Source organism: Ectobacillus funiculus (assembly GCF_004138295.1).
GTDB lineage: Bacteria > Bacillota > Bacilli > Bacillales > Bacillaceae_G > Ectobacillus > Ectobacillus funiculus.
The window spans coordinates 230,686-276,137 of record NZ_SCFM01000002.1; the positions used below are offsets into that span (position 1 = coordinate 230,686).

The following is a 45,452-nucleotide window of genomic DNA, read 5'->3' on the forward strand; positions in this document are numbered from 1 at the left end:
CAGCATCCAGCAGCAAATCAATAAAAAACAGAATGAAAAAGATATGGAGAAAGCGCCTGGCTTTGGAGATAAGAAGTTAGAAGGACCAAATAAACCGTCTGTGTAAAAGATGGTGGAGAGCAATGAGTGTTCGTAAGCACTTATTGCTCTCCTTGAAGTTGACGAAATTGTCTACGCCAAAAACTCCTTTCAGTGAGAAAGGAGTTTTGTTTCAATATAAGTATGTAGCTTCCCGCTCTGCCGTAGCTCTAGTGTTTCAAAACCTGCTCTCGCAGGTGGGTGTCCGCATTTTTGCTTTCAAAGTCCCGGATCGAGCGGGCATGTTGTTGGCAAAAAGTTATTGAACTCCCGTAAAATCATTATAGGTTTGAAACATCAGGGAGCATACGCACATCGCAGGTATGTAAGCCTGTGTATACGGCAATGTATTTTGTTCGTCTTGATATACATAATATACCGCTTTATTTATGAGGTATCAATAGTTAATTATTTCCAAACCCTCCATTATCTCTAACTGATATGGAAGCCGTGCTGTTGAAGTGTAATAGCGATTCGTTCTTCTGATACCTTTGTTTCGTCGAATTGGATTTTAACTTCTCCGTCTTCTACATCAATTAAGGCACGTTCAATACCGTCCATTTCTGTTAGCATTGCTTCTAGTGTTTGAACGGGACCAGCAGAGATTGCTTCTTTCACAAAAAACGTTGTTTCCGCCATTTCTCTCATCCTTTCCGATTTTTTCACACAGGGAATAGTATACCCAGCCATTTCTTGTTTCATTTCGCTATGTACGAGAAGAGCTGAAATGGGATTATAGAGAGTTTTATGATTGTAACGGAATAGATGTAAATATCACGGTTAGGATCGAAAAAGAGCATGGGAAGAGGATGCTCTTACTTTTTTGAGTGAGACAGAAAGTAGGATCCGGTGTTGTGTAAGAGTTGCTGTATGTATACCAGTTAGCGCGCACAGACATATAAGGAACCATTTGCTACTAAATCGAGATGCCACCACCATTGTTCGAGCGGCTTTTGTACGTCCCGCCCTTGTATACACGGAGAGGAGGCTTGATGAAGCAGCAGTGAATCATACACGAACACCTCTTCTTTTTCTGCCTCTGTCAATTTATTATAGGCATGGAAAATACGTGTACGCAGCTGCTGCATAAGCGGGAGAATGTCAGGGCGTACAGACAGAACAAATACAAAATAGCCATACTGCTTCGTCAAAGCACTCATATTCAATACCTCTTTCTTAATACTTGGATAGGAACACTGTAGCAAAGAAAAGGGGATGACACAAAAGCAGAAAAGGGGGGAATATAGGAAGAAAAACGAAGGAGTCAGAAGGTGAATGGCTGAAATGTAGCAGGGGATATTTATGTTTATAGAAGTTAATATTCTTTTTTCTGTTCCACTACATCTGAATTCATCTTCTATAATCGTCTTTCTCCTATTCTGTCTCCAGAGTGAAATCCGGTGTTACTTGAACATCTGTTTCAAGATGCTGTGTGCTTCCAAAGAATGTCCAGCTTTTTGAGGATAAAAACTCATTAAATGCTTGAAGAAACATAGCGTGATCAACAGCACCAGATTCATCATTTGCTATGATCATTCCTCGAAGCTCCACACTAGCTTGGCTTGATTTCATCATGATCCCGCTCCTTTTGGTTGTAGTATGGCTCGTGTAGGAGCTTTTATGTATGAATCTATAATTATTTTTAAAACTTCAATCACCAAAACTAAATTAAGACAATTAAAACAACATGTACATCTATTTATGATGTTTTAATTTCATTTACCGTATTAATATAGAAAAAAGGTATATATCACCTTCAAAAAGTGAATAGATAACTACGTTTTATCCGATTTATACAAGTACTGCTCTGGCCTACCATAGTATACAACACGACTGAAGTCGGGATAGACAGATTCGAAATAAATATAAATAGGAGCAGTAAGCAAGGAAGGGAAATACGTATACAATTGCTTGTCTCCATTGACGATTGCCTTTAAAGCCGTAGCCATTTCTTTTTGAAATATATAAAAACGCTTGCCTGCAGTTTTTTCATCAAATTCTCCACCGCTGATATATACTTTTCCAAATAAAACAAGCTTTTCATGTTTGTTTGTCCATTGGGCGACGAGCTCATCTCTGAGATGTTGATCAATGGCATAGGTATCATAGATATATCCGATACTCAAAAATAGCTTTTCGGTCACATCTGAATGGGTTAATGTATATTTGCGATCTATAACAGGCTCATACAGATTTGCGGGAGGAAGGAATGTCACAAACAATTTTGTTGGATCAAAATTTGACAAGCTAAACAATCCTTTCTGTTCACATTCATTACAATAGTATATGTGAACAGAGGGGGGATGTGATGAGATGTAAGAGTTCAATGAACTACAACATTTAGTATCAGTATGGGATGATTTTCAAAAAGTACCAATATTAAATATTTGAATAGTCAGAAGATTTTGAGTAAACTATAAAAAAGACAAGGAGTTGATTTCATATGAAACAGTTTTATCTCAATGCACCACAGCAGCTTGAACCATACGCTATCGATTCTTTACTTGCTGAATTGCTGTTAGAACAAGCAATTCGTAATTTTAGAAAAGAGCAGATTCATAAAGAAATCGACCAGTCATTACGAAATAGAGATAAAGAAGCATTTATGCGCTTAACTGAGGAATTGAAACATATATATTAATATAGAAGAAACAACTAGGCATGAAACAAGCTGGCAACATGAGGGGATAAGAGGCATAGGTGTTGTTTACGGTTTTAGCGGCGTTGGTCTAATATTTGAGCATAAAGATGACGTGTATAGCTGCTCTATCTTTGAAGGCTCCAGCTATTCCTTTGCCAATCGATTAATTGAAGTAAACCCTTTTCCCTCGTGTAGGGGTGAGGGTTTTTTTGGTACATAAAATTTTCGAACTTAAGCAAGCTATTATATGTAGGAGGTGTTTAGAATGGAGCCGAATCAGCCTGGAAATAAGGAAATGCCGGACTTTAAAGAATTAGAGGACCGCGTGATTGCGGAGCCTGCACATTCTCCATCTCTTGTCATCCAGACAAAGCTAGATCCGAAAAATGTGAAGGAAGATAACCCTTATTATCGGAATGAAGAGAAAACGGATGATAGGAAGTTTCAGGAGTATTTTGAAGGAAAATGACGGTGTGAATCCGTCGTTTTTTTTCTGTCTGTTTATCGTCCATTTTAGAAAAGGGTTTGTTTTATTTTTGAAAAAAATGGGACAAAATATGGATGCTATAAAGACAATAGTTATTTCCAGAGAAAGAGGAAGCATATGCCCCATTGGATAGAAACGATTTTACGTACAATTGCTATTTTTATATTACTAATGGTGATAACCAATTTACAAGGAAAACAACTAAGCGCTCATACATTATACTACAACCTTGCGCTATGGATAACACTTGGCTCGATTGCGGGAAATGCTGCGTTTAATACAAATTTAGCTTTTTTCCCGATGGTTATCTCTGTGATGACAATTTGTTTGCTGGCTTATGTATTTTCTTTTGTTTCGCTTAAGAATAGAAGGCTTAGAAAATGGATATCTGGTTATCCGACTATGATTATTGAAAAGGGATTGCTTTTAGATGAGAATATGAAAAAAACGAAATATTCTTTAGATGATTTAAATGAGGGATTGCGACAAAAGGATATATTTAATATTGAAGAGGTGGAATATGCTTTATTGGAAAGCAATGGTGCGCTCTCTGTCTTAAAAAAAGAGCAGTATCGCCCCCTAACAAAGCAGGATTTATCTCTTCATACCTCTCAAGGGGCAGATATGCCTATTGAATTCATAATGGATGGAGAAATTATACACAAAAATTTAAATTATCCATATACAATGGATTGGCTATTAGCAGAACTTAAAAAAAGAAACACAACTGTTGAAGATACTTACTATGTCGTAAAGGGCACGAACGGCAAGCTGTACATAGATTTATACAAGGACGGTACGGCTTCATTCGGCAATAGTGAGTAAGAGTACATATCATTGGGGGAGAAGCTATGGATTTTCCTATTGTTCATACAAATTTTTGGGATGCTGTACTTGCCGTGCCTGTTGTACTTGTACTGACGCAGATTGCAAAAGTAGTCTGTCCGATTCCGCGTCATTATGTTCCGATGCTCGCAGTTTTATTAGGATTAATAATTTCTATTTTTTATAGCCATCGCGGAAATCTTTGGGCAGGCGTTTTCATGGGGTATTTTTATGGTTATGCCGCAATCGGGAATTATTCATCTTTACGAACTGCTGTTAGACATTTACGGAATGATAAAGAAAACTAGCCGTTAGGCGAAGACAGAGGTGTTGTTACATTTACACTTTGTTCCTAAAACTTCCTGCTATATCAAATTCGTTTCTAGCTGAAAATTTCTATCTTCTTAAAGTGTGAAAAAACAAGATATCTCTTTTAGGACAACAATTATTCAACCGCGCAGCGGCTATTTGCACGGTTGAATAAGATAACAATGTTTTAAATTGTATATACAGACTTAAAGACCTACACATGCACATATCGATGAAATGACTTTAGGATATCCATGGTGATACGTTGGGAACTATCTTTTTTATATAAATTAGCTAAAGCAGTTCGCATCTGTTTCAACCGATTTGTTTGTTGTAGCAAGAGTAATGTTTCTTTTACAACGGCTCCTTTATCACGCAGAACAATAGAAGCCCCTCTTCCATTGAAGAAAGATGAATTTTCCTGTTCCTGTCCGGGCACTGGCTTGTACAATACGGTTGGCAATTTTTTGGCGATCGCTTCAGATAATGTAATGCCGCCTGGTTTCGTAATCATTACGTCAGCTAATTCGTATAGCTCGTGAATATGTTCTACATATTGGAAAAGCCTTAGTCTATCCCCATATATCGGTACTAGACTGGTTAGCTGCTGATAGAGACGCTTGTTTCGTCCGCAAACAACGAGTAATTGAACTGTAGAATCTTGAAGCAGCCGCTCTGTAATCCACCTTATATGCTTGACTACCCCTTGTGCACCTGCTACAACAAGTACCTTTTTGTATGCTGCTTGTAATCCATATTTATCAAGCATATAGTTAAGGTTGCGGGCAGTCTCAAATTCCTTGCGAATTGGAATGCCGCTGACATATACTTTCTCTGGTGAAATGCCATTTACAACAAGTTTCTCTTTCACTTCGTCTGTAGCAACATAATAGCGGTCGATTTCTTCGTGAATCCATGTGCGATGGAGACAATAATCGGTCACAATTGTATAAAGCTGAAATGGGTATTTTTTTTTCTTGCGTAGCTCGGGAACTGTACCAACAGGAAAAGTTGTAATGACAATATCGGGCTGCTTTGCGTTTAAAATGTCCTCTAGCTGTTTCTCTCCGAGCCGTACATACCATTTCGTGGCTTTTGTTCCATACCTTTGGTCCATGAAATAAAAAAATTGCTTATAAAGCGAAGGGGCTATTGTGAATGCTTGTTTATATAAAAATTTAGCTACTTCGTTCCAATATGGATACGCATGTGCATATAAGTCGTAAATCTGAACAGTGCCAATACCGAATTTCTCAAATGTATGCTTGATTACATTTGAGACCTGGTTATGGCCGTTCCCAAAACTTGCGGTAATAACTAATATTTTAGGTTCCTTCATCCCAAATTTGTATCCTTTCTGAAATTCATATTTCAAATGTTTAGGCTCAGTCGAAGCAATGTTCTTCAATGTGATTCGAAGTATATAATAAAAACCTTTATGAATGATGAAAATAATATGAGAATTTTTTCATATATCGGGGGATAGGAGCTGTTTCAACGATTAGAAGATGAGAAATTTTTCATGGTTTTTTCATTTCGATTCAACTTGCTGCACGTACAATAAAGCTAAAAGGAATTTGTGTAAAAAGATGTTTCGTCTCTTATTTTGGACAAGATGTCTTTTTTGAGAGCTGTACCTTTTTGTTATAATAAAGAATGCTATTACTTTTGTTAGATAGGGAGCAAAAATGGAACATATTTTGATTATTGAAGATGAAGAAAGATTAGCCGAATTTTTGGAACTCGAATTAAGATATGAAGGGTATGAGGTGCAGATTGCACATGATGGGCGTAAAGGCTTAGATATAGCAATTCAGCAGGATTACGACATTATCTTGCTAGACTTGATGCTGCCTGGATTAAATGGAATCGAAGTCTGTCGGCGTTTGCGGACCGTGAAGGATACACCTGTTATTATGCTGACTGCCCGCGATAGTGTGATGGATCGTGTAACAGGTTTAGATAGCGGTGCGGATGATTACTTACCAAAACCATTTGCCATTGAAGAGCTGCTAGCCCGTATGCGTGTTATTTTACGAAGAGAACAAAGACGCAATGATAGGAAAAAGCTTGTTCTCACTTTTAAAAATCTGGAATTAGATGTGGAGTCCCGTGTCTTGAAGCAGGATGAACAAATGATTGAGCTCACTAATAAAGAATTTGAACTGCTTGCTATGTTTATGAAAAATGTGAATCGGGTACTAACAAGAGATGTCTTATTAGAACAAATATGGGGATATGATTGTGCTGTTGAAACAAATGTGGTGGATGTATATGTTCGCTACTTACGTAATAAACTTAGCGATTCCGACAAAGAGACATATATTCAGACAGTCCGTGGCGTAGGGTATGTGATGAGATGATAAGGATACAAAAGGCTCTGCGGAATTTACCGATTAGATGGAAGCTGACTTTATGGTCGACTTTTCTAATTTTTATTTTGTTTGCGAGTTCTAATTTGCTGCAATATGTTGTGATTAACCGTTGGACAATGGGTTACGAAAAGCAGCAGCTAGATTTGTACATGACAGAGGTACGCACTTACCTAACAGATCCGAAAACCGCATTTTCCGTGAACAACGTAGTTGATAGTCAAGAGTTTCTAGCTAGTGTAAATGTAAAGCATCAGCTCATTCGCATTTTGGACGCGCACGGTCGTGTTTTGGCTTCAGTTTCTCGCGATATCCCAGAGAATTGGATGAAGCCAAAGTCTGTCTCTTCCGTCGAGTATGTAACAAAGCGGCACTGGGAGAACCAAATATTGATTGCGCGTGCTCCCGTAGCCACGCAATCTTTTACAGGAACCATTGAAATCATTCGTAATACAGAAATCTTCGATAAATTTATTGACACTGTTTTTTTAGTAATGCTTGTTGCCGGTGTTGGTGGATTGATTCTTAGCTTCTTAGGCGGTACGATTATCGCAAAGCAATTGCTTACGAAGGTGCAGATTATTACCGATACGATGCATCGAATTCGTCAAAACGGCCTCATGGAACGCGTGCCGATTTCAAAAAATAATGATGAACTAGCTAAGCTCGGGATATTATTTAATGAACTGATGGATGATATGGAGCAATCTTTTATGCAGCAGAAGCAATTTGTAGAAGATGCATCACATGAACTTCGAACGCCGCTAGCCATTATTCAAGGGCATTTATCTATGTTGAACCGCTGGGGGAAAAATGACTCTATCGTACTAGAGAAATCTCTTCAGGCTAGCTTAAAGGAAGTAGAGCGGCTCAACGGATTAGTAGCCGAATTGTTGGAGCTATCTCGTGCTGAATCAGATCAAACGAAAGTAGCTATTGAGCCAGCCAGCGTAGATGAAACTATAGAACGCGCGGCAAAGAATTTTCAAGTATTGCATCCAACCGTATCTTTTTCTAAGCAGCTGAAAGCCGAGGGTACAACTATCCACATGTCTGCCAGACATCTGGAACAGGTTATTGTTATTTTATTAGATAATGCAGTCAAATACTCGAGAGCAGGGCAGCAACTGGTTAGAATTGAAAGTCTTTTAAAAGAAGGAAATGTTCACATTCGCGTATCAGATAAAGGAATCGGTATTCCTGCAGCAGATTTGCCCTTTGTATTGAATCGATTTTATCGAGTGGATAAAGCAAGAACGAGGAAGCAGGGAGGAAACGGTCTCGGCTTAGCGATTGCGAAAAGACTGGTGAATAAGTATGGAGGGCATATAGCACTCGATAGCGTAGAAGGAGAAGGAACGACGGTGTCGTTATCGTTCCCTATTTTGTAAAGCATCGAGGAGTGAGCGCTTGTTTGATGTGTTTTGTAAAAGAAGATGGTATTTGACTTGCACTTTAAGAAAGTATAAATTTCTAGCTAGAAGACAATTGAGAAAAAGATAAGAAAGCTCTCATTTGTTATATTATGAATTACAGCAGCATCTGCATATTGCATAGAGAGAGTTCAAAAAAAGGATAGATGCAGCATCCTGCGCTGCATCTATCCTTTTTTTGATTATTGCTTTATATCATTCAGTTTTATGCTGCTAATCTAAACGCTAGTGGATTAATGTAAAAATAACATGGGATCCACTGCATTAGATTTGTCGATGTTCCAGTCACCTTCATGAATTTCAAAGTGTAAATGCTGTCCTTGTGACGCTCCGGTGTTCCCCATAACACCAATTTGCTGTCCTTGCTGTACAACTTGTCCTTGTTCAACAGAGCGGCTGCGCATGTGAGCATAAACGGTCGTATATGTTTTTCCATCCTTTTGATGAGAAATAAAGACTACATTTCCATAGCTGTTTGAATAGTACGAGCGGATCACTGTTCCTGCTGCTGCGGCTACGATAGGAACTGCTCCAGAAGAAGCGATATCAACTCCTTTATGATTTTCATTTCCTCTCATGCCGAAGCCAGATGTAAATGCACCAGCTGCTGGCTTGATAAAGGTCGTCGAATCTGTTAGGAGCGGTTCTTGATTTGTCATTTCTGTCGGTGTTTCATTTAGTTTTTGCTCTAAAGCTGCTATGGCAGCAGTTTTCTCTGCTTGGTTTTTTTCTAATTCTTGCTGTTTTTCTTTGATGGAGGCCGCATATGTCTGCAATGCAGCTTCCTTAGCTTCTAAGCTGTTTTTTTCTTGTTCCAATTGTTTCTGATCTAATTGCTGTTCATTGAGCATGTTTTCATCAGATTGGAAAATTAGGCTAAGTGAATATATGCTATCTAGTAAATCAGTCATACTGTTTGTTTGTACTAATGCATCTGTTACAAGTTGTTCTTGTGGTTGAGATTGTAGTGCTAGCAATCTTTCTTTTAGTATTTCTTTTCTTTGCTGGGTTTTTATTTCGAGTGTTTCAATTGACTGCTTTTTTAAAATAATTGATTCTGCGGTCTCTTGAGTTTGCTGCTCTGTAGCCGCTAACTCTGCTTGTGTGTTTGTAATCTCCTGATCGAGTTGCTGTAACTGTTGTTTTAGTTGTTCCAGCTGCTGTTGTTCAGGTGCATCTGTGTGCTCATTTGATATATGTTGAAGAAAGGGGTCTCCGTCTTCTGTTGCTGTTTCGGCATATGCGGGAAGCGCAGCAGACCCCATTATCATGCTTATCAATAATACCATTCGTATTGCTTTTGTTCTCCTCATTTTGATAATCCTCCCCTGTATTCTCCACATAAATTTATAGCATGGCTGGGAAGGAACTCAGTCGATTGTAATAAAAATGTAAATGATCTTTAAAAAAGAAAAGGTATTTTGTCGTTATGTTTACAAATTTGTTGCAAGTTGAGGAATATAGAAATAATACTTGTCAAGTAAATTTCACCTTCCTAAAGTGCAATGAGAAAAAGGCTGTCCTCTATTTGTGTAGAAGGCAGCCGTTCTGTGAAATGCTCTTGTCTTAAGAAATGACTGAGAACGCTGCGGCGTTTATTTCAACAGTTGCTGCAATAGATCGAGATTTTCTTTAGATCCCGTTACTAATAATATATCTTTATGGTGTAATTTTGTATCCCCACGAGGAACGAGCGAATTCTTTCCTCGCATGATTTGCAGAATAAGTACATCTTCTACTAGTGGTAAATTTCGAATAGCAATTCCATCGTACTTATGTTTTGTTAATCGAATTTCCCGAATTGTATCATGGGATTTTTCGATGAGTCGCAGCAAGCTTGGGTTGTCAATTAACGCCTTGAGCAGAAACCGTGTAGAATTTAAAGTAGAAAATACATTAATGTGCTCATAGGTTGCTCTGCTTTGTAATGCTGGATCTTCTATTTTTGTAATAATATGCTCTAAGCCAAGATATTTGGCATGTAGTGCGAGTTCCAAATTTTGAGGATCTTCATCTGTCGCAAAAACAAGGTAGTCAGATGTAAACACCCCAGCCTGTGTTAGAGTAGAGATCGAAAAATCTTTTACAGAAAGTAATGGCAAAGCTGCCTCTTCTTCATTTTCTTTGAACATATGCTTGAAGTGCATAGTATTGTATAATGTAACATCGTATCTTTCATGGAGTAAGTCCAGTGATAGAGGAAGAGTAACACGATTCACCCCTACAATTGCTACTTTTTTACGATCAACCTCAACCTTTGGGAATACTTTCTTAAATAAAATCGGTCCGATAATACATGTGATGATGGCACTTAAAACGAACGCAGCAGAAAGGCTGGCCTCAATGATTCCAAGCCTTTCGCCAATTTGAGCAGCGGCAATGACAAGAGATAGGGTAGAGGTCAGCAGAATAGATGAACCAATTACGATATTCCACGAATACCACCTCCGCAGTATCAGTGATGGTACGAGCTTGGAAAGGAATAGTGCAGCTAGTAAAAGCGGGATAATTAGAATACTGGATGGATTTTTAACAATTGACCATAGCTCTAGGTTTATGCCAACCATCACAAAAAAAATAGGGATAAACAGGCCATAACCGATCGATTCGAGCTTTTCAGTAATTTCGGGATTGGGAGATAGAAGTGAAACAAGTACACCGGCCAAAAAAGCTCCTAAAATATTTTCAGCGCCTATGCGCTCTGACAGCCCAACGAGAATGAGAATGAGCGCAAACACAGCTCGTGTATCAATTTGTATGCTGCCTCTTCGAAGATGTTCCATGAAGTGCAGCTTCCGGAGCCAACGTGCTATTACATATAGAATAACTCCAGCGGCAAATAATAAAAGTAAAAGCCACATATTTTGTCCATCAGTTGAGTGCAGACCAACAAACACAGCAAGTAAAATCATAGTAACAAGGTCTGCAATAACGGCAGTTAATAAAATAGTCTGGCCGATGCTTGTTTTACTAACGTTGCCATCCTTTAAAACTGGTACAACTACTCCTAATGAAACAGTGGATATAATAAGTGTCATAAAAAAGGAGTTAGAAACAAATCCAAACTGTACGAATGTGAGCGATAAAAGGTAAGACAACCCGAATATCAATAGAAAGACAAAGCTGGCAGTACGAAAAGCATGTGGTTCTTTTGCGGACTTTGTATTTTGGCGAAATAAGGAAAAATCGATTTCTAAGCCGCTTAAGAACATGAGAAAGATAAATCCAAGTGAAGAAAGAACCTCAAGCCACATTTCTGTCTGAACAATATTTAAACCGCTTTTCCCAACGATAATTCCTGCCAATATCTCAGCGACGACAACAGGAAAGCTCCCCAGCCGAAAACGCTGCAGCAGGACTGGAATTAAAAAAGCAAGTGCAACTACAATCGTAAGTGATAATAATGAAGATTGATGCTCCACGGCTGCCCCCTCCTCATATCGGATCAAAAATCATTAAAGATTAAGAAGTCGTTAGCTGGACACTAGTAACAGTTTTTGTATCGTTAATAAGATAGAATATGAGCCCCTTTTTGAATACATATATATTCAAGTATCGACAAAAGCATTCGAACTCCCTCATTAAGATTATTGCCAAGCGATCATTGTTAAGAACCAATAGTCCAAGGTTTTAATAAGTATGACCAAAATTCAATGTGAAAGGAAATGTAGTTAACCGATAGGTCGTAGGTTCGAATCCCTTTTTCTCTGCCATACATATTTGTAAAACTTGTACGTGAAGAATATATAAGAAACTTTCAAAAAATATAAAATAATTAAGAGAGAAACCGTTGACAAGACGTAAATGGAAGAATATAATTCAAATTGAAAACGATTCCGGAATGATAGAGTGTTCGGGTATTTATTTTTTAGCTAAAAAAGGAACCGGTTCCTTTTTTGTGAATGGACAAAAAGCTTTTCTGTATAAGAAAGCGTTATCAGTTTAATCAAAATTACTTATATATAGGGGGAATTAAGATGTTTAAGAATTTATTTAAGAGTAAGAAGGTCGAAAAGGACACTGCTATTTTAGCGCCATTAGAAGGTGCACTGCTTCCGATAGATGCAGTTCCAGATCCTGTATTTTCTCAAAAAATGATGGGAGATGGCTTTGCGGTAAATCCAACAAACGGAACAGTTGTATCACCTATAGATGGAGAAGTGGTTAGTGTATTTCCTACGAAGCACGCGGTAAGCCTGCAGGATGTTAATGGGAGGGAAGTCCTAATTCATGTGGGACTGGAAACTGTTACCCTAAAAGGTGAAGGATTTACTGTGTTTGTAAAGGATGGACAAGCTGTTAAAAAAGGACAGAAGTTATTGGAAGTTGACTTTGCATCGATAAAAGATAAAGTGCCTTCTATCATTACACCAGTAGTGTTTACAAATTTGAAAGAAAATGAAAAGGTAGTTATAGAGGGACAAGAAATAAAAGTTATCTAATATACGCTAATGATTGGGAGAGCAATCAAGAAAAAGGAGATGGAACGAATGATGCCATCTCCTTTTTCCTTAGTCTCCGATGAGTTGAAACAGTGCATGGTGCAAACATAGCTTCCAAAGAAGAAGGGATGTTTTTATCATCAGGCCGATGCCTTTTGCACTCCTTTGACTTCCCTTTTGCACTCCTTTAACTCCCCATTTGTTTTTGAAAATCAAATGTTGAATTCCTTTTTGTAGAGGTTACGTAGTTGCTGCTAGCAGCTCCCATCCCAAAAATAAAGAGAAGAATGGCTGCAGCAACCAAGATAAGTAAAGGAATAGTCCAATTGTGAGTCAGGTCATGTACAAATCCAAAAAGAATCGGCCCGGCTGCTGCTAGTAAGTAACCAACAGATTGAGCCATGCCTGATAATTCAGCTGCTTCATGTGCGTTACGAGTACGCAAGGTAAAAAACATAGTAGCTAAGCCAAAGCCTGACCCGGTGCCAATGCCAAGCAGTATAACATATAAGGGCACGAAGGCAGTTGCCCCACTAAGAAGTCCAATGTAGCCGAGAAGCAAGACAGCTACAATGAAACCAACAAGGCCGCGTTGATTTGAACTGCGGCTTGCTATGATCGGCACAATAAAGGTAGGCGGAAGGCTTGCAAGCTGCGCTAAAGACAGGAGCCATCCTGCTGCGGATTGGCTAACTCCCTGTTGGTGAAGAATAGCAGGAAGCCAAGTAACAACAGAATAGAAGACAACAGACTGTAATCCCATGAACATAGTTACGTTCCATGCTAGTTTGGAATGCCATAAAGATTCTTTTGTATGAACGGAACTGCTGCGGGGCTTATGGGTTCGCAATTGCGGGATCCAGACCGCAATGGATATGAGAGACAGCAGTATCCAACAAGCAAGAGAAATACGCCAACCAAAACCTAACCCTTGAGTAAGAGGAATGCTGATTCCGGATGCGATCGCTGCCCACATATTCATGGAAGCTGAGTATACACCTGTCATAAGTCCAACCTTATACGGAAATTCCTGTTTGATTAAACTTGGTAAAAGTACATTACATATAGCGATTGCAATACCAATCAAAGCTGTACCGATAAACAATGTACCCGTCACTGGTACAGAACGGAGGATAATCCCTACTGCGAGCAAAAGCAAGGCACCAAATAGTGTATACCCCATCCCTATATTGCGGGCAAGTTTAGGCGCAAGCGGTGAAAAAAAAGCAAATGCAAGCAACGGCAAAGTTGTCAGCATTCCTGCTAATGTATTGGACATCCCTGTATCCGACTGAATGAATTCCAAGATAGGTCCTACACCTGTAAGAGGAGATCTCAGATTAGCGGCAGCACAGATAATTCCTATAATAAGTATCCAGGTTTTTAAACGGGAAGAAGAGTGTGCTTTAGCCACAGTATGTTTTGAATGCATATGATTACTCTCCTTGACTTTCATGTTGTAGAGTAACATGAGATGTTTGAATAGCTGCTTTTAATGGCTTAGGCTTAGAAGTTACAAGAGTGATACTGGCAACAATCAAAATAAGCCCTATGAGCAGGGAAATGGTGAATGCTTCATTAAAAAAGATGATACTTGCTAATAAGGAAATGAATGGAATGAAAAATGTGTACGATGCTACTTTACTTGCATCTCCTGAGTTGACGAGTTTGAAAAAAACTAACCAACCTGCCGCAATGACGAAGACCGAAATAAAAAGTAAATCCCAAATAAATGCCGCGTCCCAAATAATATTGGACCAGCTCTCAAATTTGGAGCCAACTCCTATCATGAAAAGGCCGCCGATGATAAGCTGAAGCGTAGTGAGCCAGATGGAATCTACAGCATGGCCTGCTTTTTTCACAAATACCGTTCCAATGGCCCAACTAAAAGCACAGCCTAGAGCGAGAACAATGCCTAGAACTGAGATATGACCAGATAATCCCTTGGCACCTACAGTTGCGACACCAGCAAATCCAAGGAATAAACCAAAAATTTTTAATCCGAACATGGATTCCCCAAGCCATGCCCAAGAAAAAATTCCGAGCAGCACAGGCTGGAGGAATACAATAATTGAAAACAGTCCAGCAGGCAGATAGCCTAATCCTACAGTTTGAAGCCCGTAAAATAAAATGATATTAAATGCAGAAGAAACCAGATATATATGCCATCTTTCTTTTAAACGCATCTGTTTATACCTTGGTATTGCAACAATTAATAATAGAAGTCCCCCTATTAATGTTCGTATACCTGCGAATAGCAGGGGCGGTGTATAGGAGAGAGCGAACTTGGATAAAGGCCAATTTACTCCCCAAACCAAAACTAAAAACACGATAAGCAAAGCGGTTCGTGTTCGGGAAAGCTGTTCCATCAGATATCACTCCTTGTTATATCTTGCTGCACTATGATAAGCTATTTGTTAGGATAAATAAAATGAATGTTTTTTATAAGGAGCATAAGTATTTAGTTATGACCATTACGCAGCTTCAAGTATTTGTAAAAACGGTTGAGGTGGGGAGCTTTACAAAAGCAGGACAAGCACTTAATATGACACAACCAGCTGTTAGTCATGCAATACTCAGCATTGAATCTGAGTTAGGCGTCACACTTTTTATTCGTGATCGCCGTAAGGGATTAATTCTTACTGATGTAGGAAAACGTATCATTGTTCACATTCGGGAGATTTTAATAGGGATCGAAAAGATTGAACAAGAGGTAGCTGTTGAAAAAGGTCTCGAAGTAGGAACAATCCGCATCGGCAGTTTTCCGAGCGCCTCTGCTCATTTTCTGCCAAAAATCATCCGTGTCTTTCGGGAGAAATATCCTAAATTAGAGCTTGTTTTGCATGAAGGTACACTTGAGGAAGTGAATGAATGGTTATTGACCCGGGTGATAGATGTCGGGATTATCATCCTTCCAAGCGAAGAAATGGATACTCTTTCACTCGCTAAGGATAAGATGGTTGTTGTCCTGCGAGATGATCATCCGTTGTATATAAAGCCATCCATTAGTATAAAGGATTTAGAAAATGAGCCATTAATTGTATTTAAAGGGGGATATGAATCTCCAATTATCGATATGTTTCATCAGGCTAAAGCAAGGCTTCGAAAGGAATTTACTGTCTCGAATGTAAGCACAGCACTAAACATGGTACAAGAAGGATTAGGGCTGACGATCTTAGCTGAAATGTCGTTCTCAACTCTTCCGCCCAATGTTAAGGTCAGGAATCTAAATCCGCAGGTTTGGAGGGAAATTGCTTTGGCGGTTCCTTCATTAAAGGAAACTTCGTTTGCTGTACAGGTATTTATTCAAATGGTACGCGAAGTATTTCATTGAAAAAAGTTCACGGATAACGTGAACTTTTTTCAATGTCGGAAATTTTTAGGAGAAGAAACAGATTACTTGCAGGCTGGTGTTAGTGATCTTAAAGAAGTTTGTTGAAAATAGCATGCTCTCATAATAGGTGGGATGATAAAAAGTTTATAATTTTTTATCATTTTTAAAAATTAACTATTGAAAAAGCGTTTTCATAGACTTATAATCTAACTAAACCGTTTTACTAAATCGGTTTATCAAAAGGAAGGAGGGTGTAACTTGAAACAAGTTATAGTTCCATTAAATGCTTACAAAGCAGAAAGAATGACAGAGCTAGAACAGGAGGAGCTGATTTCCGCTATTGCGAAAGCAGGTGCAGATGGAGTAGAAATTCGTCGTGAGCTATTGCCGCTCGAGACACTTTCTTTTTCTAAGTTAGGACGGCATATTCGCTTCCAAAACTTATTTTCCATCTATTCTGCACCAATTGAATTGTGGAAGGAGGCTGGACAGTTTAATCATCACCTTGTAACGCTGGCATTGCATGAAGCAAAGGAACTCGGTGCAAATATGATTAAATTTCCACTGGGGCATTTTCAAAGTGGAATCTCTTGTCTGCAGGAGTTAAGCGAGGCATGGGAAGAAGAATATGCTGCATGCGTGCTGCTTGTGGAAAATGACCAGACAGAGCATGGCGGGAATATGAAACGCTTGAAAGCCTTTTTTGAAAACGCTGCTGCTTCTCATGTACCTGTAAAAATGACATTTGATGTTGGAAATTGGGCGTACACAGGGGAAGACGTATACGAAGCATTAGAACAATTACGTCCTTACACAGTGTATGTGCATTTGAAGCACGTGGAGAAAAAGGACGGATCATTCATAACGTTGCCTTTGCCATTTGATATGGATGCAGCGTGGAGAACAGTCTTAGCTCAGTTTCCTAACAACGTTTTGACAGCGTTGGAATTTCCGCTTGCATCTGGGGAGATGACGAAGTGCTATGTAAATACGATAAAAGAACAAGAGAGTAAGGTGAAGCAATATGACAAAGCTTGATGTAGTAACATTTGGCGAAGCAATGACAATGTTTATTGCTAATGAAGTAGGGTCATTGCATAATGTGCAGCAGTATACTAGGTCACTGGCTGGAGCTGAGACGAATACAGCAATTGGATTTTCCAGATTAGGGCTGCAAGCTGGCTGGGTTAGTAAGGTAGGGGATGACGCTTTTGGAAAATACATCGCGCAAGCTTTGCAGAAGGAATGTGTTAATATTGAACAAGTTTTAGTTGATTCCCGCTTCCCAACCGGTTTTCAGCTAAAATCAAAGGTAACAGCGGGAGACCCGGAGGTACAGTATTTTAGAAAGGGCTCCGCAGCGAGTTACTTAAGCGTTGATGATTTTAATGAAGAGTATTTCTTGTCAGCAAGACATTTGCATATGTCAGGTATTCCGTTAGCGATTTCGGTCCACACGAGGGAATTTGCCAATCATGCACTTCGTTTTATGAAGAAGGCAGGAAAAACGGTTTCCTTTGATCCGAATTTGCGACCGTCTTTATGGAATTCAAAAGAAGAGATGATTCAGGTTACGAACGAAATTGCTTTCCAAAGCGATTATGTGCTTCCAGGCATTGCGGAGGGAAGGATTTTAACAGGACATGAGAGGCCAGAAGATATTGCGGCATTTTATTTGGAGCAGGGGGTAAAGCTGGTCGTGATTAAGCTTGGTGAGAAGGGAGCATTTTATCAAACAGCGCAGAAAAAAGGTATGGTAGCTGGTTATAAAGTAGAGCATGTTATTGATACAGTCGGTGCCGGTGATGGCTTTGCTGTAGGAGTTGTTAGCGCTTTATTGGAAGGGTTTTCGGCAGAGGAATCTGTTGTGCGCGGGAACGCGATTGGCGCACTTGCAGTTCAGTCGGCGGGGGACAGTGACGGTTATCCGAATCGGGAGAGATTAGAGGGATTTATAAACCAAATTTTAACAGGGGTGAGATAATATGCAAAATACAATTGCAAAATCACGTTGGTATCGTTTGATTCCAGTCGTTTTTATCACATACAGCTTAGCTTATCTAGACCGTGCAAATTACGGCTTTGGAGCTGCGGCTGGTTTGGCGAAGGATTTGCATATTACGGCTTCTATGTCCTCGCTCCTTGGATCGTTATTTTTCTTAGGTTACTTCTTTTTCCAAATTCCCGGCGCTCATTATGCAGAAAATAAAAGCGCAAAAAAGCTGGTTTTCTGGTCTTTACTTCTTTGGGGTGGTTTGGCTACTGCAACTGGCATGATCAGTGACGTGAAATGGCTTATGGTTATCCGTTTTGCATTAGGTGTTGTGGAAAGTGCTGTTATGCCTTCAATGCTTGTATTCCTAAGCCATTGGTTTACGAAAGCAGAGCGATCTCGCGCAAATACATTTTTAATTTTGGGAAATCCGGTAACAGTATTATGGATGTCTATTGTATCAGGCTATTTAGTTGAGTCTGTAGGATGGAGATGGATGTTTATCCTTGAGGGACTGCCAGCTGTACTTTGGGCATTCATTTGGTGGAAAGTTGTAAATGATAAGCCGAAGGAAGCGAAATGGTTAACAGATAGAGAAAAACAACAGCTGCAGGAGCAAATGGAGCAAGAACAACAAGGCTTAAAACCTGTAAAAAACTATATGGAAGCATTTAAGTCAAAAACAGTTATTTTGCTCAGTTTGCAATATGCGTTATGGAGCATCGGTGTATATGGATTCGTGATGTGGCTGCCTTCTATTATTAAAGCAGCGCCTGATATGGATATTGTGAAAACCGGCTGGCTCTCATCAGTACCGTACCTATTAGCAGTTATTTTAATGTTAGTAAGCTCTCATTTTTCTGATAAAACATTAAATCGTTCCGGTTTTGTTTGGACATTCCTTTTCATTGGTGCTTTGGCATTTTCGGCATCGTATCTTGTTGGAACAAGTAACTTCTGGCTGTCTTTCATTCTTCTTGTTATTGCAGGCGGAGCTATGTATGCGCCATACGGACCATTCTTTGCGATTATTCCAGAGATTCTGCCGCGTAATGTAGCAGGTGGAGCGATGGCTTTAATTAATAGTATGGGAGCTTTAGGATCGTTTGCAGGATCATATATTGTAGGATATTTAAATGGAGCAACAGGCGGATTTGGTGCCTCTTATATGTTTATGGCAGCTTCCTTATTCCTTTCATCCCTCTTAACCATTATTGCAGTAAAAGGATCTGGTGCAGCAAAAGCGAAAAAAACAACAGAAAAAAGTGCTTGATGAACCGGCATTCACCAAGCACCAAAATAAATAAAACATTACCTAACTAGTATTATACTACAAAGTATTGACTATGGCATAGAAGTATCTTCACATCTTTGAGCATCTATGGCAGATGTTCAAAGATGTGTCTAGTCTATATGATTGCTCTACACCCAAGTAACACCGCAAGTAAATAGAAATTTAGCTAAGGGGGAGAATCGATGCCTATCCATGAAATAAAGAAGCGGAAAATTGTTGCGGTAATTCGGAACACGACAATCGATACGATTATTCCCATTGCACAGGCATTACGCTTAGGAGGGGTAACGGCGCTTGAAATTACAATGGAAACACCAAACGCGCCACAAATCATTCAAAGGCTTCGGGCGGAGTGTGAGTCTGATGTTTTAATAGGGGCAGGTACTGTGTTAGATGCAGAAACAGCGAGAACGGCTATTTTATCAGGTGCACAATTTATTTTTTCTCCAACTGTAAATAAAGAAACTATTAGAATGGCAAAACGATATGGGGTGATAAGTGTTCCAGGTGCCATGACGCCAACTGAGATTCTCCAGGCTTATGAGGCAGGGGCGGATCTTATAAAGGTATTTCCTGCGCATGTTCTTGGACCAGGGTATTTCAAAACAGTGGCTGGGCCGCTTCCGCATATTCCGCTGATGCCGACAGGAGGTCTTCATCTAGGGAATGCTAAGGAGTATATGGAAGCTGGTGCTGTTGCAATTGGAGTAGGGAGTACTTTAGTGGCTGCGAAGCAGGAGGTAGATTCAGCGTCCTTGTTTCAGTTGACAGAAAGGGCTCGATGTTTTGTGGAACAAGTGGATGTTGCTAAACAAATGGTACAACGTTAAACCTGCTTCTCGTCCTAGGTAACTAGATAATGCCATATGTAACTGCTACAATGGTTATAGACAATATTTCAGTTAAGAGGAAGAGGTATATATGAAGACAGTAACAATGGCTGACGTAGCCAAGGAGGCAGGGGTTTCTAAAAGTACAGTGTCTCAATTTTTAAATGAGCGTTATGAATATATGGGTGAGGAAACGAAAGAGAAAATCAAACGCGCGATAGAGCAATTAGGCTATCGTCCGAATTATGTGGCGAGAAGCTTAAAGCAAAAACGGACATATATGATGGGGATTATTGTCGCTAATATTATGCATCGTGTATCTACTGAAATAAGCAGAGCTATTGAGGATTATTGCCATGAGCACGATATGCATGCGATTGTTTGTAATGCCGATGATGATCCTCACAAGGAAAAGAAATACATTGAAATGCTGCGGGCAAGGCAAGTGGACGGACTTATTATTTTTCCGACCGGCGGAAATACAAAGCTGTATACAGAGATGGAGCAAGAACGCTATCCGGTTGTATTTGTGGATCGGAAAATAGAGGGTGTTCATATTGACACGGTTGTAGTGAATAATAGGGAGGCAACCTGCGAGGCAGTCTCACATTTGCTTGAGAATGGACATCAGAATATAGCAATTGTCACTCCGCCATTAACAACCCATCCTCGTAAAGAGCGCTTAGCGGGTTACAAGCAAGCTTTGGAGCAGCACGGTATTGCTTTAAACGAAAACTATATGAAATCCGTGGAAATTTCAGCTATTTCTTATGAGCTGGAAAATATGTTTTCTCTTTCAGAAAAGCCCACAGCTTTAGTGGCAGCAAATGATTTATCGTTTTTTGAGGTAATGTCATTCATTAAGAGGAAACAAATTCGCATTCCTGAGGAGCTGGCAGTCATTGTATTTGACAATATCCCATTTGCCGATATTTCTACACCGACAATTACAACGATTGCTCAACCGGCATATGAAATTGGGAAACGAGCCTCAGAATTGCTTACTCGGCAGATTAAGCAAGAAGCAATGGAGTCTGAACTCTATACATTTCCGTGCGAGTTAATTATACGTGAATCTTCTGCAGGCAGGCCGTAGCCGACCTGACAGAAGGGACGTATTTCTTTTTCAGACTTTACTAAATCGGTTTATTAAGGGGGATTAGCATGAAAATACAATTGGCACTTGACCGGATGACAGTAGAAGAAGCAATTGAAATGACAAGACAAGTAGAAGATTATGTGGATTGGGTTGAAGTAGGAACATCGTTAATTAAAGAATTTGGTACTAGCAGCATTCGAGCTTTGAAAGAAGCTTTCCCGAATAAAATAATAGTTGCAGATATCAAAACCATTGATAATGCGAAATACGAGTTTCAATTATGCTTTGAAGCAGGAGCTGATCTGGCAACGGTTATGGGGGTTGCGCCGCCTGTTACGATTGAAACATGCTTACACATGGCTGCCCAGTACGATAAAAGAGTAATGGTTGATTTATTGAATACAAATGAGGAACATATACAACAATTACGGCAGTACGATGCAGCAATTTTCTGCGCACATGTTAGCAAGGATCAGCAAGAAATCGCGGGAAAGCAAACAAGCACGCATGCAGGCATCCCAAAAAGCCTATCTGCAGAATGGGCTGTTGCCGGCGGTATTTCACTCGAGTCACTTGATATACTGACAAAATTGTCACCAACAGTGGTCATTATTGGCTCTGCTATTACGAAGGCTGCCAATCCGAAAGCAGCAGCAAAGCAAATAAAAGAATATATTTTATCGATAGAGGAGAGAGCACATGCATAATGATATCAAAAGCATTTTAAGAGAAATTCAAGAGGTTCTAGGTTTAGTAGACACGAATGCGATTGAAGAGGTAAGCCGAGCGCTGCAAACACCAACACGTATTTTTGTTATAGGGGAAGGTCGTTCCGGGTTGATGGCTAAATCCTTTGCAATGCGCCTTATGCATTTGGGAGCATATGTCTTTGTGATGGGAGAAACCATTACTCCTGCCATTAGAGAGGGAGATATCCTGATTGCTGTATCAGGGTCGGGGAAAACAAAAAATGTGTCTTGGGCCGCGGAAAAAGCAAAAGAATGCGGCTGTCGTGTAATTGCATTTACAACAAATTTGGAGTCAGAGCTAGCTTCTTATGCATCCCTATCTGTCCACGTACCGGCTGCTACGAAATATCGTCGTCAGGATGAAATGAAAAGTGTTCAGCCGCTAGGGTCATTATTTGATCAATGCATGCATCTTATCTTTGATACAATCTGCCTGCGCTATGCTGCGCTACAGCAGATTGGGCATAGTGATGCTTTTCGTATGCATAGTAATGTAGAATAGTGATGTCCATACTAAGCTGTACATGAATTGCGGTTAGGTTACGACCTAACCGCTTTTGTGTGTTCTTGCTATGGATGGAGAGCTATATGTTAACCGGTATATATAAAAGCCACAAGAGACACTTACTAATATAATTTTTGTATTCATGAATGCAAATAGTTGCTTTCCTCTTCAGCAAGTGGCAAACTTAAGAAAATAAAGGAATTCATAGAAAAGGACATACAGGTGACTAATATGATTGAGATAAAGACTTCTGAACTTAGCGATGGGGATTTTAATAGAGGAGTATTTGCGACGCGCGATATAAAAAAAGGTGAGCTTCTCCATGAAGCACCCGTTATTGCTTATCCGAATAAAGAGCATGTTTTTATAGAGAAAACCATCCTTGCCGATTATGCATTTGAATACGGTAAAAACCATACGGCGATCCTTTTAGGATATGGCATGCTGTTTAATCATTCATACACGCCTAATGCTGTGTATGATATTAACTTTGATAATCATACATTTGATTTCTATGCCTATACAGATATAAAAGCAGGGGAAGAGATACTCATTAACTACAATGGTGAGGTCGATAATGACGATCCGCTATGGTTTAATAGTGAAGAGAAGGATGGTGGCGAAGAAGAGAGGAATTGACAGTTTGAAAATTGATCAATGACTTTCTTGTGGCTCCCTTTGCCTGTTAAAAAATTTATACGGTAGTCTACATAAATCTAAGCCTTGAATAAAGTAATTCAAGGCTTAGATTTTATCAGGTAAATGTAGATTAGCCCCTACAGCCAAATCCTATGGAATTTTCATTCATAGATACATAATTCTGTCAAACTTATCACATAATACAAGCGTTGCAAAAGAAAAGGAGGTTTTTTTATATGGAACAGCGTACAAATCCAGACAATCGTGCCGATAATGCGGCTCATCTTGCGCAGCATATTCAGAACACAGAAGGGAATATTGAAAAAGCGAAAGAAACAATGAGCAACACTGAAAGCCCAACGATCAAAGCGCAAATCCAAGCGAAGAACGAGCGCAGGGAAGCAGCGATTGAAGGCATGAAACATGAATTGGAAGACGAAAGACAACATTAAGACTCCTTTACCAGGAGTCTTTTTTTGCACTGTAAGAAAGTATAAATTTCTAACTGGAAGACAATTCGACGTAGCGAGAAATTTTAGGAATACAGTATAAGTGCAACTACGTCTCTGCCTTCGCCCAAAGGCAGGGCTCGCCAATCGATGAGTTTTCTTTAAAGGTTATTTATGCCCTGGATCCACCGAGCTGACGAACTCCTTCTTATTGTGACAGGAAAAACAAAGGAGTTCTCCTTGCTTTAGAATGACTCCATTTAAAAAACCAGCCATACAGTAAATATTCTTTTTGCAGCATTTGCATGTCCCGACAAGCTCTTTCATTCTCTGCCCTCCTTTGAATACAAATTAAAAGGATGCTGCGTCTTTTTGGGTTACATCTAAAATTTCGCCCATTTAACTTAAGGAGTGTATCAATTGCATATTTTTTCGGTGTTGATGGCAATATAAAATGGAATGAATTCTTGGAGGTATAAATGATGTCTGATAATAATCAACGCTTAAACAATAGTGTAGAAAACAAAACGAAGATTTTTAAAAATGGAGTACAATCGGGAACCAATTATGTCCAAACCGCTATTGAAAATGCGGTTGAACCAACTCGAGATGCAACGCAAAATTTGGTAAATAACGTAATGAAGGAACACCAAAATGAGGATGAGCAGTGACTGCATTGAAGCAAATCACTAGCTGACTCAACATGGTCAAAGTCCGCCAAATGAGAGGTGGGCTTTTTTCTTTACACTGTAAGAAAGTATAAATTTCTAGCTAGAAGCGAATTCGACGTAGTCGGAAATTTTAGGAACACAGTATAAGTAGGGCTACGCCACTGTCTTCGCCTAAGGGCAGGGCTCGCCAACCGGCGAAGGGATCCACGCTGTTCCTTTATTATGTGTGTTTATAAAATTCTATTAATTTCTGAATAGAACTAATTACTTCTCCGACTTGAAATGTAAATAATGACAATGCTGATAAGGAAAAGAAAATAACGGGGATTAGTCGAAACTAATTCATTATATTCCCTCCGTTTTAAAGAATTTAACAAGAATAATACTACTAATTAAGAAGTTTATCAAACTTAAAGCTTCCCCGAACAGAACAAAGGCTTACTTAATGAAGGAAATGAGATGGATTACATCGAAAAAATAAAATAACAGATTAAAGTGGTTTGGTTTGAGAAACATGTTGCTGAAATAGCTGAAGAAGCAGGATCGCAGGTCATTAATTGGGTGGAGTTGCCCATGATTGGGTAGCTAGCCAGGAGGAGGGACTTATACATGTATAATTTAGCACTGGAAGCTGCAGGGTTTCTTATTTTAGGGGGAATTGTTTACAACCTGTCTAAGAATAATTCGGCAAAACAGAAAAATAAAGAAGTGGAACGTATTAAAACTGCAGCAGCCAATTACTCTATTGGCACAGCTAAGAATAGCTCAACTCACCAAGAGAGAATGGGTGTTCTTTTGTTTCATCCTTCTCTGTACACAGTAGACGATTATGACAGCGATGATTGTCATCATAAACAGCATTAACGTAATTTCTCATGTCTGATAAACCACGTTATATCAAGGTTTTACAAGGTTCACCACTTATTGGCTTTTACTCTAATTCACGCTATTTCATAGTAGTGTGTGGTCAAAGCCTACCAGTTAGGGGTGGGCTTTTTTCTGTTTCATTGTTTTCTCAAAGTGTTCAATCGTTCTTTGCTGCATATCCAGAAGCGCGCGACTGTAGGTAGCGCACCCTTTCTTTAATGGTACTTAGTTTACTTTTTCCATAATAATGAAACTTTATTCAACGTTAGATGTCTTCTACAGGCAGGTTGATAGAGCATGCAGTGAGTGTGTAGCATAAAAAATGGCAAACTGCTCGGTAATCCCGAATAGTTCGCCAAGGCAAAATAGGTGCAGGTTTCCTGGCTGTTAAAGAAGAGGACTGGTAGTTGGTAAGTAATGTGCACACAATACCAGATCAGTATGCAAAGGTACGAAAAAAACGTTTTGGAGTAAAGGAGAGCCAATGACCCTCTCTGGAAATGACGTAACGAGTCAAATAAATAAGTTAGTAATATGTGAGATGGATAGAAGGGTCAGGAAAATGATGTACAGGAGGATAATAATGTATGAGCTGTGGTAATGGCTGGAGCGGTATAGGATGATGAAGCAATGGTAGCTGGTGAAGTCCATGAAGTGTCTGCTGTATAGAAGTATAGGTGAGGATTCCGCCGATTCCGATGGGTCCGCTTCCAACGGGTCCGATGGGTGTGATGGGCGCGATGGGTCCGACGATTCCGACGGGTCCAACGATAGAGAATTGTCGATGGATTGTCATAATAACTTGTTTCTCTCCCTTTTTAGAGTGGTTAGTTTTCTCTTACATGTTATGTCTCTATACGCAACTGAGAGCTTATCTTATTTGCTCAGATTATTAATGGCTATATTTAATCAAGGCCTCATTTTACAAGTAATAAACAATTAGAAAAAATCAGTAGCAACACAACGTGGACTTTGCGTATTATCATTGGTACTATCGTGGTTGGACTAATCGGCTTACTTATGAAAGGAGGGATAAAGATATTAGACATCTTATGACACCTTCTATCACTACTTAGGCTTTCCTTACATATAATAATAGGACAAACTGATAGTGTTAGGAGGAGAGTGATATATGGAAGAAAATCAATGTACAAAAGAAGAGCTGAAACAGTTTAAGGAAGAACAACGGGACCTATACCGAGATGTCCGTGCTTTAGAAACAAGAATACTTCTTGATGAAAAAGACATCAATGAAATTAAGGAAGATTTGCAAGGAATCAAAAGTAATACTACTTGGATTCTGCGTGTTATCATAGGTGCCGTTATTACGTATATCTTATCAGTTTTATTTCGAGGAGGGCTGTAAGGTTACTTCATATTAGATAGACGAGCCTATATGGTCGATTGATTCATGTTTGCAATAGAAAATAGTGAGCTAAATAAGGAATTTTACTATGAAGCTCACAAAAGAGAATATTGGAAAACGCTTGAGCAACTGGAAAACATGGGTTGCTCTTTTTACGTTGGTTGGATTGGTGCTGTAGATGTTTGGACTTGTTGGGTGCGAAGGTACTCTCGGCAAAATTCAAGAGATTGTATATACAGCGGACGTGTTACTGGGTGTTTGGTCAGACCATGAGGTGAATGTTTTAGGTGGTAAGTATAGAGGCACTGAGCAAATTATTGGAATGTAGTAGTGAAAGTGAAGGTTTAACAAAGTCTGAATTCAGAAGCGAAAGGGCCCGTCAAAGCGTTTGTAATCAAAAATGTTGAAACAGGACTATTTGTAATAGCATATAGGTAAAGTGAAGGAATATTTCACTAGGCAGATAGAGGATGCTCTACAATACAAAACGTTTATGCAGGCAAATGAAGTTGCTTTCTGAAATTTGGACTATACAGAAAAGTAGCTCATCGTTAATGCTGAAATCGGTGTAAGGTTTGCAAAATATATCATCAACAAGGACGGGAGTCGATTTGATGAGAAACAGGTTTCTCCTTACTGATCTGTCGTTTTTGTTAGGGCATAAACTGATTGTCCTATCTGCGCGAATAATGGGGTATCACGATAAAGCAGCAGAATTAAAGGAAGCTCAAGCACATTGGCTAAAAAATGATGGTTTTATTTAAAAACATCATTTGGAAAGGAGTTGTAATGGATGTTTAGTTTAGAAACGATGAATAAAATCAGAGCACTTGCAGAGAGCGGAGATAGAGAAGCGATTGAACAGTTTTTGCAATCTGAAGAAGCTGTAGAATTTCAGAGAGCGGTTGGAAACGCATGGAACGCCATCGAAGGAATGTTTTCTGTATATGCTGACTTTGCATCTTCTTTTTTTCGTGAAAATGAGAATTTTCGAAAATTCATTGCAGAATTGAATAAAAAGGCAGACTGAAATACAACCCAAAAGTTATTTGTTCATAATTGCTAATCTAATATAGTCCAAGATTGAGAGCGTGAGGGCACTGATTCAGGGAGCATATTTGCTCTTTGTTTCGGTGTCCTCTTTTGTTTTAGAAAGGGGATGATAGAATAAACTTCGTGCAGTTAATTCGTGATCCAGAGCAAATCCAACAACTCAATGATATGCGGAAGTTTATTCAGTCTAGCGTGATTTCTTTCCTCACAAAACGTTGCTGTGACGCGAATGTATAAAATGCTATATAGAAGATAAAAAAACAGCGAGAAAGAAGTTCTTTGCTGTTATGTACTTTATTTAGGAATTGAAGTATTAGGGAGAACAGCAGAGGTGTTTGTCGTTATTTTGCTCCTGTTTGGGATAGCAGGAAACTTTTTAATTTTCGTTTCAGGTAATGTTGGTCTTCATAATTTGCAGCCATTTTTAAATGAAAGATTATTTTTTGAAAATAAACTGGAGGTAAAGCGCCTAAGGGCAGACTTTACAATGTCATTGCAAATATCAACGATTGGCATAGAATTGTGGTCAAAGGTCTCTTCTAGACTAAAAACGCAATTACTCATGTCTAAAAAAACGCGGTATATCAAGGCTTTTCTATTGAAAAATAGTAAGGAATGCTTTAAAATGTATACAACTAAATTGTATAACCTCATAGATATGGTATGAGGGTCTCTACCAGGAACCGTAAAATCCTGATTACAAATAAGTGTATTTTTTACATTTATTTGTAATCAGGATTTTTTTGTACTTTAAGAAAGGGAAAATTTCCATCTAGAAGCGAATTCGACGTAGCAGGAAATTTTAGGGGCAAAATGTAATTGAAACTACACTTCTGTCTTCGGCTAATGGATCGCTAATCAGCAAGTTTTCCTTATTAATTAGGCTGGTAGAACAATTTGAAAAAAATTAGTAAAGGAGTAATTTCATAATGGTGGATTTTTCAATATTAGAAAGAAGAATTTTGGTAGCGGGTAAAAAGATCCCTGCAGATGTGGTTATCAAGCAGGGTAAGATTTTAAATGTGTTCACAGGAGAATTTATGGAAGGCGATATTGCTATAGTTGATGGAATGATTGCAGGAATCGGTTCATATGCCGGCAATGAAGTCATTGATGCGAAAGGTAAGATCATCGTTCCTGGGTTTATTGATGGCCACGTTCATATTGAAAGCTCGATGCTGCTTCCTCGGGAATTTGCAAAAGTTGTTCTTCAGCACGGGGTAACTACAGTCGTTACTGATCCTCATGAAATTGCGAATGTAGCGGGAACGGAGGGAATTCAATACATGCTTGATGATTCTAAAGATTTACCTTTAGATATCTTTGTAATGTTGCCTTCCTGTGTTCCAGCAACTCCCTTCGAAACTAATGGTGCAAGGCTCGATGCTGAACAGTTACTCCCTTTCATGACTCATCCGCAAGTTCTAGGACTTGCGGAAGTTATGGATTTTCCTTCTGTAGCGTCTGCGAATAAGAGCATGGTAGATAAATTAGCTGCGACTCAATCGTATGGCGGTGTAATCGATGGGCATGCAGCCGGGATTGGCAGAGAAGATTTGAACATTTACATGTCGGCAGGAATTAGAACGGATCATGAAAGTGTAAATAGCAAAGAAGCAAAAGACCGTTTAGATATAGGGATGTATCTTATGATTAGAGAGGGGACTGTAGCAAAAGACTTAGAAGAGCTAATGCCCGTGATTACAGTTCAAAATTCTAGAAGGTGCTTGTTTGTTACTGATGATAAACTTTTAGATGATTTAATTGAAGAAGGAAGCGTAGATCACATCGTAAGACTTGCCATTCAGAAGGGATTAAATCCTATTCTTGCAATACAAATGGTGACTTTGAATACAGCAGAGTGTTTCGGTCTTCGTAATTTAGGGGCAGTTGCACCTGGGTATCAGGCGGATTTTCTGCTTCTTGATGATTTAGAAAGTGTAGCTATTCATCAAGTTTATAAAAAAGGAAAATGCATTGTTGATAAAGGTCAGATAAACCATGCGGAATTTCCAAAGGTTCAAAATCCAAGCGCTTCACTTCCCAAGCTACATTCAAAAAAAGTGACATTGAAAGATATAGAAATTCCGTTATGTTCAAGCACTTGTAATATCATTGAAATTATTCCTAATAGTTTGAGGACCCATCATCGAAGAGAATCCGTAAAAGTACAGGATGGAGTTTTTTGTCCTTCTACTGAAAACGACCTGCTAAAATTAGCAGTAATTGAAAGACATAAAGCTACAGGAAATGTTGGTTTAGGGATTGTAAAAGGGTTTCAGCTGCAAAAAGGTGCAATTGCCAGTACAGTAGCCCATGATTCACATAATATTGTAGTGGTCGGTGCATCTGATCAAGAAATGCTTGTAGCGGTTGAACATGTAATTAAAACAAATGGGGGATTAGTTGTTGTTGATGGAAAAGAGGTTTTGGCTGCCCTTGACCTTCCAGTCGCGGGATTAATGTCGGAGGATACATCCGAGGCTGTTTATCAAGCGTTAAAAACATTGAATAGCGCTCTTACTAATATTGGTTCGCCAAAAACCTTTAATCCTTTTTTGATGCTATCATTTTTGACACTTACAGTAATACCGGAATTGAAATTAACAGATAAAGGGTTGTTTGCATTCAATTCCTTTTCGCATATTGATGTCTCTGTAAAAGAGTAATGCAACAAAAGTCCCATTTCTCAATTTTAATGCTGAGAAATGGGACTTTTATTACATTTTAAGAAGGATACATTTCCCGCTAGAAGCAAACTCGAAGCAGCGGGAAATTTTAACAAAGCTAAACAAGTATTGGTGAAGAAGTCCGATAACAATAGATAATGGGTATGTATCGTTTTGTTCTGATGCTGTCTCATTACATTTCCTCTCGTAAAATGGGGAGTGTACAACAACGGAACGAGCCTCCAGATTTAATGATCTCTGTAATGTCTACCTCAATCACTTGATATCCACGGTTTTGAAGCTGCTTGTTCACCTTTTCGTTAATGGGCAGGCTCAACACTTTTTGATTGCCGATTGACAGCACATTTGTACCTAATGTGAATTGTTCTTCTTCAGTTACTTCAATTAAGTCATAACGGGATGCTAATAAATCTGCTTCGTTTTTATTAATGACCCCAGGGAAAATTAATGCTTCAGTTGGTGATAAAATATTGAATACACAATCTAAATGTAAATATTTCTCAGTGAAAGGGATAGGAATTACCTCGTATTCAGGTAACAATGTTTGCAAATGATGGATAGCCTTTTTATTGGTTCGGTTACTTACTCCCGCATAGATAGTATTACGATCGATGAGGACATCACCACCCTCGATATGATCCCTTTTTAAGTTATCAAAGACGATTTGTTCTTTTTCCAGCCATTGTTTCAAGAATTGTTCTTCACCTTGTCTAATATTGCTTGCCATTTCAGCGACAAATACCTTTTGTCCAATTGTAAATCCGATATCGCGAGTAAATACCTGTTCTGGATATCTTTTGTGGGAAGGGAGAAGAATAACCTCAACTCCATGATCACGCAATGTTTGAACAAATTGTTTATGTTGCTTCATAGCAAGCTCGATATGAATGTTCTCATTTTTAAAATGTTTCTGGGTTTCATTTATCACTTCCCGTATTGTCATATATTGAGGCTGACATAAAATTACTTTGATCAGTCTGTCATACTCGCTAGAGCAAGACACTTTGAAAGCTGATTCTGGAATTACCGGCATAATAAGTCCTCCTGAAAATGCTTTTACTCATACTATTCCCAACGATATATACAGAATAACCATAGGTGATTTTGAAATTTATGCCTGTTCAATAATATTGAAATAATGTAATGTGTATAGGAAACAAATATAATAAACGAGGAGTTCCTAGACTTTAAAGGCATGAACTGCCTAACGTTTAATGAAGTACCAAAAGAAGGCGAGCACAAATGATATACTTGCCTTCTTTTTATAGCACGACAATGCGTATTAGATAGTACTTATCGAATATTCAGGGCTTAAGTCAAAGCAGGCATTCTTAGCAACCATCTTAGCTTAGAGGTCGCTTTATCGATAAAAAATGCGGCTTTAATCACAGTAATAGTTAAAGTTGAGAATAAGCTGAAAAGAATATTCAAAGTATATCCCCCCACATTGAAGTATAGTGTTACAGAATAACACTATACTTATTGTTTGTCTAAAAAGCATATTTATGTAGTGGTAAATTTTAATAAAGAAAACTCGCCGATTGGCGAGCTCTGCTCTTGGGCGAAGACAGAGGCGTAGTTGCCCTTATACTGTATTCCTAAAATTTTCAACTACGTCGAATTCACCTTCTAGCTGGAAATTTATACTTTCCTACAGTGTAAAATCCATAGAAAGTCACTATACCTATTACAAACAACATGCTACAAGTCGACTGTAACGTATCTAATGAGAAATATTCTAAGTTACGAATGGGCAAATCACCACGTTTTCTGTTGCTCGTTACCGTATCATTCGCATACGAGTAAAAGACAAAGGTTCAATTCCTGATAGAGCTTCTGATGGCGGTGTTTGAAGAGGAGACTAGAAAATATTTTTCAGGAAATGGATAGCTCTCATTTTATACAATTATTGGTCCCCTGTAGGCTGTAACTTTAATGCTTGATCAGCCATATCCGTATCTACTTGCACCTGCTTAGACGTATCAAGAGGAAAATAATACCCTTTATTCACCATATAATCGGAAATTTGCTTATGAAAGTTAATGCAATCCTCTAAATGCTGAGTTAATGTACTCCGTATCTCAGGAGTAGCTGTTTCCGTAATAGCTAAGGCATACTGTTTAATTGCAGACTTTGCCGCCATTTGCATATCCGTTGCAATGACTTGGTCTGTTAATGAACTCATTCCAGATAACTTTCCAATAAAAGGATTCATTGTACAAGTCTCCCATTTGTTAAGTGGTTTTTTAGATCCGTAGCATGCCGGGTAGACATATCAACATCATCTTGCATCATTTTCTTTAGCTGTTCGTCTGTTACTAATTTTTGCATAGCAGATGACTTTGTTACACATAAACTTTTAAATACTAGCAGTTCATGTAGCTCTAATAATTCGTGTACACCCAACTGTTCACGCATTTATTTCACCTCAAACTTCTTTTGTTTACATAATATTATTGCTGTAAAGCTTCAGCGGCATATGAAATATCCTTTTGCAGCTGCTGGGGGATATTGTAAGCATCATAAATCCCTCTATTCTGAAGAAAGCCATAAATTTGCTCATGCTGCGTAATCGCTTTTTGTAACTCTTTATGATAAAACGTATGTATCTCGGGGGATGAAGCCTCTGTAATCGCAGCAGCAAAATCCTTAATCGCAGCCTTTGTTTCAAACAGCATATCCGTTGCAATGACATGGTCTATAAAGCTTAATTGTTTTTTATTCATTATCGTACGTTCTCCTTATTGCTTCATTTGCGTAGCTGCAGTACTAAGAAATGTTTTCATCTCGCTAATTGTTTCCGTTCCTTGGCGAATTCCTTGCTCAATAAGCATCTTTAGCTCTACATTTTCTGTTTGCTGTAATCGTGATTTTGCTTCTACTAAACAAGCCACCTTAAAATTAAGAATCTCACGCATATCTGTAATCTCGTGCACACCGAAATGTTGGCTCTCCATTATTATCTCTCCTTTACTTGCCGCACAGCATGGAGGTAGTTTTTGTTAAGGGAAAGGGAAATATTCTCACACTTTAAGAAAGTATAACTTTTCGAGCCTTGTCCGCTTTTCTTAATCGAGATGGTTTTTTGGCTTGGCTAGCTTAGTGTTCACAATTCAGTAGTATTGACGAGACAGAACAGAGAAAATGGTTTACAATATAAAGAAGGATTATGGATAGAGGAAGCATTTGCTTTTATAGAGCAGCAAGTTTCCTTGTATCTATACAACATTCGTTTGTTTCGTATAGTGATGAAGTAGATGTCAGAAGTCAATGGTTACAGCAAGAAAGCTGTGTTTAGTATTAAACAAATAACTGAATCGACAATATTTGAGCATGTATTTATCGGGACGCCTTTAATCTATTTAAGTATGGGAAGGATTTCAATTCTAGTACGATATATGCGCTTTGTTATATTAAAATATCGCTTTCTAGGAAGTATGTTTTAATTTTCAATAAAAATACCATACAAAATATTTTCTGAATTTTGTATAATATGTAACATAGAAAATTCGAAGTAAGGCAGGTACGAAACAATGAAAAATGTAAAGGAAGCCATCAAGATCGAGGATATCCTCGTCGCTCACAGCACGTTAAAGGATGTTGTTTATAATACGCAGCTGCAGCGAGACCCGATTTTATCTGAGCAATATGATTGTAACGTGTATTTAAAGAGAGAGGATCAGCAGACAGTACGTTCTTTCAAAATTCGCGGGGCGTATAACTGTATTAACAATCTACAGCCCGATCAGCTTGAAAACGGTGTAGTGTGTGCTAGCGCAGGTAACCATGCGCAAGGTGTGGCTTATACATGCCGAAAACTAAACATACCTGCCAAAATCTTTATGCCAAGCCCGACACCAAATCAAAAAGTATCGCAAGTGCGATTTTTTGGCGGGGCAAATGTAGAAATTATTTTAACGGGAGATACGTTTGATAGTGCTTATGCTGAGGCTGTTCAATATGCAAAAGCGCATGGTATGACATTTATTCATCCGTTCGACAATCCAGATGTAATTGCTGGGCAAGGAACAATAGGTGTAGAAGTTTTACACGATATTGATCGACCAATTGATTATATGTTTATGTCAATTGGCGGTGGCGGTTTGATTTCTGGAGTTGGGACGTATGTGAAAGGTGTTTCGCCATCTACGAAGATTATTGGAGTGGAGCCAGCCGGCGCAGCTTCCATGAATGCCTCCATGAGGGAAGAAAAAGTCGTAACGCTTCCGCAGATTGATCCGTTTGTGGATGGAGCAGCTGTCAAGCAGGTAGGGCATTTAACATATGAAATCTGTAAGGAAGTTCTTGATGATATCGTGACTGTACCTGAAGGCAAGGTATGTACAACACTTTTGGAATTGTACAGCAAAAACGCCATTGTTGCAGAGCCAGCCGGCGCATTGCCAATCGCTGCCCTTGATTTTTATCGGGATGAAATCCGCGGCAAAACAGTTGTATGCATCGTGAGCGGCGGTAACAATGATATTGGCCGCATGCAGGAGATTAAAGAGCGTTCTCTTATGTATGAAGGATTAAAGCATTACTTTATCGTCAACTTTCCACAGCGTCCGCGTGCTTTGCGCGAGTTTCTTGATGATGTACTTGGACCAAATGATGACATTACTCGTTTTGAATATACGAAAAAGAGCAATAAGGATAACGGACCAGCTCTCGTTGGTATTGAGCTAACATGTAAAGAAGATTATGAGCCGCTAGTGCAGCGCATGAATGCACATGGTATTAAATATATGGAGATTAATCACGATCCAACGTTGTTTAATTTATTGGTTTAACTAACATAAAAGGGTGTTCCGAATCAGGAGCACCCTTTTTGATATCATTACTATGTTTGCGGAGTTGTTTTTTTATTGTAAGTAACGGAAATAAATATAAAAATGTGAAATCAACAAAGAAACAATTGTAAGCGGCAACCCGATTTTTAGAAAGGTCATGTAGCTGAATCCATGTCCTTCACGGCTTGCAATTCCTGCAACTACTACGTTGGCTGATGCGCCAATTAAAGTGCCGTTTCCACCAAGACACGCTCCGAGAGCCAATGCCCACCAGAGCACCTCCATTTGTGATGCATCGGGAGAGAGACCAAGGCCAGCAGCTAAATCTTTAATGAGCGGGATCATTGTAGCGACAAATGGGATATTGTCAATTGTTGCCGAAGCGGCTCCGGATACCCATAAAATGAGCAGAGCTGCAGATGAGATGTTACCGTCTGTGATTTGTAGAACATGCTGAGCTAAAGAACCGATCAAACCGATGTCAATGAGTGCGCCGACAAGTACGAATAAGCCTGCGAAAAAGAAAATGGTTACCCATTCAACCCCAGCAAACACTTCTTCTAACTCATGCTGCTTTACGCCAATCAGCATCAGCACTGATGCGCCTGTTAAAGCGATTACAGCGGCATCTACATGGATAACGGAGTGAAGAATAAAGCCAAGAATAGTGAGAGCCAATACAGATAGTGATTTCTTTAAGAGAGTTGCATCGCGTATGTAGTCCTTTTCACGTAAGGATAGAAGTACTTGAATTTGTTCTGATGTTGTCTGTAACTGTTTTCTGTACAAGAGGTACAAGATAGCAAGCAGGGTGATAGTAATCACTAAAACAATTGGTGTTAAATTCAGGAGAAACGCATTAAAATCCAAGTGCTTGTTAGCAGAGCCAATCATGATGTTAGGAGGGTCACCGATTAAGGTTGCTGTTCCTCCCACGTTTGAAAAGATGACCTCTGAGATAAGATATGGTATGGGATTCACCCGCAGGATACGGGTAATTGATAACGTTACAGGAACTACAAGCAGCACCGTTGTAACATTATCTAAAAAAGCAGAGCCGACTGCCGTTAAAAGGGATAATAATAGTAAAATACGAACGGGTTGTCCTTTTGCTGCTTTTGCCGCTTTAATGGCGACAAATTCAAATACTCCTGACTTGCTTGTAATGTTTACAAGAATCATCATACCAATGAGAAGGGTAATGGTTTCCCATTGAATATGGGTGGTAAAGGCGGAGTGAGTGTCTACGACTCCGATCATTATCATAATCGCTGCTCCGAGCAGAGCAATAACGGCCCGGTTTATTTTTTCTGAGATAATAAGCGCGTATGTAACTATAAATAGTGAAATAGCGGTGTAATATTGCCATACGGCAACTTCATGAGTGATGGAATCCAATGCTGTTTCCCCTTTCGTTCCTGATCGTAAATATATTGCAGCAAGTCAAGTATACGGGATAAATGAAAAGAGGGAAAGAATGAGGACAGAAAAATTGCATAAAGATCAAAAATATGTCAAGCTAAGTATTATGTTGCTATTATTTGTATATGTATGATGGATAGAAAAGGAGGGCTTGCAGGTGGAACGTATTCAGGATAAAACTGCCATTCAGACTGAAATTGATAGCTTTGCAAATCAGGATGTATATGTTCATTTGGAAACAACGAATGGTGCATATGCTACTCACACAAACGAGAAGGTAATGACAGTGGGGGCATTTATGCGAAACGCTCGTATTTCGTTCGAACGCGGAACGATAGCTGGAACAAATCCCTATCGTATTGGTTTGAAAATGGAGCATGGCTGGGTGTATGCAGAAGGAATTACCCATTGGCTTAAGGATGAAAAAGGCCGTTTGCTGTTGTCTGGCCATGATAATCTGGGGAGATTGGCTGTAGCGCTTCAGTTAAGTAAAGAGCCATTTTAAAAGGAGGAAACAAGATGGAACGTCATGTACTTGTTGTACTTCCGCATCCAGATGATGAATCGTTTGGAGCAGGGGGAACGATTGCTTTGTATACAAAGGCTGGTGTGCCTGTTACATACGCTTGCGGTACGCTAGGGCAAATGGGGCGGAATATGGGGAAAAATGTATTTGCCAATCGGGAAACGATACCGCAAATTCGCAAAAAGGAATTAGAGGATGCTTGTAAGGAGCTAGGTGTCCAAGATTTACGTTTGTTAGGATTTCATGATAAAACGATGGAATTTGAGGATATTGATGTGGTTGCTGATGCGATTGAACAGGTCATTCAGGAGACGAACCCCTCTTTAATCATTACCTTTTATCCTGATCAGGCAGTGCATCCGGATCACGATGCTTGCGGACGTGCAGTTATTCATGCTCTTTCCCGCATGCCTCTTGAGCAGCGGCCGGTTGTATATGCATTAGCTATTACAAAAAATCGAGTGGAAGTTCTTGGAGAGCCGGATGTTGTTATCGATATAAACGATGTACTCGATGTGAAGCTTGCTGCTTTACGTGCGCACCGTTCCCAAACGGAGGCTATGCTGCAGGATATGCAGCAGAAAATAGACAAGCAGGATGAAACGACGCTAAACTGGCTTCGTTACGAACAGTTTTGGATTTATAAATGGTAAGCAATCGGTGAGTTTTCTTTAGAGATGGATCGTCCTCGAAGGCGATCCGTTTTTGGTATATTTCGTTTTTTAGATTGGGAGGATATATATGAACATACAAATTAGAATTTCTATGGAAAAAGATATCCCGCAGCTATCTAACCTAATGATACAATATATTGTTGATTTCTATCAAAGACCGCGTCCAGATGAAGAGGCGTTAAGGCAGCTGATTCAGCATATTCAATGTAATCCTTCGAGCGGTCTGCAGTTTGTAGCAGAGCAAAACGGTAAATTGATTGGATTTGCGACATTATATTTTGCCTTTAGTACACTGCAGCTTAAACGAACAGCTATTTTAAATGATTTGTTTGTTGTACCTGATGCAAGAGGAAAGAAAGCAGGAGAGCAACTGTTTAGGGCATGCTTATCATACATAAGAGAAAAGGGCTTTGGGTACATGACCTGGGAAACTGCGAAGGATAATCATGCAGCGCAGTCCTTATACAGTAAAATGGGCGGTGCGGTCTCCGATTGGCTTGTGTATGAAATGGTGTGAGTTCTATCTTATGCTTCCTCCCAATCGTTGGTAGGCGCCTTATGTGATCTCCGCAAAGTAATAGAAGTATTGTTGTCGTCAGAATTAACTTGAAAATCTGACACTAATGTAGTACGATGTTTTAAACACTTAAAATACGATGAAGAGGAATAGTAGGATTTTTTAAGCGATCAGAGAGCTGTTGGTTGGTGCGAAACAGCCGCAATGAAAATTCGAACTCGCCTTGAAGTAGCTCGCTGAAATGATAAAAGAGTAGGTGGAGACGGATCCTAACCGTTATAGTAGGAGGATATAAGGTTGCTACAACCTGTATCTGTTAAGGTGCATACCGTTTTGGTATGAATTAGAGTGGTACCGCGCAAGATGTCAACAGTCTTTCGTCTCTATATAAATAGAGATGGAGGGCTTTTTTTATTGCGAATTAAGAATGATAACAGTAAGTATTACCGCTGAAAGGATGATCATCACATGAAAAATTTTGAAAAGTATTCCAGAGGTTACTTTATGCCTCCAGTAAAAAGCATGAAATGGGCTGAGAAGGAGTATATTACGGAAGCTCCAATGTGGTGTAGCGTGGATCTGCGGGATGGAAACCAGGCTTTGGTTATCCCTATGAGCTTGGAAGAAAAGCTAGAATTTTTTCAGGTTTTGGTAAAAATAGGATTTAAGGAAATAGAAGTAGGTTTTCCTGCTGCATCTGAAACAGAATATGCTTTTTTGCGTACCTTAATTGAACAGGATCTAATTCCAGATGATGTGACAATTCAAGTGTTGACACAATCAAGAGAGCATATTATCAAAAAAACATTTGAATCGCTGCAAGGTGCGAAAAAAGCAGTCGTCCATTTGTATAATTCAACTTCCGTAGCTCAACGTGAACAAGTATTCAAAAAATCTAAAGAAGAAATTATTGATATTGCTGTAACTGGTGCAAAACTGTTGAAGAAATATGCAGCGGAAACAGAAGGGAACTTCCAATTCCAGTACTCGCCAGAAAGCTTTACAGGTACAGAAATTGAGTTTGCGCTTGATATTTGTAATAGCGTACTCGATGTATGGCAGCCAACTGCTGATAACAAGGTAATTATCAATTTGCCGGCTACAGTATCCATGTCTATGTCGCATGTGTATGCGAGCCAGATTGAATACATGAGTGATCATCTAAGTCACCGGGAGAATGTCATCCTGTCGCTTCATCCGCATAATGATAGAGGAAGCGGTGTTGCAGATGCCGAGCTAGGATTGCTGGCTGGAGGACAGAGAATCGAGGGGACTCTATTTGGAAATGGAGAAAGAACAGGGAACGTCGATATTGTTACACTTGCCTTGAACTTGTATTCGCATGGGGTGAATCCAGAGCTGAATTTTGAAAATCTTCCTGAAATTGCAGCTATATATGAGCGTTTAACAAGAATGAAGGTCGATGAGAGACAGCCGTATGCTGGTAAGCTTGTATTTGCGGCGTTTTCGGGATCACATCAGGATGCGATTGCTAAGGGAATGAAGTGGCGTGAGGAAAAGGATTGCGAACATTGGACGGTTCCTTATTTGTTGATTGATCCTAAGGATATCGGCAGAGAGTATGAAGGTGATATTATCCGTATTAACAGCCAGTCAGGTAAAGGCGGAATTGGTTATCTTCTTGAGCAGCAATACGGTCTTGATCTTCCTGCTCAAATGCGTGAAAATTTCGGATATACTGTTAAAAATGTATCTGACCGCCTTCATAAGGAGCTTATGCCTAAAGAGATTTATGACATTTTTGTAGAGGAATATGTGAATATCCAAGCTCCAGTTGAGTTTATTAAATATCGCTCTACTGAGAATGACGATTTCCAAACCGTTGTATCTGTTCGGATAAAAGATGAGGTGCAGGAAATTACGGGAGCAGGAAACGGAAGGCTTGATGCTATTAGCAATGCTCTTCAAACGGGCTTAAATATTGATTATACAAATTTACTTTATAAAGAGCATGCACTAGCAATCGGTTCTGGCTCACAGGCTGTATCTTATGTAGGAATCACTGCTGCTGATGGCACTGTGTATTGGGGCTGCGGGATTGACGTAGATATTATGACATCCTCTGTAAAAGCTCTATTTAGTGCGATAAACAAAATGATGAGCAGTGCAGATGCTTCTAATTGAAAAGGACTTCTTGCTTGGGAGCTAGCATAGCTTAGCTTGTATACACTCTGGCTGTCCCAAAGTCCGGGGTTAAGAGAACGATTGAACATATCAAAAGCTAACCATGTTATATTGGTTAGCTTTTGTGCTTTATTCTGATAGGGACCAGTTATAGTATGCTTGCCAAATGAGAGATTGCATCATTTATTCCAGCAGTTAACTGGATCGCATGAAAGTAGGATTTATTCGATGAGGAATAAATCCTATGCAGTGGAGTATGACGGAAAGAGGATCTATTATATACATGCTTCGTCAGTGTGCTTATGAAAACAGCATAATACGTTCGTTGCGATCACCATTGAAGTATTGTCGCGCGGTTAAAGCGATGCCAGTCGCAATCGCGCGTGCCATTTCATACACAACATGCAGATTGGTGTATGGAAGAGTGTTGGAGATGACATCGCCTTCTTCTAGTACAACTCCCATGATACTTGCATCGCCTACAGCAGGAAATTGCTTTCCTAACGCGGACCCGGGACGCAGGTTGCCCTGACGAACAACGATATGATGGACATAGTCTGCTTTGCCAACAATACTGTCCACAGCAAGCAGCCAAGTGTGAGGAGGAAGAGAAAGGCTTTGTACAGTAGCCTCTAAGTTGGTTGCATCTATCGGTTGTTTTAAATTTCCGATTATTCGCAAATGATCTGGGTATAGCCCATTTAACAGCGTACCAACAAATGGTCCAAGACTGTCACCGTTAATCCGGTTACTGCCGATGCATAAGACAGCGATTTGCTCTATATGTTTGGGCAAGCAAGAGAATAATCCGTTTCGAACGAGGAGAGGAGCAATGGGTCGGTCATATGGAATAGTTTGCATGTATAATCACCCTTTTTCCGAATTATACAATTGTATTCGTTCTGCAAGCTGAATATTCCTCTTTTCGAAAACGCAAAAAACCGTCCCATATGTTGGAACGGTTTTTCAGCAACGGATGGACTTGGCGGGATTCGAACCCGCAAGAGGCGAAGTTATGGAGAGTTCCACAACATGCTGCTCTGCCAATTGAGCTACAAGTCCGTGATATTGTAATATCTTTAGCATATCCAATTTGTTACCTTTTATCCTATAGCCAAGGAAAAAAATGATATATATTGTAGTCGTTTTGTTCACAAATGGATAAGCGGGAACAAGTTATAAATTGAATAGTTTTAAGTTTTAGTGAGCATTTCTTTGTAATGAGGAATGCTCTTTTATCTTTTTTTAAAAGAAAAGGATATTTTTTCAACAATAATAATATAATAAAAAACAATAATGTTTTATTGTGAAACGATAAAATGTATGTTAAAGTCAAATTGACAATAAATAAGTGGGGTGCTTTTTATGAAACAAGTTACGACGTTCTTTTTAAGGATGGCTGTTATTTTTATTGGAATTCCAGTTCTTGCTTTGTGCATATTTTTGGTGCCTGAGATAGGGAATGTTGCAGCAAAATTGTTACCAAAGTTTGCTTTTATAAAATATCTCGTTTTCATCGTTTTTGATGCATCGGCGATACCTTTTTACTTTGCTCTGTATCAGGCTTTTAAGCTTTTAAGCTATATTGACAAGAATACAGCTTTCTCCGAATTATCTGTAAAGGCTTTACAGAAAATCAAATACTGTGCCATCACAATCAGTGGCTTGCATGTGCTAGCCTTACCGCTCTTCTATCTATTTGCGGATAAAGACGACGCCCCAGGTGTTATCTTTGTCGGATTGGTTGTTCCTTTTGCTTCAATGGTTATCGCAGTCTTTGCTGCTGTTCTCCAAAGACTTTTACAAGAAGCTATTAATATAAAATCAGAAAATGATTTAACGGTCTGAGGTGAATAATATGGCGATTATAATCAATATTGATGTGATGCTGGCTAAAAGGAAAATGAGTGTAACAGAACTTTCGGAGAGGGTAGGCATTACGATGGCTAATCTTTCTATATTGAAAAACGGAAAGGCAAAAGCGATACGATTATCAACTTTAGAAGCAATTTGTAAGGCTTTAGAATGCCAGCCTGGAGATATTTTAGAATACAAAAGTGATGAAGACACCCAAGCATAATGGACAACATATTTCTTGCGCGAATGGGAGCTTTAATTCAATAAGACTGTTAATGTAAAACGCTTGGATTATATTTTAATCCAAGCGTTTTTGTGTTGGCATTTGTGACAAAACAGCAAAGCACTTTGAGTTGGGGTAATTACATTATAGGTCTAGCTTAACCTCTCAACAAACCTAGCGTGAGATAATCTCACAATGTTTTTGTAGAAAGAAAAACTACTTCTTTTGGGGCGTTTTTTACATTTGTAAAAGGATCACAAACTTTGTTGGGTTAACATATCATTCTTGTTAATGTTTGTTTAAATACAGGAAAGTAAATAAGAAAGTATGTATACTCACTCATATACTTTTACTTATTTACTTCGAATTGGTGGTGAAAATGAAAATGCTAACTATGTACCTAAAGCCAGTCTGGACACCATTAAAATGGTTTGGAATTTCTATTTTTAGGGGTAAGAGTGATGGAAGGTATTATTATAAGATCGGGACGAAACCGTTTAAACGGATAGGAAAAGCCTTATAGAATAAGATTTCACATACAAACTATGAAGTAAAAAGAGCTAGTTTCTGTACGAACTGGCTTTTTTATATTGAAAGTATAAATTTCCATCCAGAAGCCAATACACTATACAACATGTATTTCTTATATGTTGAGCTATATTGATAAATTAAACTGTATAATACAGGGAACACCGTATAATGTTCTTTTTTTCTTTTTTAGCACCAATTCTATATTCGTTATGTTTATCCCATTATTGCTACAGGTTATTTCTGGATGTATAGCATTTAGGACGTTGAGAAACAAGGAAAATTCCAATGATATTTATTAATTAAATGAATATCATACAGTGATTGTATCTTTGGGACTGTGGGCGCAGAGATAATTAAGAGGGATTATTTGATGCAACAGAGAAAGAAGCAGTAAATTTCCTTTGGCATCATAGAGCTGCATTTCGGAAAAGCGTTAAGGAACTGAAGAGAGTAATAAACAATGATAAACCTGTATGGTAATGAGTCATAGAGAATTTGAGAAACAATCATTTAGAAGTAGGCGCTTTTTGCCGGGAATGATACAATCATGCTCCACAACCTTCTCATATAAAAAGGAGATGCTCAAAAGGGTATATTGCGTGCCTTTTAGAGTATCTCCTTTTTTATGTGCAATGTAATTTTCATAATCAATATTAGTCATACATTTCCTGAAAGATTAGGTAACCCCTGCTTACACCTTACTAACAAACAAAAGGAAACATTTAGCACAATAGGGGCAAGGAAAACGGGTTCTTCTATACCATCAATCTTTTACTTGTCCCAGAAAATAAAAAAGAGAGCCATTACCTCATTTCATGATTCTCTGCAAAGTCTTTGTATTCTTAGTTTCCTTTTTCCTCTTTGTATACCTTACTAGAAGCAATCAACTTTTCTAGTTCACTTCTGTAATGTAGCAAATGCTTTCGTAATTCCTTCTTCTTACTTGGAGTTATATCCTTTCCATTGAGGTTCTTACCTGTCTGTAAAGTTTGCTTGACCTCATTTCTCATAGTTACTAGCTTGTATCCCGTTTCTTTCACGGTCTTAGTCTGATACGTCCGCATCATTTTAATTAGTATCGTTCTAGCTTCATGAGCTTTCTTATTCAACTGCCCACCTCCAAGTTTTGCAGTCGTAATTTAACTGCTATATTATCATAACATGCATTGTAAAATATTTCAAATTAACTGTGTCTTTACAACGTATACATCACTTTCATGATGCTCACCTAGACATATATAGATAAGAACAAATAACAACAAATAGCATATAGTAAGGAATAGCCACATAGGGTAATTTTGTACAGAAATATTGTTTGGTTAATTTAATCGTGATAATAGCCTCAAAACTGCTTTTTATTACATCCCAACTTTATCCTGCACTATATCTTTCACAAATAACATAAATTATATGGTATGAAATTTTACTACGCCAAAAACACTTTCCTTGAAGGTTTTTTCGACATTGATTTAAGTGCTTAGCTATAAGTGTTAGAAGAGATTTGAAAAAAGATGCTGTCTTATCTTAAACAGGAGCAGTGATACTTATGAATGTTACTCATATTCAAGTTCATGTATTGGGGAACTATCAATTCGAAGATGCACATGCAACAATAGAAATTGACGGTGACAAGAAATACACTGTGTATGCTAAGTATACAAGGAAGCGTGAAGTGAAAATAATTCATGATAATGAGTTACCTGCTGAATTAGAACCTTTATATAATAAAATGGAAAAAGAGTTGAACAGACGTATCAGGGGATTACATTCGGCAAGGCTGATATTTGGTGAAGAATAAGAAAATATCAATTACTAAAACAGAATGAGCAATTAGTCTTTTTAAAAAATTAATCAGTCTGTATGAATTTAACAAGTATCCCCATTGTTATTTGTTTTGTTCCCTGTTATTCTAAAAGAGAATTATTTTTGTTCGGTGTATGAAGGGATAATGAGTGTAAAAACAGTTTGTGTCTTAATATGTCTAGACAAGAATAGTATTACAAGTGTGTGTGAATACGCACTAGGGGGCAACAATATGTTACAAGGTACAGTTAAATGGTTTAATGCAGAAAAAGGATTTGGATTTATCGAGCGCGAAGGTGGAGATGATGTATTTGTTCACTTCTCAGCTATTCAAGGTGAGGGATTCAAATCTCTAGAAGAAGGTCAAAAAGTTACATTTGAAATTACTCAAGGTAACCGTGGAGATCAAGCTGCTAACGTACAAAAAGCTTAATTAAATATATAGACAAAAAAAGTCTGACCCAGAAGGTGCACATGTATCTTGTAGGGTCAGACTTTTTTATTCTCCAGAAAATAAAAGAACTGTTCTTTTTAGTAGTGTTATTCATACCAGTCTTCTCCAATGAGCATACTGCCAAAAACTACATAAGATAAACATCATAAACACAACCATTCAGGAGTAGCGTTCATCAATCATCAGGGGCGCGGACGTTCTTGTTTACAATGAATCAGGAAATTTAGAACTTGCAGAACTAAATGCTGAATTTGTTTCTGATCGAGTGCCTAAACAATTTGTGGACTTAGCTAAATGCTTTTGGAACAACGCTAAGACAGTTGAGCACATTTGAACTCTAAGAATCCTGTCATCTTTACCGTCTTGCTTCTAGGATATTAC

Annotated in this window: 53 protein-coding genes, 1 tRNA gene, 1 other RNA gene, 1 riboswitch and 1 other annotated feature (1 of these 57 running past the window's edge); of the genes, 34 read left to right on the forward strand and 21 right to left on the reverse strand. The window is 38.8% G+C overall.

What is annotated here, in order from left to right:
• Nucleotides 1-106, forward strand: the 3' portion of a protein-coding gene (locus tag EP737_RS25295; protein ID WP_165350646.1) for a hypothetical protein. 32 nt of this gene lie to the left of the window's left edge; the window shows 106 of its 138 coding nt (coding positions 33-138); its start codon lies beyond the left edge, outside the window; its stop codon occupies nt 104-106.
• A 119-nt stretch (nt 107-225) separates the two neighbouring features.
• Here the strand turns inward: EP737_RS25295 and ssrS are convergent.
• The 5 genes from ssrS to EP737_RS01240 form a co-directional block, all read right to left on the reverse strand.
• Nucleotides 226-405, reverse strand: a non-coding RNA gene (gene ssrS, locus EP737_RS01220) — 6S RNA.
• Nucleotides 406-510: 105 nt separating this feature from the next.
• Entirely contained in the window at nt 511-780 is a 270-nt protein-coding gene (locus EP737_RS01225; RefSeq protein WP_246040134.1) for a heavy-metal-associated domain-containing protein, read from the reverse strand.
• Between the two features lie 179 nt (nt 781-959).
• Entirely contained in the window at nt 960-1,238 is a 279-nt protein-coding gene (locus EP737_RS01230) for a hypothetical protein (protein ID WP_129726104.1), read from the reverse strand.
• A 214-nt stretch (nt 1,239-1,452) separates the two neighbouring features.
• Nucleotides 1,453-1,653, reverse strand: coding sequence for a hypothetical protein (locus tag EP737_RS01235; RefSeq protein WP_129726105.1), 201 nt, complete (start codon nt 1,651-1,653; stop codon nt 1,453-1,455).
• 200 nt (nt 1,654-1,853) lie between these two features.
• Nucleotides 1,854-2,324 (reverse strand): staygreen family protein, encoded by a 471-nt coding sequence (locus EP737_RS01240; protein ID WP_129726106.1) that lies wholly within the window; start codon nt 2,322-2,324, stop codon nt 1,854-1,856.
• 197 nt (nt 2,325-2,521) lie between these two features.
• Between EP737_RS01240 and EP737_RS01245 the strand changes: the two genes are divergently transcribed.
• From EP737_RS01245 to EP737_RS01260, 4 genes are all read left to right on the forward strand, one after another.
• Nucleotides 2,522-2,719 (forward strand): IDEAL domain-containing protein, encoded by a 198-nt coding sequence (locus EP737_RS01245; RefSeq protein ID WP_129726107.1) that lies wholly within the window; start codon nt 2,522-2,524, stop codon nt 2,717-2,719.
• Nucleotides 2,720-2,984: 265 nt separating this feature from the next.
• Complete coding sequence (locus tag EP737_RS01250) at nt 2,985-3,188, forward strand: hypothetical protein (protein ID WP_129726108.1); 204 nt, start codon at nt 2,985-2,987, stop codon at nt 3,186-3,188.
• 135 nt (nt 3,189-3,323) lie between these two features.
• Complete coding sequence (locus tag EP737_RS01255) at nt 3,324-4,031, forward strand: DUF421 domain-containing protein (RefSeq protein WP_129726109.1); 708 nt, start codon at nt 3,324-3,326, stop codon at nt 4,029-4,031.
• Nucleotides 4,032-4,057: 26 nt separating this feature from the next.
• A complete protein-coding gene (locus tag EP737_RS01260) occupies nt 4,058-4,339 on the forward strand; it encodes a hypothetical protein (RefSeq protein WP_129726110.1) in 282 nt (93 codons plus the stop codon).
• A 215-nt stretch (nt 4,340-4,554) separates the two neighbouring features.
• On the opposite strand, the gene EP737_RS01265 is transcribed toward EP737_RS01260, so the two are convergent.
• The gene (locus EP737_RS01265; RefSeq protein WP_129726111.1) at nt 4,555-5,679 is read right to left on the reverse strand and encodes an MGDG synthase family glycosyltransferase; all 1,125 of its coding nucleotides are present in this window, start codon (nt 5,677-5,679) and stop codon (nt 4,555-4,557) included.
• Between the two features lie 349 nt (nt 5,680-6,028).
• Between EP737_RS01265 and EP737_RS01270 the strand changes: the two genes are divergently transcribed.
• Both EP737_RS01270 and EP737_RS01275 read left to right on the forward strand, forming a co-directional pair.
• Nucleotides 6,029-6,703 (forward strand): response regulator transcription factor, encoded by a 675-nt coding sequence (locus EP737_RS01270; RefSeq protein WP_129726112.1) that lies wholly within the window; start codon nt 6,029-6,031, stop codon nt 6,701-6,703.
• Nucleotides 6,700-8,103, forward strand: a complete 1,404-nt coding sequence (locus EP737_RS01275; RefSeq protein WP_129726113.1) for a HAMP domain-containing sensor histidine kinase — start codon at nt 6,700-6,702, stop codon at nt 8,101-8,103. Before EP737_RS01270 ends, EP737_RS01275 begins: the two co-directional genes overlap by 4 nt.
• A gap of 275 nt (nt 8,104-8,378) precedes the next feature.
• Here the strand turns inward: EP737_RS01275 and EP737_RS01280 are convergent, their stop codons facing one another.
• Together EP737_RS01280 and EP737_RS01285 are read right to left on the reverse strand one after the other, a co-directional pair.
• The gene (locus EP737_RS01280) at nt 8,379-9,458 is read right to left on the reverse strand and encodes a murein hydrolase activator EnvC family protein (protein WP_165350647.1); all 1,080 of its coding nucleotides are present in this window, start codon (nt 9,456-9,458) and stop codon (nt 8,379-8,381) included.
• Between the two features lie 282 nt (nt 9,459-9,740).
• On the reverse strand, nt 9,741-11,567 hold the full coding sequence (locus tag EP737_RS01285) for a cation:proton antiporter domain-containing protein (RefSeq protein WP_129726115.1): 1,827 nt from the start codon (nt 11,565-11,567) through the stop codon (nt 9,741-9,743).
• Nucleotides 11,568-12,122: 555 nt separating this feature from the next.
• Between EP737_RS01285 and EP737_RS01290 the strand changes: the two genes are divergently transcribed.
• Entirely contained in the window at nt 12,123-12,587 is a 465-nt protein-coding gene (locus tag EP737_RS01290) for a PTS sugar transporter subunit IIA (protein ID WP_129726116.1), read from the forward strand.
• A 187-nt stretch (nt 12,588-12,774) separates the two neighbouring features.
• Here EP737_RS01290 and EP737_RS01295 read toward each other — a convergent pair whose 3' ends face one another.
• Both EP737_RS01295 and EP737_RS01300 read right to left on the reverse strand, forming a co-directional pair.
• Complete coding sequence (locus EP737_RS01295) at nt 12,775-14,043, reverse strand: CynX/NimT family MFS transporter (protein WP_205650849.1); 1,269 nt, start codon at nt 14,041-14,043, stop codon at nt 12,775-12,777.
• Nucleotides 14,024-14,956, reverse strand: a complete 933-nt coding sequence (locus tag EP737_RS01300) for a DMT family transporter (RefSeq protein ID WP_129726118.1) — start codon at nt 14,954-14,956, stop codon at nt 14,024-14,026. Before EP737_RS01300 ends, EP737_RS01295 begins: the two co-directional genes overlap by 20 nt.
• A 98-nt stretch (nt 14,957-15,054) precedes the next feature.
• Here EP737_RS01300 and EP737_RS01305 point away from each other — a divergent pair, with 98 nt between their 5' ends.
• The 10 genes from EP737_RS01305 to EP737_RS01350 all read left to right on the forward strand — a co-directional run bounded on the left by EP737_RS01305 (nt 15,055) and on the right by EP737_RS01350 (nt 23,482).
• Nucleotides 15,055-15,921 (forward strand): LysR family transcriptional regulator, encoded by an 867-nt coding sequence (locus tag EP737_RS01305; RefSeq protein ID WP_129726161.1) that lies wholly within the window; start codon nt 15,055-15,057, stop codon nt 15,919-15,921.
• Between the two features lie 258 nt (nt 15,922-16,179).
• Entirely contained in the window at nt 16,180-16,959 is a 780-nt protein-coding gene (locus EP737_RS01310; protein ID WP_129726119.1) for a sugar phosphate isomerase/epimerase family protein, read from the forward strand.
• Complete coding sequence (locus EP737_RS01315) at nt 16,946-17,905, forward strand: sugar kinase (protein ID WP_129726120.1); 960 nt, start codon at nt 16,946-16,948, stop codon at nt 17,903-17,905. The genes EP737_RS01310 and EP737_RS01315 overlap by 14 nt, the downstream gene beginning before the upstream one ends.
• A 1-nt stretch (nt 17,906) precedes the next feature.
• Nucleotides 17,907-19,187, forward strand: a complete 1,281-nt coding sequence (locus tag EP737_RS01320) for an MFS transporter (RefSeq protein WP_129726121.1) — start codon at nt 17,907-17,909, stop codon at nt 19,185-19,187.
• A gap of 203 nt (nt 19,188-19,390) precedes the next feature.
• The gene (locus EP737_RS01325) at nt 19,391-20,038 is read left to right on the forward strand and encodes a bifunctional 4-hydroxy-2-oxoglutarate aldolase/2-dehydro-3-deoxy-phosphogluconate aldolase (RefSeq protein WP_129726122.1); all 648 of its coding nucleotides are present in this window, start codon (nt 19,391-19,393) and stop codon (nt 20,036-20,038) included.
• A gap of 91 nt (nt 20,039-20,129) precedes the next feature.
• Nucleotides 20,130-21,134, forward strand: a complete 1,005-nt coding sequence (locus EP737_RS01330) for a LacI family DNA-binding transcriptional regulator (protein ID WP_129726123.1) — start codon at nt 20,130-20,132, stop codon at nt 21,132-21,134.
• A 68-nt stretch (nt 21,135-21,202) separates the two neighbouring features.
• The gene (gene hxlA / locus EP737_RS01335) at nt 21,203-21,844 is read left to right on the forward strand and encodes a 3-hexulose-6-phosphate synthase (protein ID WP_129726124.1); all 642 of its coding nucleotides are present in this window, start codon (nt 21,203-21,205) and stop codon (nt 21,842-21,844) included.
• Entirely contained in the window at nt 21,837-22,388 is a 552-nt protein-coding gene (gene hxlB / locus EP737_RS01340; protein ID WP_129726125.1) for a 6-phospho-3-hexuloisomerase, read from the forward strand. Before hxlA ends, hxlB begins: the two co-directional genes overlap by 8 nt.
• A gap of 234 nt (nt 22,389-22,622) precedes the next feature.
• Complete coding sequence (locus EP737_RS01345) at nt 22,623-23,030, forward strand: SET domain-containing protein (protein ID WP_129726126.1); 408 nt, start codon at nt 22,623-22,625, stop codon at nt 23,028-23,030.
• Between the two features lie 236 nt (nt 23,031-23,266).
• A complete protein-coding gene (locus EP737_RS01350) occupies nt 23,267-23,482 on the forward strand; it encodes a small acid-soluble spore protein Tlp (RefSeq protein WP_129726127.1) in 216 nt (71 codons plus the stop codon).
• Nucleotides 23,483-23,647: 165 nt separating this feature from the next.
• On the opposite strand, the gene EP737_RS25300 is transcribed toward EP737_RS01350, so the two are convergent.
• A complete protein-coding gene (locus EP737_RS25300; protein ID WP_165350648.1) occupies nt 23,648-23,806 on the reverse strand; it encodes a hypothetical protein in 159 nt (52 codons plus the stop codon).
• A 155-nt stretch (nt 23,807-23,961) separates the two neighbouring features.
• Between EP737_RS25300 and EP737_RS01355 the strand changes: the two genes are divergently transcribed.
• Both EP737_RS01355 and EP737_RS01360 read left to right on the forward strand, forming a co-directional pair.
• Nucleotides 23,962-24,150, forward strand: coding sequence for a hypothetical protein (locus tag EP737_RS01355; protein WP_129726128.1), 189 nt, complete (start codon nt 23,962-23,964; stop codon nt 24,148-24,150).
• A 609-nt stretch (nt 24,151-24,759) separates the two neighbouring features.
• On the forward strand, nt 24,760-25,014 hold the full coding sequence (locus EP737_RS01360; protein WP_129726129.1) for a hypothetical protein: 255 nt from the start codon (nt 24,760-24,762) through the stop codon (nt 25,012-25,014).
• A gap of 529 nt (nt 25,015-25,543) precedes the next feature.
• Here the strand turns inward: EP737_RS01360 and EP737_RS25305 are convergent.
• A complete protein-coding gene (locus EP737_RS25305; protein WP_165350650.1) occupies nt 25,544-25,813 on the reverse strand; it encodes a hypothetical protein in 270 nt (89 codons plus the stop codon).
• A gap of 336 nt (nt 25,814-26,149) precedes the next feature.
• Between EP737_RS25305 and EP737_RS01370 the strand changes: the two genes are divergently transcribed.
• The 5 genes from EP737_RS01370 (at nt 26,150) to ade (ending at nt 30,105) form a co-directional block, all read left to right on the forward strand.
• Entirely contained in the window at nt 26,150-26,383 is a 234-nt protein-coding gene (locus tag EP737_RS01370; protein WP_129726130.1) for a hemolysin XhlA family protein, read from the forward strand.
• 178 nt (nt 26,384-26,561) lie between these two features.
• On the forward strand, nt 26,562-26,711 hold the full coding sequence (locus tag EP737_RS26140) for a hypothetical protein (protein WP_246040135.1): 150 nt from the start codon (nt 26,562-26,564) through the stop codon (nt 26,709-26,711).
• Between the two features lie 286 nt (nt 26,712-26,997).
• Nucleotides 26,998-27,147, forward strand: a complete 150-nt coding sequence (locus EP737_RS25310) for a hypothetical protein (protein ID WP_165350651.1) — start codon at nt 26,998-27,000, stop codon at nt 27,145-27,147.
• A gap of 29 nt (nt 27,148-27,176) precedes the next feature.
• Complete coding sequence (locus EP737_RS01380; protein ID WP_129726131.1) at nt 27,177-27,413, forward strand: hypothetical protein; 237 nt, start codon at nt 27,177-27,179, stop codon at nt 27,411-27,413.
• Nucleotides 27,414-28,056: 643 nt separating this feature from the next.
• Nucleotides 28,057-28,156: riboswitch (purine riboswitch) on the forward strand.
• Between the two features lie 209 nt (nt 28,157-28,365).
• Nucleotides 28,366-30,105: an adenine deaminase gene (gene ade, locus EP737_RS01385; RefSeq protein ID WP_205650850.1), complete on the forward strand. Its 1,740-nt coding sequence runs from the start codon at nt 28,366-28,368 to the stop codon at nt 30,103-30,105.
• A gap of 193 nt (nt 30,106-30,298) precedes the next feature.
• On the opposite strand, the gene EP737_RS01390 is transcribed toward ade, so the two are convergent.
• From EP737_RS01390 to EP737_RS01410, 5 genes are all read right to left on the reverse strand, one after another.
• Nucleotides 30,299-31,159: a dimethylarginine dimethylaminohydrolase family protein gene (locus EP737_RS01390; RefSeq protein WP_129726133.1), complete on the reverse strand. Its 861-nt coding sequence runs from the start codon at nt 31,157-31,159 to the stop codon at nt 30,299-30,301.
• Between the two features lie 873 nt (nt 31,160-32,032).
• The gene (locus tag EP737_RS01395) at nt 32,033-32,341 is read right to left on the reverse strand and encodes a spore coat protein (protein WP_129726134.1); all 309 of its coding nucleotides are present in this window, start codon (nt 32,339-32,341) and stop codon (nt 32,033-32,035) included.
• Nucleotides 32,338-32,544, reverse strand: coding sequence for a hypothetical protein (locus EP737_RS01400; protein ID WP_129726135.1), 207 nt, complete (start codon nt 32,542-32,544; stop codon nt 32,338-32,340). The genes EP737_RS01395 and EP737_RS01400 overlap by 4 nt, the downstream gene beginning before the upstream one ends.
• A 35-nt stretch (nt 32,545-32,579) precedes the next feature.
• Entirely contained in the window at nt 32,580-32,852 is a 273-nt protein-coding gene (locus EP737_RS01405) for a spore coat protein (RefSeq protein WP_129726136.1), read from the reverse strand.
• A 15-nt stretch (nt 32,853-32,867) separates the two neighbouring features.
• Nucleotides 32,868-33,083, reverse strand: a complete 216-nt coding sequence (locus tag EP737_RS01410) for a hypothetical protein (RefSeq protein ID WP_129726137.1) — start codon at nt 33,081-33,083, stop codon at nt 32,868-32,870.
• Between the two features lie 576 nt (nt 33,084-33,659).
• On the opposite strand from EP737_RS01410, the gene ilvA reads away from it, so the two are divergent.
• The gene (ilvA, locus tag EP737_RS01415) at nt 33,660-34,919 is read left to right on the forward strand and encodes a threonine ammonia-lyase IlvA (protein ID WP_129726138.1); all 1,260 of its coding nucleotides are present in this window, start codon (nt 33,660-33,662) and stop codon (nt 34,917-34,919) included.
• Between the two features lie 72 nt (nt 34,920-34,991).
• Here ilvA and EP737_RS01420 read toward each other — a convergent pair whose 3' ends face one another.
• A complete protein-coding gene (locus EP737_RS01420; RefSeq protein WP_129726139.1) occupies nt 34,992-36,317 on the reverse strand; it encodes an ArsB/NhaD family transporter in 1,326 nt (441 codons plus the stop codon).
• 181 nt (nt 36,318-36,498) lie between these two features.
• Between EP737_RS01420 and EP737_RS01425 the strand changes: the two genes are divergently transcribed.
• The 4 genes from EP737_RS01425 to EP737_RS01440 all read left to right on the forward strand — a co-directional run bounded on the left by EP737_RS01425 (nt 36,499) and on the right by EP737_RS01440 (nt 40,203).
• The gene (locus tag EP737_RS01425) at nt 36,499-36,846 is read left to right on the forward strand and encodes a YojF family protein (RefSeq protein WP_129726140.1); all 348 of its coding nucleotides are present in this window, start codon (nt 36,499-36,501) and stop codon (nt 36,844-36,846) included.
• A gap of 14 nt (nt 36,847-36,860) precedes the next feature.
• A complete protein-coding gene (gene bshB2, locus EP737_RS01430; RefSeq protein ID WP_129726141.1) occupies nt 36,861-37,520 on the forward strand; it encodes a bacillithiol biosynthesis deacetylase BshB2 in 660 nt (219 codons plus the stop codon).
• An 88-nt stretch (nt 37,521-37,608) separates the two neighbouring features.
• Entirely contained in the window at nt 37,609-38,058 is a 450-nt protein-coding gene (locus tag EP737_RS01435) for a GNAT family N-acetyltransferase (RefSeq protein WP_129726142.1), read from the forward strand.
• 130 nt (nt 38,059-38,188) lie between these two features.
• Nucleotides 38,189-38,446: a binding site (T-box leader), on the forward strand.
• Nucleotides 38,447-38,526: 80 nt separating this feature from the next.
• Nucleotides 38,527-40,203, forward strand: a complete 1,677-nt coding sequence (locus EP737_RS01440) for a 2-isopropylmalate synthase (RefSeq protein ID WP_129726143.1) — start codon at nt 38,527-38,529, stop codon at nt 40,201-40,203.
• A 300-nt stretch (nt 40,204-40,503) separates the two neighbouring features.
• On the opposite strand, the gene yyaC is transcribed toward EP737_RS01440, so the two are convergent.
• Nucleotides 40,504-41,064 carry a spore protease YyaC gene (gene yyaC / locus EP737_RS01445; RefSeq protein WP_129726144.1) on the reverse strand — a complete coding sequence of 187 codons (561 nt, stop codon included), beginning with the start codon at nt 41,062-41,064 and terminating at the stop codon, nt 40,504-40,506.
• 116 nt (nt 41,065-41,180) lie between these two features.
• A tRNA-OTHER gene (locus EP737_RS01450) sits at nt 41,181-41,265 on the reverse strand.
• 303 nt (nt 41,266-41,568) lie between these two features.
• On the opposite strand from EP737_RS01450, the gene EP737_RS01455 reads away from it, so the two are divergent.
• Complete coding sequence (locus tag EP737_RS01455) at nt 41,569-42,051, forward strand: DUF2975 domain-containing protein (RefSeq protein ID WP_129726145.1); 483 nt, start codon at nt 41,569-41,571, stop codon at nt 42,049-42,051.
• A 10-nt stretch (nt 42,052-42,061) separates the two neighbouring features.
• Nucleotides 42,062-42,283, forward strand: coding sequence for a helix-turn-helix domain-containing protein (locus EP737_RS01460; protein WP_129726146.1), 222 nt, complete (start codon nt 42,062-42,064; stop codon nt 42,281-42,283).
• A 1,373-nt stretch (nt 42,284-43,656) separates the two neighbouring features.
• On the opposite strand, the gene EP737_RS01470 is transcribed toward EP737_RS01460, so the two are convergent.
• Entirely contained in the window at nt 43,657-43,923 is a 267-nt protein-coding gene (locus EP737_RS01470; RefSeq protein ID WP_129726148.1) for a hypothetical protein, read from the reverse strand.
• A 437-nt stretch (nt 43,924-44,360) separates the two neighbouring features.
• Here EP737_RS01470 and EP737_RS01475 point away from each other — a divergent pair, with 437 nt between their 5' ends.
• Together EP737_RS01475 and EP737_RS01480 are read left to right on the forward strand one after the other, a co-directional pair.
• Nucleotides 44,361-44,612, forward strand: a complete 252-nt coding sequence (locus EP737_RS01475; protein ID WP_129726149.1) for a hypothetical protein — start codon at nt 44,361-44,363, stop codon at nt 44,610-44,612.
• Nucleotides 44,613-44,849: 237 nt separating this feature from the next.
• The gene (locus EP737_RS01480) at nt 44,850-45,050 is read left to right on the forward strand and encodes a cold-shock protein (RefSeq protein ID WP_129726150.1); all 201 of its coding nucleotides are present in this window, start codon (nt 44,850-44,852) and stop codon (nt 45,048-45,050) included.
• The last annotated feature ends 402 nt before the right edge of the window (nt 45,051-45,452 follow it).

Excerpts from the sequence above, each read along its gene's own strand:
- EP737_RS01455 (WP_129726145.1), top strand. The coding sequence starts at position 41,569 with ATGAAACAAGTTACGACGTTCTTTTTAAGGATGGCTGTTATTTTTATT.
- ilvA (WP_129726138.1), top strand. The coding sequence starts at position 33,660 with ATGAAAAATGTAAAGGAAGCCATCAAGATCGAGGATATCCTCGTCGCT.
- EP737_RS01255 (WP_129726109.1), top strand. The coding sequence starts at position 3,324 with ATGCCCCATTGGATAGAAACGATTTTACGTACAATTGCTATTTTTATA.
- EP737_RS01460 (WP_129726146.1), top strand. The coding sequence starts at position 42,062 with ATGGCGATTATAATCAATATTGATGTGATGCTGGCTAAAAGGAAAATG.
- EP737_RS01480 (WP_129726150.1), top strand. The coding sequence starts at position 44,850 with ATGTTACAAGGTACAGTTAAATGGTTTAATGCAGAAAAAGGATTTGGA.
- EP737_RS01325 (WP_129726122.1), top strand. The coding sequence starts at position 19,391 with ATGCCTATCCATGAAATAAAGAAGCGGAAAATTGTTGCGGTAATTCGG.
- EP737_RS01275 (WP_129726113.1), top strand. The coding sequence starts at position 6,700 with ATGATAAGGATACAAAAGGCTCTGCGGAATTTACCGATTAGATGGAAG.
- EP737_RS01270 (WP_129726112.1), top strand. The coding sequence starts at position 6,029 with ATGGAACATATTTTGATTATTGAAGATGAAGAAAGATTAGCCGAATTT.
- EP737_RS01250 (WP_129726108.1), top strand. The coding sequence starts at position 2,985 with ATGGAGCCGAATCAGCCTGGAAATAAGGAAATGCCGGACTTTAAAGAA.
- EP737_RS01380 (WP_129726131.1), top strand. The coding sequence starts at position 27,177 with ATGTTTAGTTTAGAAACGATGAATAAAATCAGAGCACTTGCAGAGAGC.
- EP737_RS01280 (WP_165350647.1), bottom strand. The coding sequence starts at position 9,458 with ATGAGGAGAACAAAAGCAATACGAATGGTATTATTGATAAGCATGATA.
- EP737_RS25305 (WP_165350650.1), bottom strand. The coding sequence starts at position 25,813 with ATGACAATCCATCGACAATTCTCTATCGTTGGACCCGTCGGAATCGTC.
- EP737_RS01370 (WP_129726130.1), top strand. The coding sequence starts at position 26,150 with ATGGAAGAAAATCAATGTACAAAAGAAGAGCTGAAACAGTTTAAGGAA.
- hxlB (WP_129726125.1), top strand. The coding sequence starts at position 21,837 with ATGCATAATGATATCAAAAGCATTTTAAGAGAAATTCAAGAGGTTCTA.
- EP737_RS01245 (WP_129726107.1), top strand. The coding sequence starts at position 2,522 with ATGAAACAGTTTTATCTCAATGCACCACAGCAGCTTGAACCATACGCT.
- EP737_RS01320 (WP_129726121.1), top strand. The coding sequence starts at position 17,907 with ATGCAAAATACAATTGCAAAATCACGTTGGTATCGTTTGATTCCAGTC.
- EP737_RS01350 (WP_129726127.1), top strand. The coding sequence starts at position 23,267 with ATGGAACAGCGTACAAATCCAGACAATCGTGCCGATAATGCGGCTCAT.
- EP737_RS01235 (WP_129726105.1), bottom strand. The coding sequence starts at position 1,653 with ATGATGAAATCAAGCCAAGCTAGTGTGGAGCTTCGAGGAATGATCATA.
- EP737_RS25310 (WP_165350651.1), top strand. The coding sequence starts at position 26,998 with ATGAGAAACAGGTTTCTCCTTACTGATCTGTCGTTTTTGTTAGGGCAT.
- EP737_RS01290 (WP_129726116.1), top strand. The coding sequence starts at position 12,123 with ATGTTTAAGAATTTATTTAAGAGTAAGAAGGTCGAAAAGGACACTGCT.
- EP737_RS01475 (WP_129726149.1), top strand. The coding sequence starts at position 44,361 with ATGAATGTTACTCATATTCAAGTTCATGTATTGGGGAACTATCAATTC.
- ade (WP_205650850.1), top strand. The coding sequence starts at position 28,366 with ATGGTGGATTTTTCAATATTAGAAAGAAGAATTTTGGTAGCGGGTAAA.
- EP737_RS01395 (WP_129726134.1), bottom strand. The coding sequence starts at position 32,341 with ATGAATCCTTTTATTGGAAAGTTATCTGGAATGAGTTCATTAACAGAC.
- EP737_RS01315 (WP_129726120.1), top strand. The coding sequence starts at position 16,946 with ATGACAAAGCTTGATGTAGTAACATTTGGCGAAGCAATGACAATGTTT.
- EP737_RS01390 (WP_129726133.1), bottom strand. The coding sequence starts at position 31,159 with ATGCCGGTAATTCCAGAATCAGCTTTCAAAGTGTCTTGCTCTAGCGAG.
- EP737_RS01410 (WP_129726137.1), bottom strand. The coding sequence starts at position 33,083 with ATGGAGAGCCAACATTTCGGTGTGCACGAGATTACAGATATGCGTGAG.
- bshB2 (WP_129726141.1), top strand. The coding sequence starts at position 36,861 with ATGGAACGTCATGTACTTGTTGTACTTCCGCATCCAGATGATGAATCG.
- EP737_RS01440 (WP_129726143.1), top strand. The coding sequence starts at position 38,527 with ATGAAAAATTTTGAAAAGTATTCCAGAGGTTACTTTATGCCTCCAGTA.
- hxlA (WP_129726124.1), top strand. The coding sequence starts at position 21,203 with ATGAAAATACAATTGGCACTTGACCGGATGACAGTAGAAGAAGCAATT.
- EP737_RS01435 (WP_129726142.1), top strand. The coding sequence starts at position 37,609 with ATGAACATACAAATTAGAATTTCTATGGAAAAAGATATCCCGCAGCTA.
- EP737_RS01355 (WP_129726128.1), top strand. The coding sequence starts at position 23,962 with ATGTCTGATAATAATCAACGCTTAAACAATAGTGTAGAAAACAAAACG.
- EP737_RS01295 (WP_205650849.1), bottom strand. The coding sequence starts at position 14,043 with ATGAAAGTCAAGGAGAGTAATCATATGCATTCAAAACATACTGTGGCT.
- EP737_RS01405 (WP_129726136.1), bottom strand. The coding sequence starts at position 32,852 with ATGAATAAAAAACAATTAAGCTTTATAGACCATGTCATTGCAACGGAT.
- yyaC (WP_129726144.1), bottom strand. The coding sequence starts at position 41,064 with ATGCAAACTATTCCATATGACCGACCCATTGCTCCTCTCCTCGTTCGA.
- EP737_RS01360 (WP_129726129.1), top strand. The coding sequence starts at position 24,760 with ATGTATAATTTAGCACTGGAAGCTGCAGGGTTTCTTATTTTAGGGGGA.
- EP737_RS01230 (WP_129726104.1), bottom strand. The coding sequence starts at position 1,238 with ATGAGTGCTTTGACGAAGCAGTATGGCTATTTTGTATTTGTTCTGTCT.
- EP737_RS01345 (WP_129726126.1), top strand. The coding sequence starts at position 22,623 with ATGATTGAGATAAAGACTTCTGAACTTAGCGATGGGGATTTTAATAGA.
- EP737_RS01300 (WP_129726118.1), bottom strand. The coding sequence starts at position 14,956 with ATGGAACAGCTTTCCCGAACACGAACCGCTTTGCTTATCGTGTTTTTA.
- EP737_RS26140 (WP_246040135.1), top strand. The coding sequence starts at position 26,562 with ATGTTTGGACTTGTTGGGTGCGAAGGTACTCTCGGCAAAATTCAAGAG.
- EP737_RS01265 (WP_129726111.1), bottom strand. The coding sequence starts at position 5,679 with ATGAAGGAACCTAAAATATTAGTTATTACCGCAAGTTTTGGGAACGGC.
- EP737_RS01400 (WP_129726135.1), bottom strand. The coding sequence starts at position 32,544 with ATGCGTGAACAGTTGGGTGTACACGAATTATTAGAGCTACATGAACTG.
- EP737_RS01225 (WP_246040134.1), bottom strand. The coding sequence starts at position 780 with ATGAAACAAGAAATGGCTGGGTATACTATTCCCTGTGTGAAAAAATCG.
- EP737_RS01305 (WP_129726161.1), top strand. The coding sequence starts at position 15,055 with ATGACCATTACGCAGCTTCAAGTATTTGTAAAAACGGTTGAGGTGGGG.
- EP737_RS01330 (WP_129726123.1), top strand. The coding sequence starts at position 20,130 with ATGAAGACAGTAACAATGGCTGACGTAGCCAAGGAGGCAGGGGTTTCT.
- EP737_RS25300 (WP_165350648.1), bottom strand. The coding sequence starts at position 23,806 with ATGAAAGAGCTTGTCGGGACATGCAAATGCTGCAAAAAGAATATTTAC.
- EP737_RS01260 (WP_129726110.1), top strand. The coding sequence starts at position 4,058 with ATGGATTTTCCTATTGTTCATACAAATTTTTGGGATGCTGTACTTGCC.